This window comes from Streptomyces sp. NPDC087428, from assembly GCF_044744085.1.
Taxonomy (GTDB): domain Bacteria; phylum Actinomycetota; class Actinomycetes; order Streptomycetales; family Streptomycetaceae; genus Streptomyces.
On the sequence record NZ_JBIUXR010000009.1, the window covers coordinates 1 to 57671 of the forward strand.

The 57671-nt window shown below is 69.0% G+C and carries 34 protein-coding genes and 2 pseudogenes (1 of these 36 running past the window's edge); 17 read left to right on the forward strand and 19 right to left on the reverse strand.

Annotation, left to right across the window (positions count from 1 at the left end; all coding sequences use genetic code 11):
• Positions 1-478: 478 nt before the first annotated feature.
• From ACIO3R_RS19740 to ACIO3R_RS19760, 5 genes are all read right to left on the reverse strand, one after another.
• Positions 479-670, reverse strand: a complete 192-nt coding sequence (locus ACIO3R_RS19740; protein ID WP_385027594.1) for a hypothetical protein — start codon at positions 668-670, stop codon at positions 479-481.
• Between the two features lie 331 nt (positions 671-1001).
• The gene (locus ACIO3R_RS19745; RefSeq protein WP_402107181.1) at positions 1002-1283 is read right to left on the reverse strand and encodes a hypothetical protein; all 282 of its coding nucleotides are present in this window, start codon (positions 1281-1283) and stop codon (positions 1002-1004) included.
• A 531-nt stretch (positions 1284-1814) separates the two neighbouring features.
• Entirely contained in the window at positions 1815-2051 is a 237-nt protein-coding gene (locus ACIO3R_RS19750) for a hypothetical protein (protein ID WP_402107183.1), read from the reverse strand.
• Positions 2052-2667: 616 nt separating this feature from the next.
• Positions 2668-3258 carry a hypothetical protein gene (locus tag ACIO3R_RS19755; RefSeq protein ID WP_402107185.1) on the reverse strand — a complete coding sequence of 197 codons (591 nt, stop codon included), beginning with the start codon at positions 3256-3258 and terminating at the stop codon, positions 2668-2670.
• A 3-nt stretch (positions 3259-3261) separates the two neighbouring features.
• Entirely contained in the window at positions 3262-4620 is a 1359-nt protein-coding gene (locus ACIO3R_RS19760) for a helix-turn-helix domain-containing protein (RefSeq protein WP_402107188.1), read from the reverse strand.
• A 434-nt stretch (positions 4621-5054) separates the two neighbouring features.
• Between ACIO3R_RS19760 and ACIO3R_RS19765 the strand changes: the two genes are divergently transcribed.
• The 5 genes from ACIO3R_RS19765 to ACIO3R_RS19785 all read left to right on the forward strand — a co-directional run bounded on the left by ACIO3R_RS19765 (position 5055) and on the right by ACIO3R_RS19785 (position 11393).
• Positions 5055-5456 (forward strand): NUDIX hydrolase, encoded by a 402-nt coding sequence (locus ACIO3R_RS19765; protein ID WP_402107189.1) that lies wholly within the window; start codon positions 5055-5057, stop codon positions 5454-5456.
• Between the two features lie 197 nt (positions 5457-5653).
• Positions 5654-6034: a DUF4158 domain-containing protein gene (locus ACIO3R_RS19770; protein ID WP_402107192.1), complete on the forward strand. Its 381-nt coding sequence runs from the start codon at positions 5654-5656 to the stop codon at positions 6032-6034.
• Between the two features lie 255 nt (positions 6035-6289).
• Positions 6290-8689: a Tn3 family transposase gene (locus ACIO3R_RS19775; protein ID WP_402107812.1), complete on the forward strand. Its 2400-nt coding sequence runs from the start codon at positions 6290-6292 to the stop codon at positions 8687-8689.
• A 151-nt stretch (positions 8690-8840) separates the two neighbouring features.
• Positions 8841-10229: a CoA transferase gene (locus ACIO3R_RS19780; protein WP_402107195.1), complete on the forward strand. Its 1389-nt coding sequence runs from the start codon at positions 8841-8843 to the stop codon at positions 10227-10229.
• Positions 10230-10523: 294 nt separating this feature from the next.
• Positions 10524-11393: a recombinase family protein gene (locus ACIO3R_RS19785; protein WP_402107198.1), complete on the forward strand. Its 870-nt coding sequence runs from the start codon at positions 10524-10526 to the stop codon at positions 11391-11393.
• Positions 11394-11760: 367 nt separating this feature from the next.
• Here ACIO3R_RS19785 and ACIO3R_RS19790 read toward each other — a convergent pair whose 3' ends face one another.
• Complete coding sequence (locus ACIO3R_RS19790; protein WP_402107201.1) at positions 11761-11904, reverse strand: hypothetical protein; 144 nt, start codon at positions 11902-11904, stop codon at positions 11761-11763.
• A gap of 417 nt (positions 11905-12321) precedes the next feature.
• Between ACIO3R_RS19790 and ACIO3R_RS19795 the strand changes: the two genes are divergently transcribed.
• From ACIO3R_RS19795 to ACIO3R_RS19805, 3 genes are all read left to right on the forward strand, one after another.
• Positions 12322-12612, forward strand: coding sequence for a hypothetical protein (locus ACIO3R_RS19795; protein WP_385027618.1), 291 nt, complete (start codon positions 12322-12324; stop codon positions 12610-12612).
• 1093 nt (positions 12613-13705) lie between these two features.
• The gene (locus tag ACIO3R_RS19800; RefSeq protein ID WP_402107204.1) at positions 13706-14269 is read left to right on the forward strand and encodes a DinB family protein; all 564 of its coding nucleotides are present in this window, start codon (positions 13706-13708) and stop codon (positions 14267-14269) included.
• 152 nt (positions 14270-14421) lie between these two features.
• A complete protein-coding gene (locus ACIO3R_RS19805) occupies positions 14422-15276 on the forward strand; it encodes an alpha/beta fold hydrolase (protein ID WP_402107207.1) in 855 nt (284 codons plus the stop codon).
• 247 nt (positions 15277-15523) lie between these two features.
• Here the strand turns inward: ACIO3R_RS19805 and fabD are convergent, their stop codons facing one another.
• Genes fabD through ACIO3R_RS19830 form a run of 5 tightly spaced genes read right to left on the reverse strand, consistent with a single transcriptional unit; the run spans position 15524 to position 41307 of the window.
• On the reverse strand, positions 15524-16789 hold the full coding sequence (gene fabD / locus ACIO3R_RS19810) for an ACP S-malonyltransferase (protein ID WP_402107210.1): 1266 nt from the start codon (positions 16787-16789) through the stop codon (positions 15524-15526).
• Positions 16789-17853: a ketoacyl-ACP synthase III family protein gene (locus ACIO3R_RS19815; protein WP_402107213.1), complete on the reverse strand. Its 1065-nt coding sequence runs from the start codon at positions 17851-17853 to the stop codon at positions 16789-16791. Before ACIO3R_RS19815 ends, fabD begins: the two co-directional genes overlap by 1 nt.
• Positions 17850-26216 (reverse strand): type I polyketide synthase, encoded by an 8367-nt coding sequence (locus ACIO3R_RS19820; protein ID WP_402107216.1) that lies wholly within the window; start codon positions 26214-26216, stop codon positions 17850-17852. The genes ACIO3R_RS19815 and ACIO3R_RS19820 overlap by 4 nt, the downstream gene beginning before the upstream one ends.
• The gene (locus ACIO3R_RS19825; RefSeq protein WP_402107218.1) at positions 26209-30651 is read right to left on the reverse strand and encodes a beta-ketoacyl synthase N-terminal-like domain-containing protein; all 4443 of its coding nucleotides are present in this window, start codon (positions 30649-30651) and stop codon (positions 26209-26211) included. The genes ACIO3R_RS19820 and ACIO3R_RS19825 overlap by 8 nt, the downstream gene beginning before the upstream one ends.
• 24 nt (positions 30652-30675) lie before the next feature.
• Positions 30676-41307, reverse strand: a complete 10632-nt coding sequence (locus ACIO3R_RS19830) for an amino acid adenylation domain-containing protein (protein WP_402107221.1) — start codon at positions 41305-41307, stop codon at positions 30676-30678.
• A 594-nt stretch (positions 41308-41901) separates the two neighbouring features.
• Between ACIO3R_RS19830 and ACIO3R_RS19835 the strand changes: the two genes are divergently transcribed.
• Entirely contained in the window at positions 41902-42084 is a 183-nt protein-coding gene (locus tag ACIO3R_RS19835; protein ID WP_402107223.1) for a hypothetical protein, read from the forward strand.
• 1402 nt (positions 42085-43486) lie between these two features.
• Positions 43487-45442 (forward strand): NACHT domain-containing protein, encoded by a 1956-nt coding sequence (locus tag ACIO3R_RS19840; RefSeq protein WP_402107225.1) that lies wholly within the window; start codon positions 43487-43489, stop codon positions 45440-45442.
• 62 nt (positions 45443-45504) lie between these two features.
• Here the strand turns inward: ACIO3R_RS19840 and ACIO3R_RS19845 are convergent.
• Positions 45505-45612 (reverse strand): annotated as a pseudogene (locus tag ACIO3R_RS19845) (IS5/IS1182 family transposase); the annotation flags it as partial.
• Positions 45613-45693: 81 nt separating this feature from the next.
• On the opposite strand from ACIO3R_RS19845, the gene ACIO3R_RS19850 reads away from it, so the two are divergent.
• The 4 genes and pseudogenes from ACIO3R_RS19850 (at position 45694) to ACIO3R_RS19865 (ending at position 48660) form a co-directional block, all read left to right on the forward strand.
• Positions 45694-46494, forward strand: a complete 801-nt coding sequence (locus tag ACIO3R_RS19850) for a MerR family transcriptional regulator (protein WP_402107228.1) — start codon at positions 45694-45696, stop codon at positions 46492-46494.
• On the forward strand, positions 46491-47705 hold the full coding sequence (locus ACIO3R_RS19855) for a glycosyltransferase (RefSeq protein WP_402107230.1): 1215 nt from the start codon (positions 46491-46493) through the stop codon (positions 47703-47705). The genes ACIO3R_RS19850 and ACIO3R_RS19855 overlap by 4 nt, the downstream gene beginning before the upstream one ends.
• 78 nt (positions 47706-47783) lie before the next feature.
• Positions 47784-48013: pseudogene (locus tag ACIO3R_RS19860) on the forward strand (transposase family protein); the annotation flags it as partial.
• A 479-nt stretch (positions 48014-48492) separates the two neighbouring features.
• Positions 48493-48660: a hypothetical protein gene (locus ACIO3R_RS19865; RefSeq protein WP_402107233.1), complete on the forward strand. Its 168-nt coding sequence runs from the start codon at positions 48493-48495 to the stop codon at positions 48658-48660.
• A 152-nt stretch (positions 48661-48812) separates the two neighbouring features.
• Here the strand turns inward: ACIO3R_RS19865 and ACIO3R_RS19870 are convergent, their stop codons facing one another.
• The 7 genes from ACIO3R_RS19870 to ACIO3R_RS19900 form a co-directional block, all read right to left on the reverse strand.
• A complete protein-coding gene (locus ACIO3R_RS19870) occupies positions 48813-50075 on the reverse strand; it encodes a condensation protein (protein ID WP_402107236.1) in 1263 nt (420 codons plus the stop codon).
• 149 nt (positions 50076-50224) lie between these two features.
• Positions 50225-50593: a MarR family winged helix-turn-helix transcriptional regulator gene (locus ACIO3R_RS19875; protein ID WP_402107239.1), complete on the reverse strand. Its 369-nt coding sequence runs from the start codon at positions 50591-50593 to the stop codon at positions 50225-50227.
• Positions 50594-50675: 82 nt separating this feature from the next.
• Positions 50676-51098 (reverse strand): DUF6314 family protein, encoded by a 423-nt coding sequence (locus tag ACIO3R_RS19880; protein ID WP_402107240.1) that lies wholly within the window; start codon positions 51096-51098, stop codon positions 50676-50678.
• A gap of 382 nt (positions 51099-51480) precedes the next feature.
• A complete protein-coding gene (locus ACIO3R_RS19885) occupies positions 51481-52176 on the reverse strand; it encodes a type 1 glutamine amidotransferase domain-containing protein (RefSeq protein ID WP_402107242.1) in 696 nt (231 codons plus the stop codon).
• 346 nt (positions 52177-52522) lie between these two features.
• Positions 52523-53140 carry a 4'-phosphopantetheinyl transferase family protein gene (locus tag ACIO3R_RS19890; protein WP_402107243.1) on the reverse strand — a complete coding sequence of 206 codons (618 nt, stop codon included), beginning with the start codon at positions 53138-53140 and terminating at the stop codon, positions 52523-52525.
• Between the two features lie 10 nt (positions 53141-53150).
• A complete protein-coding gene (locus tag ACIO3R_RS19895) occupies positions 53151-53393 on the reverse strand; it encodes an acyl carrier protein (RefSeq protein ID WP_363031200.1) in 243 nt (80 codons plus the stop codon).
• A gap of 73 nt (positions 53394-53466) precedes the next feature.
• On the reverse strand, positions 53467-54324 hold the full coding sequence (locus ACIO3R_RS19900; protein ID WP_402107244.1) for a hypothetical protein: 858 nt from the start codon (positions 54322-54324) through the stop codon (positions 53467-53469).
• A 384-nt stretch (positions 54325-54708) separates the two neighbouring features.
• On the opposite strand from ACIO3R_RS19900, the gene ACIO3R_RS19905 reads away from it, so the two are divergent.
• The 3 genes from ACIO3R_RS19905 to ACIO3R_RS19915 all read left to right on the forward strand — a co-directional run.
• Positions 54709-55827 carry a phytanoyl-CoA dioxygenase family protein gene (locus tag ACIO3R_RS19905; RefSeq protein WP_402107247.1) on the forward strand — a complete coding sequence of 373 codons (1119 nt, stop codon included), beginning with the start codon at positions 54709-54711 and terminating at the stop codon, positions 55825-55827.
• A complete protein-coding gene (locus tag ACIO3R_RS19910; RefSeq protein ID WP_402107250.1) occupies positions 55809-57134 on the forward strand; it encodes a DUF6271 family protein in 1326 nt (441 codons plus the stop codon). Before ACIO3R_RS19905 ends, ACIO3R_RS19910 begins: the two co-directional genes overlap by 19 nt.
• Before the next feature lie 86 nt (positions 57135-57220).
• On the forward strand, positions 57221-57671 hold the beginning of the coding sequence (locus tag ACIO3R_RS19915) for a condensation domain-containing protein (protein WP_402107253.1). Its footprint extends 1298 nt past the window's final position; only the first 451 of its 1749 coding nucleotides appear in the window; its start codon is at positions 57221-57223; its stop codon lies off the right edge, out of view.

A 57671-nucleotide genomic window follows, 5' to 3' on the forward strand; every position in this document is an offset into this window, starting at 1 on the left:
CGATCCACGGCGAAGTCCCCATGCCCGAACAACGCTGAATCTCTGACGCGGACACGGTCAACAGGACCGATCCACCTCATTGTGTTAGCCGTTGTAAGGCGAATGCTGAAAAGCCTTCTGCGGGGAGGGAATCTGTACCTGCGAAACCACCTCCATTCCCCGCTACCAACACGGCCAGGAGCCCGTGTACGGCGAGGATTCAGGTTCCCGCAGCGGACGCGTCCACGGTCCATTGATCGGCTGGGAGAACAACGCAAATGGGGTGCAAGCCAGTTATGCGGTGGGCGCCTCTTTGATTTCAGATGCCGTATGCGGATTTCGCTTGCGCGCTCGTCGTTCGTCGCCGGTACGTCAATCTGGTGACGTACCGGCGGGGCCGCAGACGTACACGGTGGCCGCGGCCGGGACGGTGCGCGGTAATCACCGGTACGTGGGTGGTGAGTTCCACTCCCTGGCCCCCGGGCCCCGTCCGGGGCTGTCAGGCGTCGGCTGTTCCGGTCCCGAGCTTCCGCCGGCCCCGCGGCTCGGGTGCTTCGTCGCCACGGGCCGTCAGGCGTGCTCCGGGGCCGATGCGTTCGGCGGCCAGCAGCCGGAGCTGCTGTTCCGTGCTCGGCTGGGGTGGTGCGGGGGTGACCGGTCCGGTGCCGAGAGGGCGGCGCGTCGTGCTCATGGACGAGACCGTACGCAGCCCGTCCCAGCGGGCGGCCCACACCCCACCCCGGAACATCTGGCCTCTCCCACGGCTATCGCGTGGAAAGAGGTGTCGGCGTCACAGACCGGCTTGCCCACGGGGTCTGACCTGCATGAACGAGCCGATCGAGAAAACAGGGGTTCACACCTCCGGTAACACCCCCGGTGCAACCCCTGGTCCTCCTGTTCAGCCAACGGTGGAAACAACCCCGGGCGCAACCCCCAACAGTCCCCCAGGGGCCGCCTGGCCGGGGCCGGCACCGGGCTTGTCCGGTCATCGGACGACGATCGGGCTCAGATCCACCGGGCGCTCACCGCCGACGGCTCACCAGGGCAATGGAGAGGACCGGGGCCGCCACCGCGCCCAGGGCGCCCATCGCGCCCAGCATCACCGTGAGCGGGGTCGCGGAACCGGGGCGCAGCCAGGCGATGACAGCGACGGCGACGCACGCCCCCATGAGGACCACCGTGCCGAGGACGGCCAGGACCGCCACGACCCACGGAGCGGTAGCGGGCGGAGCCGGCACGGCAGGTACGGACGGCACGGACGTGGTGGGTGTGGTGGTGGGCGGCTGCGGAACGGTCGTAGTCATGCGTTTTCCCCTGAGTTGAGTGACGGACGAACAGCGGGTGCTGCGTCCTTGGCAGCACTTTCGAACGGCGGAGGGTTAGCCGCGCAAGTGCCACTCACTCTGGTCATGAAAAAACGTCCCATTCAATGTCTGACCTGGGCTTTTACGGGTCGGTCAGCTATTGAATGGGGCGCCGGGCACCGGTAGGGGCAAGCTGCGCAAGTGCTTCTGTTGTCCCAGTTTTTGACGGTTCGATACGAACGCAATGCGCTATGACGTGCGCCGCACCATCGGGCGAAGCGCTGTGCGGCGATCTACGGGCCGAACGCGCACCGCCCCGGACCCGTGGAGGCCCGGGGCGGCTGATGATCGCTCAGGACGGGCTCAGGGCTCGCTGACTGGCCTCTTCTGCCTCGGCGGCCGGCGAGGCGGCCTGCGGCGGCCTGCCATTCCTCCTCGATGCGGTCGCGGTCGCGCTGGACGGCGATGCGGCAGCGTACGCACCTGCCCGCGTTGGTGATGGGCCGGCCGCAGGGGCCGTTGTGTCCGGGGTTACCGGCCGCCCTCGGTCTCCGGTTCGGGCAGCGCGTCGGCCGTGCGGAGGTAGTACTCCTGCTCCTGGCAGGTGGCGCACTGTCGACCGTCGCGGGTACGGCGGTCACAGGAGCGCCCGCCGTGGCCGGGGTACAGCGGCCAGCCCAGGTGCTGCGCGCACCGGGTCTCACCGACCACGGCCAGGCGGTCGCACAGGCCGTCGTCGCCCTTGCATCCAGGGTCGCTCCACACCACGCCGCAACTGCTGGTGGTGCTCCTGGACGTCGTCCCACCGGTCGGGCGTCGGTGTCGGCGCGTCCTCCCACCGCCGCGGCTCTCCCGGCGCTGCCCGGTCCGGTTCCGGGGTCTGATGCGGCACCAGTCCGCCCACCGGGCTCCGGGCGTTCGGGCTCGGTACCGGCATGGGCGCCGCTGTCCTCAGCCGCCCCGAGGTGATTGCGCCGACCGTCCGGTGCAGCGGGTCCGCCAGCGCCCGGGCCGCGATGACCTGCCGCAGGTGCTCACGCGGCTATCCCGCCGCCAGCAGCCCCGGCAATGTCAGCCCTTGGTCCCGCAGTGTTTGACCCGTCGTCAGCAGGAACTCAGACTTCCGCGCTCCGAGGGACAGCAGGAGATCGACACCGGGAGACGAGTCGACGCGTACCCGGCCGACTGGGGCGGCGGCCCCCGTTCCTGCTGTTGTGTTCTTCTCCGGCGGGGCGCTGGCCGCCGCCGGACCGTCCCCGGCCGGTACCGGCCGCTGCTCCTGGTCCTCGATGTCGCCGTCGCCCCGTCCGTCCGTGGGTTTGTGCGTCGTGCGGTTCTGTACCCGCAGGTGTCGGATGGGGTTGATGTGGTCTGTGTGCGCTGCTCAGGCGCCGATTCCGATGGAGCCGACGTATGCGTAGGCGGCGTAGTCGGAGTCGAGGTCGGTGATGATGTCGTCCCAGATCTCGTCAAGGGTGTCCATGTCGCTCTTGCCCCAGGCGCCGATCATGTCGTCCCAGACGTAACGGGCCTGCACGGAGCGCTCGCTGAGGTTCGGCCGACGGTATTGCTCGTCCACGGCTGTCTGGTCCACGGGGTAGATCTCGATGCGTCGGCCGCGGCCCTCGTTGTTCAGTAGCCGCTTCAGTGCTCCCGAGCGGATGAGGTTGTCCCTGCGGCGCTCCTGGTACGCGCGGTCGACGGCTTCCAGCTTAGGGGCGCTGGGGCGGGTGCCGCGTTCCCAGGAGCGCAGCAGGCGGGCGGATACGCCGTGTTTGGTGAGGGTTTCGCGGCCGGGGGGGGTGTTGAGGTAGCGCAGGCGGGCGGAGAGTCCGCGGTGGGTGGTGGTGGGTGAGGCGATGCCGCCTTCGCGGGCGATGCGGTCGAGCTCTTGCGCGAGTGCCTGGGCGCCGCTGAGGCCTTGGGCGCCGTGTTTCTGCCACTCGCCCCATAGGTCGGTTGCACCGCCGGTCATGGTCTACTCCCCCAGTGTGTAGATGGTTTTCGCCTTGACCTGGGATAGGTCGCGGCCTTCCGGGAATACCTGCTGCCAGTCTCCGGCGACGTGTAGTTCGTCGGTGCCGGACATTTGAACGACTGTCAGTCCTGATGTGTGTGCTTTATGTGCTTTCAGCCAGAGGTTTGCGAATGCTTGGGAGCGAATGATGTGCATCCAGTCGGGGCGTCTGATTGCGCGGTTTGCGCTGCTTTCCCCGATAGTTGACACGAACTTAGAATACATGGATTTCACGTATTCCAGGGCCAGTTCGTCATTGTTGGAAATGGCTTCCTTGCGAACTTCCGCGAGGGCGCGGCGCATTTTTTCCAGCAGTCCTTCCGAGGCGCCGGATGTCCACGATTCGTGAATGACCGGGGCGTCGCAGTAGCGGAGTTTCGCGCAGCGCAGGAGCAGGCGGAGTGTGGGTTCTGTGACCCACAGGTCCCCCGGTTCTTTCCGTGCGCCGAGTGGTGGGGGGAGGTCCGGCTGTTCCCAGGCGGCCGGGGTGACGCGGTGGATGCCGGAGCGTTTCGCGTCGTGGTGGTTGCCCTCGGAGCGCACCAGTTTCCCGATCGGCAGCCAGGTCTTGAGCGCGCTGAGGTAGGCGGCGTTCATGTCCAGGGCGGTGACTTCGAGGGTGACGTGCCCGCCGCGTGCGGCGCGGTGCAGTTCCTCGGAGCGCCATTTCGGGCGGGCTTCCCAGACCTGGTCCGGGCCCTTCTGCGACGCTTTCTTGAGGATGTCGGCGGTGGGCGGGAACTCCGAGTGCTCGTAGCGGCCGCCGACCCGGGAGGCGGCGAAGAGTGTCATCACGTCGGGGACCGCCGTTTTGATGAGTGCGGCCCGCGCGGCCTGAAGGTCCCCGTCGTGCGCGGTCAGTTCCTCCCTGACGCGCTCGTGGACACGATCCGTGAGCGGACCGGCAGGCGCGGCCACGCGCTGCGGGGCCGGCGGCGCGGGCGCGGAAGGTGTTGGTGCCGGCGTCGGTGAGGCCGGGGCGGGGGGCGCGGGTACGGTCGAGGCGGGAGCAGTGGTGGGGTCGGGTGTGGGTGTTTCGAGTGGGATGAGGGTCTGCTGCCCGCCGGTTGGGATGCGGTCCGGGGGGAGTTTCGTCAAGGCGTGGGTGGGGCCCGCGAGGAGATCCAGCACGGGTATCCCCCAGTGGGCGGCGAGGCGGTCGCAGTCCGTCAGCGTCCACGACGCGATCCCCCGCTGTCTGCGGCTGATCTGGCCCTGCGTCAGCCCCAACACGGCGGCCAGGACGGACTGCTGCTCACCGGTGCGGTGCGCGATCGCGGTCACCGTCACCCGCAAGGTCTCCTCGGTACTCATCACCATGAACACATCCTACCCAGAGTATGAGCAGATCGCATAGGCTATGCGATATAAGCATATTTTCGGAGATGCTGTGCGTTTTGGTCCTGATCCGCAGAAGCGCCTGGTCATGCCCTGGAGCAGCTGCGCCAGGTCCCGGCGGGCGAGGTCCTCGCCCGCCACGAACCCGGGATTCGTACTGGAGGTCCTGCTGGGCTGTTGCGGGTACAGCACCGGCCGTTGGGGGCACTCGCTGCCGCCGTGACCTTCGGGTACGACGAGGAGAGGATCGCCTTGGGGTGGGTTCCTCGACTCCTTGGCCGGCGTACCCGCCCAGTACGGATGGCTTGCGGTTCGGTACCGGCCCCGGGTCCGGAGAGCAGCTCTTCATTCGTTGGACATGCTGGCCGGCCGCCGGCCGGCCTGTAATGATTGGTGTTGTGGCAGGCAGGCGGCGGGTGGCAGCAGTGATCATTCGGGATCGGCACGTCCTGATGGTGTGCCAGCGGGGCATGGGTTCATCGGGCCGCCACGACGGCCAGGAGTACTGGACTCTGCCGGGAGGCGGCATCGGGCCCGGCGAGTCGCCGGAGGACGCGGTGGTTCGCGAAGTGGCTGAAGAAACCGGTCTGACCGGCATGTCCGTGCAGTACGTGTACGACGTGCCGTATCCGTCAGGATGGACTGCTTGTTACCGCATGGACGTGGCGCCGGGCGAACCTCGCCTGGGCGTGGACATCGGGCTGGCCTGTGACTGTCCCCGGATGACGGGGCTCCGGTGGGTACCCCTCGGTGAGGATTCGTCCGGCAACACCTATATGGTGCCGCCTCTGCTGATGTCCACCGGCCACACCGGCTGAGACCGCCGGCCGGTCACGCTCCTGTCGGGCCGGCCCCCGGGAAGGGACGATGAAGGCCTCGCCCTCAACACCTCCGCCGCGAACTCCTCACCCTCAAGGCCCCGGTGTCCTAGCTCAGACTCCAGCCGCAAAGTAGGTCGTGGGTATGGAGGCGAGTCCCGTTTCCCTGTCCGGGGCGCCGTCGTTGGTCTGATCGAGTGATCGAGGCCAAAGGGGCGGGCGTGCGGCAAGAGTGGTCGTCAGAGGAGCTGTTGGCGAACTGGACGCTGGTAGACGGCGACTGGGGCTTGGTGGCGAACAAGAGCGGGGCGACGCGGCTCGGCTTCGGTCTGTTGCTGAAGTTCTTCGAGCTGGAGGGCCGGTTTCCCGATGTGCTGGAAGAGGTCCCGCCGGCCGCGGTGAGGTACGTCGCCGATCTGGTGAAGGTCCCGGCTACCGACTTCGCGAAGTACACGTTGGTCGGCCGGACTGCCGAGTACCACCGGAAGCAGATCCGAGAGGCCCTCGGGTTCCGGCCGTCGACGGTCGCGGACGAGAAGGCGCTGGCCCAGTGGCTGGCCGTAGAGGTCTGTCCGTAGAGGTCTGTCCGGTCGAGCTGGTGGAGGACCGGCAGCGCGAGGCCCTGCTGGTCGAGTGCCGGGCCCGGAAGATCGAACCACCGGGCCGGACCCGGGTCGAGAAGATCCTGGTCGCGGCGCGGGGCAAGTGGGAGAAGACGTTCTGCGCCCGCACGATCGGCCGCCTGGGCGAGGCGGGCACGGATCGGCTGCTGTCCCTGGTGGCCGAGGACAACGAGTCGGGTACCGCCCTGCTGGCCGCGCTCAAGCGCGACCCTGGCGCGGTCGGCCTGGACTCCGTGCTCACGGAGATCACCAAGCTCAACGACGTGCGCAAGCTCGGGCTGCCCCGAAGGTCTGTTCGCGGACTGCTCGGAGAAGCTGGTGGCCGCCTGGCGGGCACGGGCGATCAAGATGTACCCCTCCGACTTCCGCGACACAGCGGAGAACGTACGGATCACCCTGCTCGCGGCGCTGTGTTCGTCCCGGCAGGCGGAGATCACCGACGCTCTGGTCGACCTGCTGGTCGCCCTGGTCCACAAAATCAACGCCCGCGCCGAGCGACGGGTGGAGAAGCAGCTGACGGCCGAGTTGAAGAAGGTCCGCGGCAAGGAGGGCATCCTCTTCGAACTGGCGACGGCCGCCGTCGACAAGCCTGACGAGGTCGTACGCCGGGCCCTGTTCCCGGTGGTCGGGGAGAAGACGCTCCGCGAGCTGGTCGCGGAGGCGAAGGCGAACGAGAAGGTCTTCAAGGCCAAGGTCCGCACCACACTCCGCTCCTCCTACAGCTCGTACTACCGGCAGATGCTGCCGCCGCTGCTGAACACCCTGGGCTTCAAGTGCAACAACACCGCCTGCCGTCCGGTGATGGATGCGATGAAGCTGCTGAAGAAGTTCGCCGATGTCGACGGCAAGACCCGGTTCTACGACGCCGGTGACGCGGTGCCGATGGACGGCATGGTGCGCAAGGACTGGCGCGAGGCGGTCGTCGACGACAAGGGCAAGGTCGAGCGCATCCCGTACGAGCTGTGTGTCCTGGTCGCGCTGCGGGACGCGGTCCGCCGCCGCGAGATCTGCATCGAGGGCGCGGCTCGTTGGCGCAACCCGGAGGACGGCCTGCCCGGCGACTTCGAGGCCACCCGCGCCGTGCACTACGCCGCGATCCGCCAGCCGCTGAACCCGAGAGCGTTCATCGCGGACCTGAAGAAGCGCATGACCGCGGGCTTGGACCGACTCTCGGCCGCGCTCGCGGACGGCTCAGCGGGCGGGGTGAAGGTCACCACGCGCAAGGGCGAGCCGTGGATCACCGTGCCCAAGCTGGAACCGCTGGCCGAGCCCACCGGCCTGGCGGCCCCCAAGGACGAGGTCGCACGCCGCTGGGGCGTCCTAGACCTCCTGGACGTACTGAAGAACGCCGATTTCCTCACCGGCTTCACCGACGAGTTCGCCTCAGTGGCTGCCTACGAGCGCATCGAGCGTGACGTCCTCCAGCGCCGCCTACTGCTGGCCCTCTTCGCGCTGGGCACGAACATGGGCATCCGCGCGATCGTGGCCACCGGCGAGCACGGCGAGAGCGAAGCTGCGCTGCGTCACGTACGCCGACACTTCATCACCGTCGACAGCCTCCGGGCCGCCGTCACCCGGCTGGTGAACTCCACCTTCGCCGCCCGCGACACCGCATGGTGGGGTCGCGGCAACGCCTGCGCATCGGACTCGAAGAAGTTCGGGTCCTGGTCCTCGAACTTCATGACCGAGTACCACGCCCGCTACGGCGGCAACGGCGTGATGATCTACTTGCATATCGAGCGGAAAAACGTCTGCATCTACTCCCAGCTCAAGTCCTGCTCGTCGTCCGAGGTCGCGGCGATGATCGAGGGCCTGCTGCGGCACTGTACGGACGCCGAGATCGAGTCGAACTACGTCGACACGCACGGCGCGAGCATTGCCGGGTTCGCCTTCACCGAGCTGCTCAACTTCCGCCTGCTGCCGAGGCTGAAGAACATCGGCAGCATCCGCCTGTACCGCCCGGACGACGCCCCGCCCGGCTGGCCCGCCCTCGGCGGCTCGCTGACGCGGCCGATCCGCTGGGAGCTGATCGAGCAGCAGTACGACCAGATGGTGAAGTACGCGACCGCGCTCCGTCTCGGGACAGCAGAGGCGGAGCAGGTGCTGCGGCGCTCCACCCGCGGCGGCCCCAAGCACCCCACCTACGCCGCGCTCGAGGAACTCGGCCGCGCTGTTCGTACGGTCTTCGCCTGCGACTACCTGGCCAGTCCGGGCCTGCGCCGCGAGATCCGCGGTGGGCTCCAGGTCGTGGAGAACTGGAACAGCGCCAACACCGTGCTCCACTACGGCAAGGACGGCGCCCTGACCGGCCCGGACAAGGAGCATGCCGAGACCTCGATGCTCGCCCTGCACCTGCTCCAGTCCGCGCTCGTGCACGTCAACACCCTGCTGGTGCAGCAGGTCCTGGCCGAACCGGCATGGGCGAAGAAGCTGAGCGCCGAGGACCGGCGCGGCCTGACGGCGCTGTTCTGGTCCAACGTCAACCCATACGGCACCTTCCGCCTGGATATGGACAAGCGCCTCGACCTGGAGCTCACGATGCCCCGCCCCCGCACCCCCGCGGACGCCGCCGACCGATCGAGCACGGAGACACGAAGGCAGCGGGCATGACGCTGCTCCTCCATCATCGCCGGCGGACGGCCGAGTCGGGCGCCGCAGGCGCGGGCGGCTTCTCTGGCCGACTCTCAGTAGTGCGTCGGCGAGGACCTGGGGCCATGACGCAACCCTTCCCACAGGTGGCACTCAGTGCCACAGTAGGGCCATGAATTCTCCAATCATCTCGGGGGCCTCCCAGGCTTGGGCGGCACTGGGTGCCGATTCTTCGCTGCTCGACCGGGTGTCCTACGGCGGTCCGTCCGGAGGGCTGCCGGCACGGCTGCCCGTCATGGAGCTGGCGCGGGCCACCGTCGCGGTGTGCTCGCTCGCGGCCGCCGAGCTCACTTCCGTACGCACGGGGCGCCCCGTGCCCCGTGTGCGGGTCGATGACGAGGCAGTCGCGGCGGCGTTCCTCAGCGACCGGTTGGTGCGGGTCGACGGACAAGGGTGGTCGACCTTCTCGCCGCTGTCCCGGTTCTGGCGGGCGACCGACGGATGGGTTCGTACGCACGCCAACTACCCGCACCACCGGGCCCGATTGCTCGCCGCTCTCGGGGTGCCGGGAGACGTCGCCGAGGAGGCGGTGGACGCGGTGGCTCAGGCGATCGCGGGGCTTACTGCGCTGGAAGTGGAGGAGACCGTGTACGCGGCGGGCGGTTTGGCCGTCGCGGCACGCAGCCCCGAGGACTGGGCCAAGAGCGAGCAGGGGGTCATGGTTGCGGGGCAGCCGCTGCTGACGACGGCGCGCATCGATGATGCCCCGGATCGGATGCTCGGAGGTGCCGCACTACCGTGCGCGGGGCTGCGCGTTCTGGATCTGACCCGAGTGCTGGCCGGACCGGTCGCCACCAGAACGCTTGCGTTGCTCGGAGCTGACGTGCTGCGGATCGACGCTCCACAACTGCCGGAAAGCCAGGAGGCTCACAACGACACAGGGATGGGGAAACGCTCGACCACCCTAAACCTGGGGGAGGTCACCGACCGTAGGCTCTTCGAGGAACTGCTCGATGCGGCAGACGTGGTAGTCACCGGTTACCGGCCGGGCGCGCTGGAACGGTTCGAATTGACGCCCGAGGCGCTCGCCGAACACCGCCCAGGGCTCGTGATCGCCCAGCTCTCCGCGTGGGGCCGTTACGGGCCGTGGCGCGAGCGGCGCGGCTTTGACAGCCTGGTCCAGGTGGCCACCGGCATCGCCGAGCTGGAGGGCTCGCCGGACTCGCCCGGTACTCTGCCCGCTCAGGCGCTCGACCACGGCACCGGCTATCTGCTCGCGGCCGGTGTCCTGCGAGCGCTCACCGAGCAGCACCGCACGGGCGGCACCCGGCTGGTCCACCTCGCGCTGACGCAGACCGCGCACTGGCTGGTCCACGACCTGGTACCCGCTCCGGGCGAGGACGAGGGCTTCGACGCCGAACACTGGCTGACCGAGACCGACAGTCCCATGGGCCGACTGCGGCACGCGCTGCCGCCGGTGTCGTACGAAGGGGGCCCGGTGAACTGGGCACGTCCGCCGGGTCTATGGGCAACGGATGCCCCGGTCTGGGGCGGTGCCTGACGAATACCTTCGGGGCGTGCGCCCGTCACACCGATGCAGTCGTGTCACGGCCGCCGGGAGTCGGACGGCCATGACACCGAGTCGCCCCTCACGGCACCGCACGGAGGCGTGGCAGGAGTCGGCCAGCGGCATCGGCGTCACTCCTGGCTCCTGCCCCGGAGCGAACAAGCGCGTTTCGTAGGTGTTCGCTCATGAAACAGCCGACCGTCCGATGGCCCACCTGCGGTGATCATGTTTCATGAGTTGTTGCAAATGACTGGACGTCTGAAACACCCCCATGAAACGCTCCGGGGCGTGAGCGACGACTTCAAGCGCGTGGAATCGAACGACTGCCCGATGCCCATCTGCGCCGCCCCCGCGGGCTCCCCGTGCCGAACCGGCAAGGGCAAAGTGGCCATCCAGTACCACACCGCCCGCTTCCGCCTTGTGCCCCGACTCGCCAAGACGCTCAGCGTGCCGACCCCGGCCGTACGCAAGCCGGGGTCGGTGTGGACCGAGCTGCCCCGGCCGGTGAGTGCCGGCGCCGAACCAGTCGGGCACGTCCGCCTCGGCTACGCACGGGCCTCGACCACCCGGCAGTCCCTCGACGCACAGCTCGACTCCCTCGCCGAGGCGGGGGTGACCCGCGTCTTCTCAGAGAAGATCTCCACCCGCGCCACCCGGCGCCCCGAGCTGGAGGCCGTCGTGAAGCTCGCCGGGGAGATCCGTTCCTCCGGCGTCGCCGTGACCCTCACCGTCCACGAGCACAACCGGCTCGGCCGTGGCATCGAACTCGCCATGCTCGCCGAAGAGCTGAAGGCCAGCGACGTCGGGCTGGAATTCCTGACCGGGGAGCTGAAGGGCTCGCACGACCCCTCCGGGATCGTGTTCACCGTGTTGGCGGCCATGTCCGGGATGGAGCGCGAGTACCTCCGCGACCGCACCCTTGAAGGCCACGAATCCGCCCGCAAGCGCGGCAAGACCATCGGCGGCGCGGGTGTCACCGACGAGGACATGCTGTCCATGGCCCTGTACCTGCGTGACCAGGAGACGAGCCTGCGCGACATCGCCAAGCGGCTCGTCATCACCACCGGCACGAAGAAAGGCCAGCACCCCTCACCCGCCACCGTCATGCGGATGCTGCGCGAGCACGACGAGAAGGCCGCCACGGTGGCCAGCGTGTGATCACCCGCTACCTTGCGGCTGATGTCTGAGCCAGGACACCAGGGCCCTCAACACGTACACCTCAAGGCGCTCGCACCACCTCACGCGCGGCCGCACACCCGGAGAACGATGCACCACCACCCTCCCCAGACACACAATGCCTCTCGCGGCCGGTCAGGCCGGGCCCGCCACCTGGCCACGGCCGGCGCGGACCACCAGGCCGCCGATGACGGCCAGACCGAACAGGACGGCGCCGAAGACAACGATGGTTCGTCAGACCGGCCGCGTCGCTGAGGCAACCGGCCGAGACGGGCAGGAAACCAGCCGGAATGCACCCACCCACGTCGAGTGCGGCGCCGGCCTCGGCCAGGCACTGCGGCGGAACACTTCAGCCGAGCAGCAACAGCACGCCGAACCGGCCCGCGCCCTGACCGGCACCAGCAAGCAACGTGCAGCGTGAAGCGTCGAGATGACCAAGGCCGTCACCGACCGAGACGTACACAGCGATGAACAGCATGATCACCCTCAGCACGGCCCTCCCCACACCGCCCGTGAAAATGGTACGGCAGGCTGAGCCACCGCACAGCGAACCGCACTCCAGAAACAGCGAGAAACCCCACGAAGGCCACAACACCAACAACGACACGACGGGTGACGGCGAACAGTCCCGAAAGCCACGAAGAACCGAACAAGAACACGAACAACATAGCGGCGGCACCAGGCACCAACAGCGTTCCACCACAACAGCGTTCCACCACAACACCTACAAGGGTGCCGCCGTGTTCGAGAACGAACACGGCAGCGATCGGCAGCGATCGGCCGGGCAGCCCCCATACCCACCAAAGCAACACGAATCCCCGCCCACCGACCCACACGACGCTCAATCCGCACCCCCGGATCGCAAACGGCGTCACCCAGCCCACCGCACTGACGAGTAGCGTCGGGCCTCATGGACGAGATCACGGTCAGGATCGATCGGCAGCTGTACTCCTTCGACGGCCGCGTGCTGGAGATATTCGGGCTGCGGGAAGCTACTGAACGCTTCCATGTGAAGTACATGTACATCGACGTGGCCGGCCCGAACCGCAAAGGCGTCATGGAGGTCAGGCTCTGCCACGGGCACCGGGACGCCCCTGCCGGCAGTCACGGGCGCACGTACGATGCTGCGGAATGGGCAGCACTGGCCCCGCTGCTGCATACCGTGCAGTCCGCTATCGACGATGCAGCGGCAGGCCGTTGACACTTCGCCTGGGGCGGCCCGCCGACACGTTGTAGCTGCCAGCCTGGTGACGGCTATTCGGAAGCTCAACGGTGTCAGGGGCAACTGCCGTGCCGCCCCCGCCGTAGGCGACAAGCAGCACGCCGATTCGGTGATATCTGCCATGTCTTGTCTGTGCAGAATAGGGGTGCCACAACAGCAGCCCCGGCTGACGGTGACCGTGCATCACGCACTGGCGGCATCGGCCGCCCCTTCGGAGGCGCCCGTACGCTCCCGGCGGGCACGCCTGCTCACGTGGTGTCCTTGCCGGGGGAGATTCATCCAGACGCGCTCGCGCAGCAGGCGCAGGCCGTTGAGGCCGACGATGACATGGATCCTTCGTGGCCGACTCCGAGTGGTAGCGGGGGGCCGATCAGGTCCCAGGCTTCGAGCGCGGTCCGACCATGGCCCGAGCGACGAGCGGCACTGTGCCCGGAACCGCTCGAACAGCCCGAAGGCGTCGCTTTTTTTACCGACCCCGGAACGGTTCATAGTCATGTGATCGTGGAGGCACAGGTGCGTGACTGCGGGTTCTCGGCGGCTCAGCAGGAGGAAGTCTGGAGACGGTGGTGTGCGGGGCAATCGTTCAGCTTGATCGGGCGGGCACTCGGGGCGCCGATGCACCATGTCCGTCAGTTCCTGTACCAGAGCGGCGGCATCCGTCTCACCCCGCGTCGCACGACGCGATCTACCTCTCGCTCTACGACCCTCGCCGGCGCCAGGCGATCGACCGCAGCCTCACCCAGCGACTGCGGTCAGGCAGGCCGAGCATCGCTCGATGCTCGCCCGTCTGCCCACTGGGCGGGGCATCATCCGCAGCATGGTGTCCATCAGCGCCCGTCCGTCCCGCCAAGGGCGCGGATCTCCGCACTTTCAACCAGGCCGACCTGGACGCCATCGCCCACGAGCCCAACCACGTCCGCGCAAGGCTCACGGCTCACGGCTCACGGCTCACGGCTGCCGCATTCCGGCGGAGTTCCGTGCTGAACCTCTGAACAGCGGTGTTGTGCTGGCTGTTTGGGCTCGCCACACACGGCGACGATCACTCTGCTCGACGGGTGTGTAGTGTGCGGCAATGACAAGAAGCGAGCGGATCGCGGAGCAGTTGGACTGGTACTGGCGCAAGAACCTGCGGCCACGGCTGGACGGTCTTACCGACGAGGAGTACTTCTGGGAGCCGGTGCGCGGCTGCTGGAGCATCCGCCCACATGGCGCGTCGGCCGTACCGATGTCGGCAGGTTCGAGGAAGTGGACGATGGACTCCGCGTCCCCTGACCCGGTGCCGGCGCCGGTGACCACGATTGCCTGGCGGCTGGCGCACATCATCGTCTCGTGCCTGGGCTATCGGGTCGGATGGTACTTCGGCGGCCAGGACGTCGACTCCCAGACATTCGCCTACGCGGGGACCGCTGACGAGGCGCTGAAACAGCTCGATGAGATGTATGGGAGATGGAACTCGGGGGTCCGCGAGCTCTCGGACGCTGACCTGGACCATCCGCCCACGGTGGGTCCCGAGCGGTTTCCCGTGGAGAACAGGGTCCTGCACGTCAACAGGGAGCTGATCCATCACGGCGCCGAGATTTCCCTGCTGCGCGACCTCTACCGCTGGCAGGGCGGAGCCGTACCGCACCGAATATGACTTTCGGCAACCGGCGATCGAGCTTCGGAAACACTCCTGCGAGGCATCAGCCGCACATGGCTCAGCACCACCATCGAGACCACGGGCAGACGATCGAAGCCGTCTTGAACCCCTGATCTTGCTCCGGAGATCGTTCTGTTGGAGGCTGAGGCATGCAGAATCCGCCGACATTCATTCTTGTTCATGGGGCCTTCGCGAATTCGTTCTCGTTCGCGCCGCTGCAGGCCGAACTCGCCATACTCGGGCACCGCTCGGCCGCGGTCGACCTTCCGGGGCACGGGTTCGAGGCGACCTTCCCCGCGGCCTACCAGGCTCCCCAGGATCTCGACGCCCTCGCCGCGGAACCGGGGAGTATCAAGGGAGTCACGCTCGCCGACAACTCCGCCCGCGTGATCGAAGTCCTCGAACGGACCAAGCGGAACGGGCCCACCGTCCTCGTCGCCCACAGCAGGGGCGGCATCACGGCCACCGCCGTCGCCAACGCCCGGCCCGAGCTGATCGACCGGATCGCTTACGTCTCCGCCTGGTGCCCCGTCGATCTGAACGTGAGCGACTACTACGCTCAGCCGGAGATGGCGGACGTCGACGCGGGAGCCTTCGCCACCACGCTCGTCGGAAACCCGGCTGAACTCGGTCTCCTCCGGACCAACTTCCGCACCGCCGACCCGGCAGCGCTCGCCGCGTTCAAACGAGCCTTCGCCGCCGACCTCACCGATGACGAGTTCCGGACCCTCCTGAACACCTTCCAGCCTGACGAGAACCTCGACGTCGGTACGTCCGCCGACCGGGCACAGGCCACGACATGGGGCCGGATTCCCAAGACCTATGTGCGCCTGGCCGCTGATGCCAGCCTTCCGCTCGCCGTGCAGGACCGCATGATTCGCGAAGCCGATGTGCTCACACCCGACAACCCCTTCGATGTCCGGACACTCGAAGGGAGTCACTTGCACTGGCTCGTCCATCCGAAGCCCGCCGCCGAGCTGCTCGCAAACCTCGCAGCGCGCTGACACACCCCCCGAGGCGGCTGCCCACGGTCGAGTGGGACGAGCTGAGTGGCTCCCGTCGGCCGCCTCCGCCCAGTGCACCTACGGTGGCGGCTGTCGGAACAAAGCTCCGCTGGAAGCTGACAGCGGACGTCAGGGAAATTACGGCACTGGAGAGCTCGCCGCGGACTGTGCGGACACGCCCGTCGTGTACGAGGTCGCCCCGTAAGGTTCAGCGACGGGATCTTAGGAACGGTTCTCGCCGTGCCCGTCAGACATTCGGCGCCCGTCGCGCGAGGGCGCGGATCGCCTCGATGGTCCGGTCCACGCTGAGGGTTCCGTTCGCGCAGTCGCGCAGCAGGGCCGTCACCCGTTCGTCTCGGTATTCACGCAAAGGCGCGGGTGGGGCCTCGGGCACTGCGGCTTGGGCGATGTCGTCGCGGGTCAGGAGGTAGTCCGCCAGGGCGGCGCAGGAACGGTGCTGGAAGATGACGTCCGGCTTGATGGGAACGCCGAGGACTGCCCCGACCCGGCGGGCCAGGCGCACGTAGATGATGGAGTTCAGGCCGAGTTGCCGGAACGACGCGTCCTCGTCGAAGCTCAGCGCCTCGTCGCCGATCTCCGGCTGGAGGATCTCGCGCTTGATGCGCTCGATCAGGTCTCGGCGCAGGTCGGGCGCGGGCTCTTGCGCGGTGGTGATCCGGTCGATGAGCGAGGTGAGGACCTTCGATTCGCTCAGTTCCGTGAAAACCGACACGCCCGCGTCCCGCAGATACCGGATGCAGTCGGTCCAGCGGACGGGCTTGGCGATCTGCTCGGCGAGCAATTCGCGGACTTCCTGAGCGTCGGGGCCGAACGGACGGCCGGTCACGTTGGAGATGACCGGTGTCCGCAGTTCGCCCACGTCGGCCTTGGCCAGCAGGCCGCGGTAGCGCGCGGCGGCGGGGGCCATCGCCGGTGCGTGGAAGGGTCCGCTGACTCGGACCGGGACGAAGCCCCGGACACCCTCCACCTTCTCGAAGACCAACTTGATCCGTGCCAGTTCCTCGCGGCTGCCGGAGAGCACGAACTGCTCGGGCGCGTTGTAGTTGGCGATGACGACGCCGGTGGCATCGTGCTGCTTCAGGGTCTCCTCGACGATCTGCTCGGAGACACCGACGACTGCGGCCATCGCACCGCCGCTGACTTCGCTCATCAGTTCCGCACGGCGTTGTACCAGCGTCAGGCCGGTTTCGAAGTCGAAGGCGCCGGCCGCGAACAGTGCGCTGTACTCGCCGAGGCTGTGGCCCGCGAAAAAGTCCGCGGGTGGCAGGTCCTCCTGTGCCGCTGACCAGTGCAGCGCGTTGACGACGTAGATCGCGGGCTGCGCGTACACGGTGTCGGACAGCCGTCGTTCCGGGTCTTCCAGACAGAGCTCTTCGACCGAGTATCCGAGCACCCGGTCGGCGCGGCAACGGAGGTCGGGGAACCTTTCGAACAGGCTTCGTCCCATCCCCTTCTTCTGGGTGCCCTGTCCCGGGAACACGTAGCAGCGCATCAGCTCCGCCCGCCCCCGAGGCCGGATCCGGCCGGCGGTGTCGGCCACTCGGGAAGCTCGGTGATCCGGACCACGGCGCACGTCCAGGTGAAGCCGGCGCCGACACCGAGCAGCATGCAGAGGTCGCCGGCGCCTACGGCGCGCTCTTCCACGAGGTGGTCGAGTCCGGCGATCTGGTCGCCCGCGCCGAGGTGGCCGACGGTGCGACCCCAGGACCAGGTCGTGAGATCGAGGTCGATATCGAGTGCGGCGAGGACCTCGCGCTGCAGCACGGTGCGTCCGAAGTGCGGAACGACGAACCGGGCGATGTCGCCCAGCCGAATGTCCGCGTCGTGCAGGGTTCGATTGACGCAGTTGCTGAGGCCGGCCCGGAATCGGCGGGTGAACTCGTCGAGCTCCACGTCTCCCAGGTACTGCAGTTTGCGCAGACGCAGGTCGATGGGGAGCGTGGGGTCGTGGTGAGGTGTAAAGGGCGCGTCGCCGCGATGGAGGCGCTCAAGGGTTGGATCCGACACCGTGGAGATGCTCAGCACCTGGGCGAACCCGGACCTCTTGCTGAGCACCATCGCCGACGCACCGTCGCCGGGGACGATGCCGATGTCGCTGTTCCAGCGGTCGATCGCCGGCGGACTGACCTTGTCGGCGGTGGTCACCAGCGCCGCCACGTCGTCGGTGGCCGTGAGGGAGCGCGCCGCGATGTCCAACGCGGTCATGCAGCCGTTGGAAGCATTCTTGACCTCGAAGGCGAGCGCCGAATGGTCCCCGAGTACTTCGCGGTGGATGTAGGAAGCCGTCGGGTAGAGCTCGAGGCCTTGGAAGTACACGCAGGCGTGCAGCAGCAGCGCGATGTCCTCGGCTCGGTGACCCGACCTTTCCAGGGCATCTCTGGCAGCGGCTGCTGCCATCTCGGGCGGAGCTTCGTCCGTGGCCTCGCAGACCGACTCGAGCTGCGTGTCCTCGGCGTCCTGGGCGTCGAACCGGCCGTCGGCGACGGCTTGTTCGACCTTGGTCGCCGGGGGCAGGTAGGTTGCGGTACCCGCGATGAACAGGGCCTCTGTCTTCACTTCTCGTTCCCTCTCAGGGTGGTGGCGTCGTGGAGCAGGAGCCCGACGATGGCCTCGACGGTCGGATAGTCGAACACCAGGGTGGCGGGCAGTGTGGTGTTCGACCGCTTGGCGAGGCGCTTGCGCAACTGGACCATGGTGAGTGAGTCGATCCCGAGGGAACGCAGTGCTCTGTCGGCCGGCACGCTGTCGGGTCCGGGCAGGCCGAGCACGTCGGCGACTTCGCTGCGGACGAGGTCCAGCAGCAGAGCCGGCCGTTCGGCTTCGGAGGCGTCCGCCATCCGCGTATCGAGCGACTGTGCGGTCCCGGAGACTTCGGTTTGGCGCCCTTCGCTCGTGCGCTGCAGCATGTCGCGCAGCAAGGGAGGCGCTTCCGCGTCGCCGAGCGCGTGTCGCAACGATGCCAGTTCCAGGTACACGGGCATCAGCTGGGTCTCGGGCCGCGCAAGCGCGATATCCAGGGCGTTCAGGCCCTCGGCCAAGGTCAGGGCACCGATCCCCTGACGCCGCAGGCGTCCCAGCTCGGCCTTGCCGAGGTGGGCGGTCATGCCCACTCCGGCCTGTTCCCAGAGCCCGAAAGCGAGGCTGAGTCCTGTCAGACCCCGTTTGCGTCGGTTCGCCGCCAGGGCGTCCAGCGTCGCGTTCGCCGCGGCGTACCCGCTCTGTCCTGCGGTGCCCAGCGTTCCGGCCGCCGAGGAGAAGAGTACGAACGCGGCCAAGTCCAGCGGCTCGGTCAACTCGTCCAACAGGCGCGCGCCCTGGACCTTGGGTGCCATCACCCGGTGCAGCCGCTCCGCGGTGAATCCCTCCACCAGGCCGTCGTCGAGCACGCCTGCGAGGTGGAGCACGGCCGTGAGGGGATGGCTGGGGTGGATCCCGTCCAGTACCGCAGCCACCGCGGCCCGGTCCGCGACGTCGCCCGCGACCAGGTGCACTCGCTCGGCGCCCGCGGTTTCGAGCGCCCGCACGAACGAGGCGGCTTCGGGGGTGTTGCCACCGCGCCGCGACAGCAGCACGAGCCGCCGCGCTCCGTGCGCGCGGACCAGGTGTGCGGCGAGCGCGCTGCCGAGTTCGCCGAGACCGCCGGTGATCAGGACCGTGCCGTCCGGGTCGAGGGCGCGTGGCAAGGTCAGCACGGTCTTGTGCGCAGCGTTCCGCTGCGCGTGGCGCAGGGCGTACGGCGTGTCGCGTACGTCGAAGGCAGTGAACGACGCCTTGTCCTGCCTTGGATCGGGGGCGGACGGATCGGCGGCCGCCTGTGCGAAGGTGAGGTTGACGGGCATCGGCCTGAGGGTGGCACCGTCCACGCGGATCTGGTTGCCGAGCGCGCCTGCCGCACTGCCCATGACCCGGTCACCCGTGTGTACGGAGGTGACGCCGCTGCCGGTCTGCGTGACGATCCCTGCGAACTCCAGGGCCTGTGCGTGTCCCGGGCTCATTCCGGCGGCGCGCACCTCGACGCGGACTTCCCACGGTGCGACCGGCTCCGCGCCCTCGTCGTGCGTGGCGGCGATGACGTCCAGCTGATCGTCTTCCCGCTGATGCACGTGCCAGCTGCCTTCGTCCGGCAGGACGAGTGCGTCGACCTCCTCGACGGTCGGCCTTGCTCGTGGCACGTGAGCGGTCTCGCCGCGCAGCACGCACTCCGGCTCGCCGCCGGTCTCGATCACGCGCGCCAGGAGCCGGAAGTCCGGGGTACCGGGATCGAGGTCGATCAGGCGCAGGACGCGCTCGGGTTGTTCCGTGCGGGCCGTGCGCACCATGCCCCACACTGCGGCATGGGCCCAATTGCCCACCTGATCGTCAGGGCTCGACGACACTGCGTCACGGGTGATCCAGACGAGCTCCGCGCCCTGGAGCCGGGCATCGCCGAAGCACACCTGAAGCGTCCGCAGTGCTTCAGCGGCGCTCCGTTCCGCGTCGTTCCACTGGGCGGACGGTCGGTCAGGCGGCGCGAACAGCAGTCGCCGAGGCGTGTCCGTCCGGGCATCGAGCCGCTTCACGAGGGCGTCCAGATCGGGTACGGCGTCGGCGCCGAGCCCCGCGCCCAGCTCCGCGTCGCCGACCACGAGGGTGCCCGCAGGGTCGGTGGTTTCGGCCACGGGGTGTACGGGTTCGAAGCCGACGCGGTAGAGGTGCTCGGCGAACGGGTGTCCGCGACGTCTGCCGTGCTGGAACTTCAGCCTGCCGATCCGGGCCACCAGGTGGCCTGCCGGGTCGGCCAGCCATACGGTGGCCGGCGCGGGGTCCTCGTCTCCGCCGGATTCGAACGACACTCGCACGGTCAGTTCTCTGCCTGCGGCACGAAACAGCTCGATGTCCGACCAGATGAACGGGACGAGCGGCCCGGGAGCCGCACCCGCCTCCATCAGACCGGCGACGACGACCTGCAGGGCCGCGTCGAACAGCGACGGATGCAGGCCGTGGTCGGCCGGATCCAGCGCGCCCGGAAGGGATACCCGGGCATAGTAGACGCCGTCGCGGCAGGCGAGTTCGCGCAGTCCTCGGAAGGCCGGGCCGTAGTCGAGCCCGTTCGCGAGGGCGCGTCCGTAGAAGGCTTCGATGTCGAGGGCCCGGACATCGGGCACCGGCCAGTTGTCGATGTCCGGCGGCAACGCGCCGCCGGCGCAGGCACGGGTCTCGCACTCTCCGGTCGCGTGCTGCTGCCAGATCAGCGGCTCATCCGTGTCCTCGGGTTGGCTGTAGAAGGCGAAGGGGCGTCGTCCGTGCGCGTCCGGATCGCCGACGGTGGCCTGGATCCGCAATGCGCGGCCCGGAAGGAGGACGACCGGTTCCAGCAGCGTCACGTCTGCCACGGCGTCGGCACCCGCGGTCCGGGCGGCGAACAGCGCAGCGTCGATCAAGCCCGCGCCCGGCACGTAGACCTGCCCGCTGACGACGTGATCGGCCAGCCACGGGCAATCGTTGAGTGACAGCCGGCCGGTGAACAGGTATCCGCCGCTGCCGGCGAGAGTCGTGATCGCATCGAACCACGGGTGGCTGTCCGCGGACTGGTCGGCCGTCACCGCGACGGGCCCGGCCGGAAGGTCTCCGAGCCAGAAGCGCCGGCGCTGGAACGCGTACGTCGGGACGTCGGCCTTGCCGGCGCCACGGGACCCGAGGACTCGCTCCCAGTCCAGCGGGAAGCCCCGCTCGAACAACGTGGCGGCCGCTCGCCAGAGGCGGTCCACGCCGCCCGAGGCACCTTCAGAGGGTGGGCCGACCTCGACGAACACTCCGAAGCCCTCGCCGCGCAGCCGCTCCAGCGCGCGGTCGAGCCTCATGGGCTGCGGCTCCGGCAGGTCGCGGAACCAGTAGTCGCCGCCGAGCTCCGGGCCCGGCACGGCCTCGCCCGTCAGGCGCGAACAGAAGGGGATGGCAGTCCGGGCAGGGACAATCCCTGAAATCGCGCCACCGGCCGGGTCCCCCGAGCGCGCGCGAGCTCGAAGGGCGATGACGCGGGCGCCGTCCTCCAAGCTCAACGCCCCGCTCACCACGGCGGCGGCGACCTCGCCCTGCGCGTCGCCCACCACCGCCGCCGGCTCCACACCCCAACTGCGCCACAGCGCCGCGAGTCCGAGGTATGTCGCGAACAGCGTGCACGGCAGCACATCCGGACTGTTCACGTCCTCCTCGCCGCGCAGCACCTTCAGCACGGACCAGCCGGTCAACGGCGAGAGGACCGCGTCGCACTCCGCCACGGTTTCGCGGAACACTGCGCTCTGATCGAGCAGTTGACCGCTCATCCCTGGCGGCTGCGCGTCCTGACCGCCGAACACGAAGGCGATCTCCCCCAGCGCCCTGCCGGAGCCGGGCTCGACCGCCCGCAGGGCTTCGGCAGCGTCCATGGCGTTGCCCGCGAAGACCACGGCACGCGCGTCGAAGTGCGTACGGCCGACGGCGGAGGTGCAGGCGATGTCTCGCATCGCCGCGGCGGGCCGCGTGTCGAGCCACTCGGCCCAGTGCAGGGCCTGCGCACGCAGGGCGGGCGTGTCGGTGCCCGAGATCACCAGCGGGTAGACGAGATCGTCGCCGGGCTGGTCCGCGACGACGGTCTCCGGTGCTTCTTCGATGATGACGTGCGTGTTCGTGCCGCTGATACCGAATGAGCTGATGCCGGCGCGACGCACCCGCCGTGTCCGCGGCCACTGCCTCGGCTGCCGCAGGAGCTCCAGTTCGCCGCCGGTCCAGTCGATCCGGGTGTTCGGGCTTTCCGCGTGAAGCGTGCGGGGCAGCCACTCGTGCTGAAGCGCCATCACCATCTTGATGACGCCGATGACACCGGAGGCCGCCTGGGCGTGGCCGATGTTGGACTTTGCCGATCCCAGGTGCAGGGGGCGCACGCGGCCCGAGAACACTGCGGCAAGGGCGCCGGCCTCGATGGGATCGCCGAGCACGGTGCCCGTGGCGTGCGCTTCGACGACGTCGATGTCGGCCGGTGCCAGTCCCCCGTCGGCCAAGGCACTGCGTAGCACGCGCTGCTGCGCGAGGCCGTTCGGCGCGGTGAGCCCCTGGCTGCGGCCGTCCTGGTTCATGGCGGTGCCCCGCACAACGGCCAGCACACGGTCACCGTCGCGCCTCGCGTCCGAGAGCCGCTTGAGCACCAGGACGCCGCAGCCCTCCGCCCAGCTCGTCCCGTCGGCGTCGTCGGCGAAGCTCTTGCAACGGCCGTCGGCCGCAAGCCCGTTGAGGCGGCTGAACTCGACGAAGATCTGCGGGGTGCTCATCACCGTCACTCCGCCGGCGAGCGCCAGGTCGCATTCGCCGCTGCGCAGCGCCTCGCACGCCAGGCGCAGGGCCACGAGCGACGAGCTGCACGCGGTGTCGATGGTGAGCGCCGGCCCGGACAGGCCGAGTGTGTAGGCCACACGCCCGGAGATCAGGCTCGACCCGTTGCCAGTGATCTTGTAGCCGTCGCTGCTCCCGACGTCCCAGCGCCGGGCAACGTCGTAGTCCGAACTCATCGCGCCGAGGTAGACGCCCGTGCTGCTGCCTTCGAGGGACGCGGTGCGCAGATTGGCCCGCTCGAGTGCCTCCCACACGACTTCCAGAACGAGCCGCTGCTGCGGGTCCAGGGACAGTGCCTCGCGCGGGCTGAGCCCGAAGAACGCCGCGTCGAAGTCCTCGACGTCGCGTACGAAGCCGCCCTTGCGATCGAAGCGCCTGCCAGTGGCGGCGCGCTCCGCCTCCTCGATCGTGCTGAGATCCCACCCGTCCCAGCGCTGTGGGAACGGGGAGGAGGCTTCGCGGCCGTCGACGAGCAGGTCCCAGAACGCTTCGGGCGTGTCGATTCCGTCCGGAAGCCGGCAGGCCATGGACACGATCACGACGGGGTCGTCATCGTCGGGCCGCGTGGGCACTGCGGCGACGGCGGGCGAGACTTCCGGGGCCTCGTACTGCGTATCGGCGTGCGTCAGCAGCAGTGTCGCGATTGCCTGCGGTGTGGGGTAATCGAAGGCGAGCACGGTGGGCAGTGGGACCCGTGTCCGTGCGCTGAGCCGGTTTCGCAGCTCGACCACAGTGAGGGAGTCAAAGCCCTGTTCGCGCAGCGTCATGTCGGGGCGCACGTCTTCCGCCGGCCGGCCGAGCAAGGCCGCGGCCTCCCCCGTGACGAGTGCGACCATTGATCCCAGACGCTCGGGTTCGGGCAGTGCCATCACGTCCTGGCGCCACGAAGCACTGTTGACGACCGGGATCGCGTCGTCGTGTTCGTCCAGCCAGTAGCTGCGGTGTTCGAACGCGTACGTCGGAAGGTCCGCCCTGCGCGTGTCCGAGGTCGAGAACACACGCTGCCACGGGATCGGGACCCCTTGGACGTGCAGCTCTGCCAGCGCCCGCAGCGCCTGTTCGATCCCGCCGTGATCGCGGCGCAAGCTGCCCACCACGACGGCCGTCCCGTCGGCCTCGGTGCCCTGCGCCAGGGCTATCTGGAGCACCGGATGCGGACTCACCTCGACGAAGATCCCGAACCCGTCCGCTCGCAGGCGTTCCAGCGCGCGATCGAAGCGCACCGGCTCGCGCAGGTTGCGGCACCAGTAGTCCGCGTCGAGCTCCGGCCCGGCTGCCCGTTCCCCCGTCACGCTCGAATAGAAGGCGATCCCCGCATCCGCGGGGGCAAGGCCCGTGAGCTGCTCGCGCAGCGCGGGCAGCAGCGAATCCATGTGCGGGCTGTGCGAGGCGTAGTCCACGTCCACGCGCTGGCAGTACGCGCCGGTGGCCTCCATCCGCACGAGGAAGCGGTCCACCGCCTCGGCGTCTCCGGCCACGACGGTCGATCGCGCGGTGTTCACCACCGCGACGGACAGCGCCTCGCCGTGGGCCGCCAGCTCCTCGATGACTTCGCCCACCGGGCGCTCCACGAGTCCCATCGCCCCGTCCGGCGCATGATCGTGCACGGCCCGAGCGCGCAACGCCACAATGCGAGCGCCGTCCGCCAGGCTCAACGCCCCGCTGACAACCGCCGCGGCCACCTCACCCTGACTGTGGCCGACGACCGCCGAGGGCTCGACGCCCCAGGCGCGCCACATTGCGGCGAGACCGACATACATCGCGAACAACGCGGGCTGCACCACGTCCGTGCGCGTGAAGGGCGGCGCGAGACCGTCCTGCCCACGCACGATCGCGGCGACCGAAAACCCGGTGTGCGGGATGAGGGCCTCGTCGCAGGCCGTCACGGCCTCGCGGAACGCGTTGTTCTGCTCCCACAGCGACCGGCCCATTCCCCACCACTGGGCGCCCTGGCCGGGGAAGACGAACGCGACGCGGCCGCGACCGGCAGTCGCGCCCGTCACCACGGCGTCGTGGCTCTCGTCCGCGGCGAGCGCCCGCAGCCCGGCCACGGCCTCGTCCGTCCTTCCAGCGATCACCACGCCGCGCGTGGGGTGCTGCGTGCGGGTCGTCGCCAGCGAGTAGGCGACGTCGGACAGCCTCGTCCCGGGCGACTGCCCGAGGTGGCTCGCCAGCCGTGCGGCGTTGCGCGCGAGCGAGTGCGGGCTCGTGCCGGACACCGTCAGGCAGACCGGACCGCCCGCGTCCGGCGTGCCTTGTTCCGGCGCGCCCTCGGGCGCCTCACCGAGGGCGACATGCGCGTTGGTGCCGCCGTATCCGAAGCTGCTCACCCCCGCGAACCGCGGCCCGGCCGGCCACGCAGTTGTCTCGGTGACCACTTCCAGACGTTCGGCGGGGAAGTCGATGCGCGGGTTCGGTGTGCGGAAGTGCAGGCTCGGCGGAATGACGCCGTGGTGCACCGACAGTGCGACCTTGACCAGCCCGAGCACGCCGGCCGCCGGCTCGAGATGGCCGAAGTTCGTCTTCGCCGAGCCGATGCGCAACGGGGCGGGCCGGTCGGGCCCGAACACGGCGCCGAGCGCGCCCGCCTCCGTTACGTCGCCCAGGGGTGTGCCCGTGCCGTGCGCCTCGACGTACGACACCGCACGCGGCGCGACGCCGGCGTTCTGCCACGCCGACCGCAGCACCTCCGTCTGCGCCTCGTGGCCGGGGGCGGTCAGTCCGTCCGTCGCGCCGTCGTTGTTGACGGCGCTGCCGTGCACCAGCGCATAGACGCGGTCGCCGTCGGCGAGCGCGTCGGACAGTCGGCGCAGCACGACTACCGCGCAGCCCTCGCCCCGGGCGTAGCCGTCGCCGTCGCCGTCGAAGGCCCGGCACAGACCGGCAGGGCTCTGTGTGCCGAGCTTCGTCAAGGCCACCGAGGTGTTCGGATGCAGCATCAGGTTGACGCCGCCGGCAAGTGCGAAGTCCGACTCACCGGAGCGCAGGCTCTGCACGGCGAGGTGCACCGCGACCAATGAGGAGCTCGACGCGGTCGCCACGCCCATCGCGGGGCCGCGCAGCCCCAGCGCGTAGGCGATGCGGGACGGGATCACCGAGTTGTCCCAGCCGATGGCCGAGTGGGCGTGGATCGCCTCGGCGACGCCCTGCGTGAACAGCGGGTACTCCTGCCACATCGCGCCCATGAAGACGCCGGTGCGTGTGCCCGCGAGACTCGCTGTGGAACGCCGCGCGTCCTCGACCGCGGCGCACGCCACCTCCAGGGCGATCCGCTGCTGCGGGTCCATCTGCCGTGCCTCGGCCGGTGAGATGCCGAAGTAGTCCGCGTCGAATCCCGTGACGTCATCGAGGAATCCACCTCGCCGGTTCGCCGCCCGGCCGGACGCCTCCGCGTCGGCCCACGCGGTGGCGTTCCACCGGTTGGCCGGCACCTGACGCACCGCGTCGATGCCCTTGAGCAGAGCCTGCCAGAGTGCGGTCGGATCCTCGATCAGTGCGGGCAGTCGGCAGCCGATGCCGACGAGCGCCACCGGCTCGTGGCGGTCGTGCGTCTGGGCGGCGGTCCGGTCAGCCACGGGAAGCCCCGATCTCGTCGGACGCGTAGAGCGCCAGGCATGTCTCCTCGATCGCGGTGAGCGGCCCCGCGTCGTTCAGGATCGTCATGTGGTTCGCGGCGTCGATCTCCACCATGCGAAGGTCCGGCAGTTCACGCCCCCAGTCCTGCTGGTAATTCACGTGGTCGAGGGAGAAGGTCTCGCCGGCGACCTGGAAGTAGGGTTCGGCCTCGCCCAGGAAGAGCCCGCGCCGGTTACGGAAATAGGTGCACACCACGGCTTCCGGCCGCGGCAGAGGCCTGATGGTGTGCTCGCCGAGCCGGTAGGCGAGCTGGATCGCCATGTTGCGCGTGACGAAGCGCGCGATCTGGGCAGGTCTCATGGCGAGCCCGCGCTCGGCCGCCAACTCCGCGAGCCGCAGTACGAACGCGTCCTCGTCCAGGTCCTCCGCGACCTCGTCCCGGTGGACGAGACGGGCACGCAGGACCGTCGGGTCCTTCTCCCCCGCCGGCCAGAGCAGGGAATTGACGATCTGCAGCGCCGCGCTCCGGGCCGACTGGAACCCGTTCCCGTTCGCCTTCGCCAGGCCGGTCTCGTCCGGCGAGTCCACCATCGTCAGCGAGGCCACGTCCTGGCCCTGCGTCTGAAGTCGCCGGGTCACCTCATAGGCGACGATGCCGCCGAGGCAGAATCCGCCGACGTCGTACGGCCCCTCGGGCTGCACCGAGCGGATGACCTCGGCGTAGTACTCGGCCATGGCCGTGACGCCCTCGATCGGCGCGTCCTCGGTCAGCAGGCCACGGGCCTGGATGCCGTGGAACGGGCGGTCGATCCGCTCGGCGATCGTGCGGTAGGACTCGACGCCGGCGAGGGCGCCGTGGATCCAGAAGACCGGTCTGCCCTCGGTCGCGCCGTTGAGGCGCACCAGCTCCGGGGCCGGCACGCGGGCGGAGCGGGCCGCCGCCTCGGGCAGCCTCGCGACCACGTCGTTCAACGTGTCGTGCGGCTGCCACCACGCAGGCTGGAAACCCGGAAACACCTTGCTGATCCGGCCCAGCATCGCGACCAGAAGCAGGGAGTTGAGACCGTAATCGGCGAGCGACCTCGTGCCGTCGATCTCGTGGCGCGACAGGCCCAGCACCGAGGCGACGAGGTCGGTGACGAAGGCTTCGCCGTCCGGAGGGCCGAGGCCTGTGCGCGAGGTCTGATCCGGTCGCGGCGCCTGCTCGGCGAAACACGTCAGACGTGCGAAGGGATACCCGGGCAGTGCGATCCGTCTGCGTCGAGCGCCGCGATGCATCAGGTCCCAGTCGATGAACGTGCCCGCGGCCCAGTGTTCTGGTACGTGGTCGAGCTGCGTCGGCTTCCCGTCGTGCCCGGCGCCGGCAGCAGCATCGACGCCGTCGGCGAACGCCACGTGGGCGAGCGTGTCCGGGTCGCCGTTGAGCCAGCCGCCCAGAATGCGGGCGGCCTCGTCAGTGCTCTGCGCCACGAACGCCAGCCGGCAGCTCATCGCTTCCCGGCCGACCTGCAACGTGTACGCGATGTCCGCCCAGGAGCGCGGATCCGCTTCGGCAAGCCGGTCAATCAGCCGGCGCGCTCGCTCGCGCAGAGCGTCGACGCTCCGCGCGGAGAGCACCAGGATCTGCGCACCCGGGTCGTCGTCCAGGTTCGCGGAGGCGATGTGCTGCTCCAGCACAACATGCGCGTTCACGCCGCCGATCCCGAAGCTGTGCATGCTCGCGCGGCGCGGCAGCGGCCGGCCGGCGTCGTCGGTGCGCTCGGGCCAGGGCAGGTTCTGCGCGGCGATGCGCAGCCGCGTCCCCTTGAGGGAGAGGTCGCGGTGCAGCCGCCCGAAGCCCGGGAGCGCCGGGATCACGCCGTGCCGCATCGCCTGCGCGGTCTTCACCAGCGCGGCCAGGCCGGAGACCACCTCCGTGTGCCCGATGCAGGGTTTCACGTTGCCCAGGTACGTCACGTCTTCGCTGTCGTCCTCGCTGCGGAGTCCGGCGCCGAGCGCCGCCAGCTCCGCGCTGTCCGCCAGCATCGAGCTCATGCCGTGGGTCTCGATGTAATCCACGGCGCCCGGCTCGATCGCGGCGTCGGTGTGGGCGTGCGCGACGGCTGTCTTCATGCCCTTGATGTTCGGTGCCGTAAAGGACACACCCCTGCCGCCGTGGGCCACGCCGGTGCCGCGCACGACGCAGTGGACGAAGTCCCCGTCCGCCAGGGCCCGGCTCAGTGGTTTGATCAGTACGGCGGCGACGCCCTCGCTGCGCGCCGTTCCGTCGGCGTCCTGCTGGAACGGCCGGACGTCGCCGCTCGGGCTGAGCATTCCCGCGGCCTGCATCCCGCCGAAACCTGCGGGTGACATCACCAGGTTCACCCCGCCGACCAGGGCCTGTTCGCACTCGCCGTCGCGGATGGACCGGATCGCCCGGTGCAGGGCCACGAACGAGGACGAGCACGTCGTGTCGCACTGCTCGCTGGGGCCGTTGAGGTCGAGCAGGTACGAGATCCGGTTGGGCACCATCGCGGGCGACGGCAGGCTCATCAGGTCCATGGCCGCGGGCCGGTATTCGCTCTGCGTCGTAGCGACGAACACGCCCGTGGGCCGGTTCCGCAGCTCGGCCGGCCGATAGCCCGCGTCCTCGACGGCGTTCCACGACGTCATCAACAGCAGGCGCAGTTCCGGCGTCACCTGGCGTGCCTCGGTCATCGACATGCGGAAGAAGAGAGGATCGAATTCATGCACCCCGTCGAGGAATCCGCCCCGCAGCGCGGCTGCCTCGTCGCCGTAGCACGCCCAGTCCGCACGTTTTTCCGGCGGTGCGGTGATGCACCGTCTGCCTTGCTCGACGGTCCGCCAGAACGCGTCGACGTCGTCGGCCCCGGGGAAGCGTGCGGACATACCGACGATCGCCATGCCGTCGAGCGCGGCCTCGTCGAGCTCAGGCCGAGGTTGAGGTTGAGGTTGAGGTTGAGGCTGCACAGGATCGGGCGCCCGGTCCGGCAACGCGGGCTCCGGCGCAAGCACTTCCCGCAGGTCCTCGACGTATTCGGAGACGATGAACTCTCCCAGCTCGGCGAAGGTGTTGTGCTCGAACAGCACGGTGATGTCGAGGTCGATGCCCAGCGTCCCGCCGAGGGTCCGGGCCACGTTCACCGCGAAGATCGAATCGAGTCCGTAGTCCGAGAAGGGCTCGCCCCGCCCGATCCTCGCCCGCGGGATGTCCAACGCCTCTGCCAGCACATCGAGCGCGACTGCCTCGATGTGGGCGCGCAGCCGGTCCCCGGGCTCGCTCCCGGCGCTGTGATCGGCCACGGCCCGCGCCGGACTCTCGCGCACCGGCGCCGCTTGCGGCCTGGACGGGCGCGGTACGGCCGTCGCCTGCCGTATGACGCCGTCGCTCTCGGCCACGATGATCTGCTGTCCCAGATCCTCGGCATCCCGCGCGGGCAGAGCGATCGCGCGGAATCCCTCCTGCGTCAGGACGTGCCGCCAGTGCGCCGTGGAGAGCAGCGGGCTGCCCTGGATACGCACGTGGGGGTCCTCGTGGCGCCACCATCCGTCGAGGAGGCCGAACGAGAACTGGCTGAGCAGGTTGTTCGCGGTGAGCTCGTTCAGGACCAGCAGTCCGCCGGGCCGGAGAAGCGCCTTGGCGTTGCGCAGGGTGTGGCGGATGTCCCGGGTGGCGTGCAGGACGTTGGCGGCGACCACGGCGTCATACCCGCCGACGGTGAAGCCCTGGTCCGCCACCGGGCGCTCGATGTCCAGGATTTCGCAGGTCAGCGAAGGGTTTCCCGGACCGAACGAACGCTGCGCGTGGTTCAGGAAGACCCTTGATATGTCGGTGTAGCAGTACTCGCGCACGTCCAGCTGCGCGGACCGCAGGGCCTCCAGGACGACGGCGCTCGTGGCACCCGTGCCGGCGCCGATCTCCAGGATCCGCGCGGCATCCGCCGTCAGGGCTCGTGCCCGCCGTCGCAGCCGCGCCACCATGTCGGCGGCCAGCACCTGGTTGAAGAACGCTGACGCCGGGTTGGTCGCGTAGGCGTTCTGCACCAGCTCCAGCGATCCCCCGGGGAAGATGACCTCGGTGGCCGGTCGCCGTCCGCTGAGAATGTCGGGGAAGGCACGCAAGGTGGTCTCCACCAGTAGGTGGGTGGCCGCGAGGTCGGGATTCTCCTGCCACGCGGGCTTTCCCGTCTCCCACTCGCGCCACAGCTGCTCGACCGGTCGATACCGCACGGCATCGTCGAGCAGGATCCTGCCGTCCCGCCGATCGATGTAGCCGGCCCCCTCGAAGACGCGCAGGCACTCGTCGAACCAGCCGCCGTACCCCGGCGCGAGGCCTGCCGACTCCCGTGCGGCCTGCGGGGTCTGCCCGGACTCACGGAACGCGCCGAGCGTGCACAGATGGGACCAGAGAAAGTCGAGCAGCAGCTGTTTCATGGTCAGTCCCTTCGAAGGCCGCGATCAGATCGCGAGCGCGGTCAGCTCTGCGGTGCGGGCGCGCAGCCGCTCCAGTTCGCCGCCCGGCGCCGCCGCCGGTTCCTGGACGTCGGCGGGCACTGCGTCCGGCGGCACGGCCGTGGGAAGGACGACCTCGTCGTCGCCCAGAACGATGCCCCGGTTGTTGAGCGCGGGACTGAACTTCATCAACGTCAGCCTGCTGACCGGCCCCGCGCACAGCCGTTCGATCGCCGCCGTCAGCTCGTCCGGCTGGATGAGCGGCGCCTGCGCTCCGACCACCGCTCCCCGCTCTCCCTCGGTGGGTGCGTTGTTGAAGCAGTAGCCCAGGTTCAGCACCTTGCCGACAGCGCCGTAGTGGCGTCGCACCGTCGGTGCGAACGAATCGAGGAACGTGCAGGCGGCCGCGTAGTTCGCCTGCTTGATGGCTTTGAGGTAGGAGTTGATCGAGGACAGGAACAGTGCGAAATCGAGCGAGTCACCGCCGAACACCTGCATGCACCGGACGCTCGCGTCGACCTTGCCGCGCAGCACGTCCTCGAACTGCGCCTCGCTCATCCGGGCCAGGCTCGCCCCCGAGAACACGAGGCCCGAGTGGATGACGCCGTGCACCGCGCCGAACCGTCGTACGATCTCGTCCTTCGCCGCGCGCAGGGACGCGAGGTCGGTGGCGTCGGACCGCAGGTACAGCGGCGCAGGCCCGTCCGCGCCGGTCGCCTGAGCGATGGCGGCTTCGACTCGCGCGTCCTGCGGCCTGCGTCCGAGCCACACCACCTGGGCGTGGTAGCGGCGGATCAAGTACTCGCTGATGACCGTGCCAAGGGCGCCCGCCCCGCCGATGATGACGTAAGTGCCGCCCTGCCTCAGCCGGGACGACGTCGGCGAGGCCGGCTGAACAGTCATCAGCCGCTGCCCGTGCCAGCGGCCGTCGCGGTGGATACGCAGGTTGCCGTCCGGGTCGGCGGCCAGGTCGAGCACCGCGGCGAGAGAAGGCGCTTCGTAGTCCTCGACGTCCGCCACCCGCACCCGCCAGTCCGGGTACTCCTTCGCAGCCGACCCCGCCAGGCCGGCGACACCGGCGTGCGCCGGGTCGACGACCTCGGCCTCATGGGCGGCGTGCGCCCGCTCAGTGATCAGGGTCAGGCCCAGTGAGCGATCGCCGTACCCTGCGGCCAGCAGTGCTTTCACCGTGCGGAAGGCATGCAGCGAGCCGCTGGACTGGCCCTCGACGACGCTCGCACCAGACCGGTCGTCCACGGCGCTGGGGGCCACCCAGATCAGATGGTCGAGTTCCGGGACCGACCGGACGGACGCCTCCAGGTCGTCGTGCGTACTCTGCGACGGGTCCGCGACCACGTGGGCGCCCGGCAGGCGCGCGATGAGAAGGTCCCGCGCCTGCCCTGGGGACGCGATGATGCCGACTGATTCGGAACTCCGCGGCCACGTCGCGGATTCCGTCTGCTGAAGGGGATCCCAGACCGGCACCAGCGTGGCGGCGTCGTCCGCCGGGTCCGGCGTCTGCTCGGTCCGACGGCCCGCGATGCCTCGCAGACGCAGGCACACCGTGCCGTCGTCGGTCGCGAGGTCGATGTCGATCCGGTCCGCGCCGCGCGCGTCCTCGGCACGGCGTATCAGGGCCCACATTGTGGTCGCGCCGGGGGCGAGGACTTCGGCCGACTTGATGGTGAACACCAACCCGACCCGATCGTCGCCGTCGAGGAGTCGCATGCACTGCATCGCCGAGTCCACCAGCGCCGGGTGCAGGACGAGGCCGTCCATGGTTCCTGACGCCGCGCCGGGCAGCCGCAGTTCGGCGAGCACCGCGTTGTCACTGCGGTGCACCGCCACGACCCCCTGGAACGTGGGTCCGTAGGTGATGCCGCGGTCCCGCCACTCGGCGTAGAACCGCAGGGGGTCGAATTCCGTGGACCGGAAATCCCGGAACAGCGCGGGCAGGTCGAGCGCCTGCGCAGCCGTCGGCTCCGCGGCGGACACCTCGCCCTGACAATGGAGCACGGGCTCGTCTCCGGCGGACTCCGTGGAGGACACCGTGAACCGCGTGATGTCGCCGTCCGCGCGGAGAGCCACCCGCGGTGCGCGCGGCACCCCCGGCACCGAGAGGGGTCGCAGGAAGACGATGTCGTGCAGGCGAACCGCGTCGCTCGCGGTCCGCCTCGCCGCTGCTGCGACCCACTGCAGATACATGGCCCCCGGGACGATCCCGGTTCCCTGCACCTGATGTTCACGCAGGTAGAACTCGTCGCCGGTGAGGACTCCCCCGTCGCGCCGCGGCCCGTCGTCTGCCGCCGCGCGGACCGGCAGCGCGTAGCGTTCCCTCTCGAAGGGGTAGCCAGGCAGCGGAACGCGGCGGTAGCGGCTGTCGCGGAACAGCTCGGCGAAATCCGGTGCCTCACCGTCAAGGAACCGTTGGGCGAGTGCCTGCAACCCGGAGTCCGTGCTCCGCACCGGAGTGCCCTGCCCGGAGGGCCAGGCAGTGCACTGGCTCTCCAGTTCTGCGATGTCCCGGACCACACTGGCCCATCGATGCCGCAGGTGCCTGCGGCCGAGCAGAAGTGTGTGGCTCACCTCGCCGACATCGAGGTCCGGGTGTTCGCGGCAGTGGCGCGCGAGCCGGGCCACCTGTTCGCGCAAGGCGTGCTCCGTCGCCGCCGACAGCGCGATCAGCCGGGCCCCGTCCTGTCTGCTCCGCGGCGGCGCGGGCGGCTCCGACGGCTGCTCGATGACAGCGTGGGCGTTGGTTCCGCTCGCGCCGAGCGACGTGACCGCGGCGCGCCGCTTGCCGTCTTCTGGCACGGCCCACCGCCTCGGCTCCGTGTGCACGAAGAACGGACTGCCGGCCAACGTGACACTGGAGTTCGTCGCGGTGTGATGGGGCAGACCGGGGATCACCTCGTGCCTCATCGCCAGCAGTGCCTTGATGACACCGATCACGCCGGCCGCGGCCTGAGCGTGGCCGATGGAGGCCTTCGTCGAGCCGAGCGAGCAGAACCGTTCGGCGTCCGTGAAGCCGCGGAACGCGCGATCGAGCGCCCGGAATTCCACCGGATCGCCGAGCTTGGTTCCGGTGCCGTGTGCCTCGACCAGCCCGATCCCCGCGGGGTCGATCTCAAAGTCCTGATAGATCTGCCGGATCAGCCGTTCCTGCGAGGTCCCGTTCGGCGCGGCGATCCCGTTCGTGGTGCCGTTGTGGTTGATCCCGATTCCACGGATCACGCCGTGGATGTGGTCGCCGTCCGCCTCGGCGTCCGAGAGCCGTTTGAGGATGAGCGCGCCGACTCCCTCGGCGGGCACGAATCCGTCGGCCGCCTGGTCGAACGAACGGCACCGGCCCGTCGGGGAGAGCATCCCGGCCCGGGACGCCGCCAGATACAGCCGCGGCGAGTTCTGGACGTAGACCCCGCCCGCGATCGCCGTGGTGACCTCGCCCGCCCACAGCGCCTGACACGCCAGGTAGAGGGAGACCAGCGAGCTGGAGCACGCGGTGTCGACCGCCATCGCCGGCCCGTGCAGGTCCAGGTAGTACGCGATGCGGGACGGCACGAGCGAGTTCATGTTGCCCCACAGTGCCTGGCCCGGGTAGTCGGACGGTCCCGTCATGTCCAGGTAGTCGCCGGCAGCGCAGCCCACGTAGATACCGCACCGGTCGCGGTCGAGCGACTCGCCCGCGTGGCCCGCGTCCTCGAGCGCCCGCCACGCTTCCTGAAGGAACAATCGCTGCTGCGGCTCCATGTAGACGGCCTCTGCACCGGAGATCCCGAAGAAGAGCGGGTCGAACTCGTCGACGCCGTCCAGGAGACCGCCGTCCAGGCACACGCTGCCCAGCGACGCGAGGTCCCAGCGGGACACCTTGGAGACAGCATCCCGGCTGGAGGCCAACAGATCCCAGAACTCGTCGGCATCCCGGGCGCCCGGGAACCGGCCGCTCATGCCGACGATCGCGACGGGCTCCCGGCCACCGCCCGGCGGCTCGGATACCGCGGAGGGCTCGGTCACCGCCGGATCGGACACCGCGGACGGCTCGGACACCGCCGGATCGGACACTGCGGCCACGATGGCGGCGTCTTCCTCCTCGACGATGAAACTCGTCAGCCGCCTGATCGACGGGTTCTCGAACAGCACGCTCGGATCGAGGTCGGTGCTCAGCGACTCGTTGAGCCGGTGCACCAGGGAGACGCCGGTGAGCGAGTCCAGTCCGTAGTCGGCGAAGGGCTTGTCGGCCGCGAGCTCATCGGCAGTCAGCTTCAGCGTTTCGGCGAGGGTCCGCTCGACGGTCGCGCGGACGTGCTCCTCGAGCGAACCGGGCGCGGCAGGCCGCGGATCGAGGCGCGGGGCGGGGCGCGGATCGAGGCGCGGGGCGGGGCGCGGGGCGGGCGAACCTGCGCGCGCCAGCAGTACTTGCTGGCCCAGGTCGCGGGCGGGCTCCGCCAGCAGTTCAACCGTGTCGAACCCGCACTCCCGCAACACTTCGCGCCACGCGTTCGAGGACAGCGCCGGTCCGCCCTGGATACGCCTTCCGTCGGTGAACCGCCACCACCCTTCGAGGAGCCCGAAGGTCAGGTGCGACCACCAGTCGTTCCGGGCGAGCTCGTTGAGTACGAGGACGCCGCCGGGCCGCAGCAGTGCTCTGGCATGACCCACTGCCCGCACGATGTCCTTGGTGGCGTGCAGGACATTGTTGGCGATGACGATGTCGTAGCCGCCCGCGGTAAGTCCCTGTGCGCCGGGCTCCCGCTCCACGTCGAAGGCCGTGAAGGACACGTACGGCACGTGGTCGGCGAACCGCCGCTCCGCGTCGATCAGGAACGCCTTCGAAACGTCCGTATAGCAGTACTCAGCGACGTCGCGGCCCGTCAGCTGGGCGAAAACCCGCTCGCTGGTGCTGCCGGTGCCCGCTCCGATCTCCAGCAGCCGGATCCCGTCGCGGCGGGCGTCCACCTCCGCGCGCACCGCGGCGGCCGTCACGTCGTTGAAGTAGTCGGCCGTCGCGTTCCCCCGGTACGCCGGTTCGACCAGCTCGAACGAGCCGCCCGGGAACATGACCGCCGTGGCCTTCGTCCGCCCGGACAGGATCGCGGGCAAGGCCTCGATCATGCGCTCGGTCAGGCCGGTCTTGGCCGCCAGCTCCGGATCTTCGGCATGGACGTCCTTCCACGCGCGCCAGGTGCGCCAGGCCTGTTCGGGGCCTGGCGCACTCTTCCTGGGCACCACGAATTCGCCCTCACGCACGAGCTCTCCGTGGCTCAGCAGCACGGTCACCGTGTGGTCGAGCCACTGGGCGAAGGACGGCGCGATCCTCTGCCCGATCAGGTCGCGGCGAACGGGCTCGTCGAAGAGTCCCGCCGCCACGAGCTGTGCGAGCACGAGCGGGCGCGAGAGGCTGTCCATCTCGTCCGTGGCGGACGCGTGACCGGACAGGAACGTCTCGACGCTCTCGGGCCCGGCCGCGGCCACGAGCAACGATGCCGCGTCGAGCGAGTCAGTGGCCCGAGGAACCGACACCGCCTCGGCAGCCGGCCAGTACCGTTTCCCAGCGAACGGATACGTCGGCAGGCTCACCCGCACCGGCGGATTCGCGCCGTGGCAGGCGTGCCACTCGACGTCGACGCCGTTGACCCACAGGGGCGCGATCTTGTCCCACTCCCCGTGTTCGAGCCATCCGGCGACCAGGTCTCGCAGCTCCCCGGGGCGATCGAAGAGGCCGAGCAGCTTGTCCTCAGGCCGTCGGGCCGTACCTTCGAACACCGTTCCGCGCGCCCTGCGCTCGACGTAGTCCTGAAGGGTTGCGATCAGCCCGTCGACGTCGTTCGCGACGAAGACCACTCGTTCGGCCATCGGCCGCCGCCCGACCTGCAAGGTGTACGCGAGCGACGCCAGATCGCCGTGCGCGTCCCGGTATCCCGGCAGGAACTCCAGGAGCTGCCGCACGAGGACGCCGAGCCGCTCCCCGTCGCGGGCCGAGAGGACCACCGCTTGGGGGCCGGGGCGCCCGGCGGCCCGCGCACGGGTCGGCGCCTGTTCCAGCACCGCGTGCACGTTGGTGCCGCCGATCCCGAAGGAGCTCAGTCCCGCCCGCGCGGGCTCGTCGCCGTCCAGCGGCAGATTCCGGTCGGCCACGAAGAACGGCGACTCGTCCCAGTCGATCTCCGAGCTCGGCTCGTCGCAGTGCAGCGTCCGCGGAACCTCTCCGTACTGCAAGGCCATCGCCACCTTGATGAGGCCGGCGATCCCCGCGGCCGCGTCCAGGTGGCCGATGTTGCTCTTGACCGAGCCGATGCCGCAGTACTGACTGCGTGCCGTGTAGTGGCGGTACGCCTCGGTCAGAGCCGCGACCTCGATGGGATCGCCGAGCCTCGTGCCCGTGCCGTGCGCTTCGACGTAGCTGATCGTCGACGGGTCCGTGCCCGCCTTGTCCAGGGCCTTGCGGATCACCTCGGCCTGGCCGCGCACACCGGGCGCGTAGAACCCTGCCTTGTCGCCGCCGTCGTTGTTCACCGCGACGCCGCGGATCAGGCAGTAGATGTGATCGCCGGCGGCGATCGCCTCACCGGCGCGCTTGAGGACGACCACGCCGACACCTTCACCGCCGGACATGCCGTCGGCGCCGTCGGCGAACGCGCGGCTGCGCCCGTCGCTCGAGAAGTTCAGGCCCGGCTGGTGCACGTATCCCAGTTCCCCCGCGGAGAACAGGCTGGCCGCGCCGACGATCGCCTGGTCGGAATCGCCGGCCAGGAGCCCCTGACAGGCGACGTGCACCGCGCTCAGCGCCGAAGAGCAGTTGGTGCTCACCGCCATGCTGGGGCCACGCAGTCCCATCTTCGTGGAAATCATGGTGGGCACCGTGCCGCCTTGGGCGAACAGCCACGCGGCGTAGGTCTCAGAGCTCGCCAGCACCCGCGGGCCCGACGCGTTGGCCATCAGAGCCGGGAGCAGGGCCTGGTAGAAGTTCGTGCTCGTGGACGTCGTGACGCTGGTACCGGGAACGTCCTCCGGGCGGTATCCGGCGTCCTCCAACGCCTGCCACGCGTGCTGCAACAGCAAGCGCGCCTGTGGGTCCATGAACTCGGCGTCGCGGGGGGAGATGTCGAAGAACGCTGCGTCGAACTCCGCCCTGCCGTCCACGACCGACCGCTGCGGCACGAAACCGGGCCGGGTGATGAGCTCCTCCGGCACTCCGAGCGCGCGCAGTTCCTCGACTGTCCATGACGTGCCGCCGCTGCGTCCTTCCACGAGCGCGGACCAGAATTCGCGGTGGTCCACGGCTCCCGGGAACCGGCAGGAGATGCCGATCACCGCGATCGAATCATCGAGCGAGGCGTCGTCGGCCGCCGGAGTGGCACGGCGCGGACCAGGGTGCTGTTCGGGCTCGGCCGGCTGCGCCGCAGTGGCCTGCCGAGCAGGCAGCAGCTCCGTCAGGTGTCGGGCCATCGTCGCGACGGACGGGTGCGCGAAAACGCTGGTGGGTCGCAACGCGCAGCCGAACTCGCGGTTGATCTGCGTCACCGCTTCGATGGCCGCGAACGAGTCTCCGCCGATGTCGAAGAAGCCTGCGGCACGATCGATATCACGCGAGCCGAGCACCTCTTCGAAGATCCCGCGCACGGTCCGCTCGATGTCGAGCGCGGCCACCGGGCTGTCGGCGGCCGGGAGCGGCGCCGTCTGGGCGGCGGCGGTCAGCTGCGCCCGGTCGACCTTGCCGTGCGCCGTGAGCGGAAAGGCGTCCAGGGCCACGAATGCGGCGGGCAGCATGTAGGCGGGGAGGGTTTTGGCGAGTTCCGCGCGCAGCAGTGCGGCGTCGACCGGCGCCTCCCCGTTCCCCGTGTAATAGGCCGTGAGCCTGTCCGACAGGCCGCCGTGCTCGAGCAGGACGACGCTTCGGCTGATCTCCGGGTGGGCGTTGAGCACCGCTTCGATCTCGCCGAGTTCGATGCGATGGCCGCGCAGTTTGACCTGGTTGTCCATCCGGCCCAGGACGACGATCTCGCCATTCGGCAGTCGGCGCGCGCGGTCGCCGGTCCGGTACAGCCGTCCGGGCGCGAACGGGTTGTCCAGGAAGCGCTCGGCCGTCAGCTCCGGCTTCCGGTGGTAGCCCAGGGCGACCCCGTCGCCCGCGATGTGAAGCTCGCCGGTCACGCCGACAGGCAGGGGGCTCATGTTCTGGTCGAGGACGTACAGCTGGGTGTTCGCGATGGGGCCGCCGATGGTCACCGGCTCCTCACGGCGCAACCGCTTGGCCGCTGACCAGATGGTCGTCTCCGTGGGCCCGTACAGGTTCCAGGCCTCTCCGCGCGCCACGAGTTGGTCCTTCAGGCCGTCGGGTAACGCCTCGCCGCCGCACAACACCTTGACGCCCTCGGTGTTCTGCCACCCGACGCGCACCAGCATGGCCCAGGTCGCCGGAGTGGCCTGCATGATGGTGGGCCTCCAGTCGGCGACCTTTTCGGCCAGCAACGTGGCATCGGCGGCCGTGGCCGATTCACAGACGCAGACCTGCCCGCCGGTGATCAGCGGGAGGTAGAGCTCCAGGGCGGCGATGTCGAAGCTGTGCGTGGTGACGGCCAACAGCCGATCGCTGGACGCCACTCCAAGCGTGTGCGCCATGGCCAGCACGAAATTGGTCAGCGCCGCGTGCGGAACTACGACGCCCTTGGGCTTCCCCGTGCTGCCCGAGGTGTAGATCACGTAGGCGGCTGGAGATGCCGAAGCTCGCGAGTCCGGCGCATCGGCGGTTGTCTCCCCCGCCGCTTCCCCTGCCTGGGCGACCTGATCATCCTGCCGGTCAGTCGGGTACAGTCTCGCCTTCGGCGTCCTCACGGCGGCCAGCCTGTCCGTCACCGCCTCATGGCAGATGACGAGTTGCGCGCCGCTGTCCTCGACCATATAGGAGAGGCGTTCGGCCGGCAGTCGGCCGTCCAGGGGCAGGTACACCGCGCCGAGCCTCATGACGGCGAGGAGGGCCACGACAAGGTCGAGTGACCGTTCGTAGCAGACCCCTACAACGTCCCCGGGGCCGACGCCTTGACGTGTCAGCGCCTGTGCCAGCGCCGAGCTGCGGTCCGCGAGTTCGCGATAGGTGAGAGTCCGCTCCCCGCAGGTGACCGCCGGGGCATCCGGATTCGCCTCTGCCCGCTCCGCGAACAGATCCCAGCACGTCCGATGCGCGGGAAAGTCGACCTGGGTGCGGTTCCACGCCTCGATGACGAGGCGCCGTTCCTCGTCGTCGAGCAGGTTCAGTCTGCCTATCGGCGACTGCCCGTCCGAGTCGAGGATGCTGTCCACCAGGGTGGCGAAGTGTTCTGCCATGCCCCCGACGGCGTGGGCCGAGAAGGCGTCGGGGTGGTATTTCCAGTTCACCAGGAACCCGTCACCGGGAGCCACGTCCACCGTGAGGTCGTACTCACCCAGCTGGTACAGCCCGTCGACGAGTTCGAATTCCGTCTCGCCGGTGGCGCGGGCCCGCTCGCCCAGGTATCCGGAGAGAGCAGAATCCTGATAGTTGTACACGAGCTGATAGAGAGGCGACCGCGGATTCACGCCCCGGGCACCGAGATCGCTCACGATCCGGTGGAACGGGTAGGTCCCGTGCTCGAGTACTTCGAGCACCGTGGACTGTACGCGCCGGGCGAACGACGTGAACTCCTCGGAGGCGTTTGGCCTGCTCCGTACGGGCAGCGTGTTGACGAAGCAACCGACGATCGGGTCGAAGCGTTCCGTCGGGCGCCCGGCCACCGGCATCCCGATGACGAGGTCCTCGCTTCCGGTGTACCGGTGCAGCAGAGTCAGGAAGGCCGCCAGGAAGAAGGTCCCCGGGCTGATCCCATGTGAAGCGGTGAAGGCCACGATGGCGGCGGCCTGCTCTTTCGGCAGCCGGCTGGTGTGCACCTCGCCCACATGGGGCGCGTCCGGCAGCAGAGCCACCTGCGAGGGTAACCCTGTGAGGACGTCCGCGCCGGCGAGCTCCCGCACCCAGAACTCTCGGTCCTCCTCAGCGCGCTCGCCGGCGAGTACATCCCGCTCCCACGCGACGAACTCACCGAATGAGGCGGAGCCCACCTCGATCGGCACGTCCCGTCCCTCGATCCGCGCCCGGTACGAACTGAACAGCGTGTCGATGACGAGACGCCCCGACACTCCATCGATCACGAGGTGATGAGTGACCAGCAGAACGTACGCCTCGGACGCGGAGCGACGCAGGACAGCCAGCCTGGTCAAGGGATCACCGGCCAGGCCGAACGGCCGCCTCGCCCTTTCCTTCAAAAAGTTCAGCACTCGACCGGACGGCACATCGGAGATGTCCACGTACTCGACGAAGAAACCGTCCGCATCTCCGTGGGACAGACGCGGCCCGTCATCCGTCTCGCGCACCGTGGCCGAGAGAAGCGGATGCCGGGAAAGCGTGTCGCGGAATGCGGCCTGAAGCGCCGCGGCATCTACATCCGCAGACGAAAAGCACACGGGAACGTTGTACGCATACGTCTCCGGCTCCATCTTGGCAAGCGCCCACAGGCCGCGCTGTCCCTCGGACAGCGGAATGTCCACGCGTCTGTCGAGCTCGGCCAGCACCCCCGTCGTCGATATCTCGCCATCGGCATACATGCGGGCGAGCGCGTGAAGGCTCATGACGGGCTCCTTCCTGCCATACCACCCGGGCATGACGCTGCGGCAGAAGATCGCGAGCGAACGCAAGGACTCTGCCCGAGCCCGCACGGAGCGGGCTTCCAGTTGTCTTCCGACTCCCACTCGTGCACCCTGCCGACTACGACCGTTCCTTGATCATCGTGGCCGACCATCGCGTCGCTGTACCGGGCCACGTCCCCGAGCGGCTCCCGCAGGGGCTCCGGATTCCGGGTGCCGAAGTGAGGGCACGAGTCGAGGCAGGCGCGAATCCGGGCGAACATGCGGCCCCACTCCTGGCGGTGGAGTTCCGCATAGGTGAACATGGCACGGTCCAGCGGTCCGCCCTCGGCGTCGGCGAGCCCGGAGAGGTCGATCGAACGCGACATCTCGGCCGGGCACTTGAGGCCTGCGCGCAGCAGTGAACAGCAGCGAGCAGCAGGCGCCCACGGATATGGCCGTCGGTGTCATGACAATGAGTATGACCCGCAGACCGTTGCGTGTTCTCACGTCAGTTCCGCTGTGGGATACATCACTTATGCGTTTCGGCCAGCGTGGAGTACGTGATGCATGCTGCTGCCGTGAGTCAGTGCGGACCTCATGGAGATCCTCGGCGAGATCCGGGAAACGGACGCGGTCGCCTGCCTGTTCAGGGTGGCGGAAGGTTCGGTGGACGAGGACGCTCCGGCGTACTGGCTGCGCCGGATGGCCATCTCCTCTCCGGGGGAGACCGGCACGGCGGGAGCCCTTGAAGGCCTTCGCCGGATGACAGCCCAGTCGTGACCCGACGTTGTCCGATGGCACGCGGCTGTCGAACTCGGGGGCGAGGACGAGCTCGGGTGGACGAAGATCAAATGCTGGGGTCTCCGGAGCCCCGGGCGCTGTTGAGATCCAAGGATTTCCCATGGCGTCGCCCCACGCTTCCAAGGTGAATAGGCTCCCCGGTAATTAATCTGAACCCATATAGAGTAGTCAACGTTCTTGGGGGTGTATCCGTTAGCCCAAACCAACCCTCTATTGGTGTTGCAGTGAAGCGCAACACCAATCCCCCTGATACCACTTTAATGCAATACGATCCATCCAGCAGTGAGTGTCGCCACCTATCCAGACCTCTTCAGGACACTCCCTTTCATAAGAAGCGGCGACGACTCCAGGAGCGGCTACCTCTGCCGTCGAGGCTGACCCCATCAGTGATGCTGATACCGCAAAGCCATCGCCGCCTTAGTCGCTAATCGTTTGTACACGATGACACATCCCGTCGTTGACGGATGGTGAGCCTGACGATTATGTCGACGTAATAGAACAGCGGGCTAGAGTTTCCTAGTGCGCCGGCCAGCACATGACTTGTGACCTATCGGCGCCTCTTGACAATTCTCAACCCTCCTGTCGCAATACACGACATTCAACCTTGTAGTCCCGCCATCCTGATTTCCGTTGGTGGAAGGGGGTGGCGTGACAGTTCGGTGTGATGCTCGGACTGGTGACGGCGGTATTCATGCGCCTTGGTCAAATAGGCAGGTGCCAACGCCGGTCTGTTTCCCTGCTGCTCGCCCACTCGACAGGAACCAGCCACGGCGCTGGAAGCGAAGGACGTCCTGGCGGCCGCGGAGCGGTTCAGGTGGGCCCTGGCCGCGCCGGACGGTGAGTTCCTGGACGTCGCGGGGCCCTGGCGCGGTGGTGCTGGCAGGTTAAGGAGCCGCGTCCCGGATGTGCGGCGTTCACGAAGCGAGCCGAACGGGTCCCGATGTGTTCGGTGAGGCGGCATGATCGGGAGATGCTCGTAGTGGGGGAGCGCCGCGATCGGCGTAAGTGGCAGGCTGTGTGGGTTGTTTGTGCGGTGTTGGTCGTGGCAAGCGTGGCTTTCGCCGTATGTTCCATCATCGCGGACGAAAGGCACACACCTCCCGATACTGCGGCCCTCCTCGGTGTTCCGATCGGTGTGATCGGTCTGGTGATCGCGGTCATGGCGCTGCGTAAGCCGGTGGAGGACAACGGTGCCGAACTCGCGCGCAGCCGCGCCAAAAGGCTCGCCAAGCAGGTCGAAGACAGCGAGGTAAAGGTCCTGCGGCAGTTGCTCGGTGACGACACTCCGCGCATCAATCTCGCTTATGTTCTGCAGTCCGCACCAGCGCGGGTCGCGACGGCTCCACCGGCTGGGCAAACGTTCGCTGACGGCCCCGCTACCTTGCCCGATGTTCTGGAGTACTACCGCTCCACCCAGCCCCGGCGTCTGGTCGTCACCGGGGTGGCCGGGGCCGGAAAGACCGTCCTGGCCCTGGAACTCATGCTCGCTCTCATCGACCATCGTGCCGAGGGCGATCCCGTCCCGGTCCGGATCTCACTGGCCCAGTGGGGCAGCGGCCAGTCCCTGACCGCCCTGCTGGTGCAGCGTCTGGTCGATGCCTATAAATGGCCTGCGGGTATGGCGGCCGGACTCGTCGCTCACGGGATGGTGTTACCGGTCCTGGACGGGCTGGATGAGATGGATCCCCTGCGTGCGGACAGTACCCCCGACCCCGACGCGCCCCGCGCTCGCAAGGTTCTGGAGGCTCTCAACGCCTACCAGAACGGCCGGGAGGCAGGCCCTCTCGTCCTGACGTGCCGCACTGGGCACTACGACGCACTCGCCCCCGTGTCCCGGCTGATCGACGCCGCCCGCGTCGTCATCGCACCCATCGACACCCGCCACACCGTTGCCTACCTCCGTGACCGGGCCCTGGACACACCTCGTTGGCAGCCCCTGATCGACCACCTCGACACCCAGCCCGCCGGCCCACTCGCCACCACCCTGTCCACGCCCTGGCGCCTGTGCCTGACCGCCACCGTCTACCACCGCGCCGGTAACCCCTCAGAACTCCTCCACCACACCGACGGACACGACCTCGACCAGCATCTCCTGGCCCGCTATCTCCCCACCACCATCGCCAACACACCCAACCCTCGCCACTACCGGCCCGAAGACGTCCACCGCTGGCTCAACCACCTCACCGGCCACCTCGCCGGCACCACCGCGAACACCCCAGCCACCGATATCACTCTCCACCGACTCTGGCCCCTCGCCGGCACCACCCGCGTCCGCATCACCGACCTCATCCTCAGCGCTCTCGCCCTCGCCCTCGTTTCTTTCCTCTTCGCCATCGCGGTGTTCCTCAACAACCCCCTCGGGGACAGTGCCGAAAAGATCATCACGATCTCCCTGTTCGCCGCAGTCTCCGTAGTCGCTGGTGTCATCGACTGGCGCCCGACGCCTAGACCCAACCGTCTCCGTGCAACCCGAGGAGCGCGCCAGGGCGGATTCATGGCCAGGTTCTGGGCCGGATTCAAGATCTGGTTCGCCGTCGGCTTCGCGATCGGCTTCGCGATCGGCTTCGCGATCGGCTTCGCGATCGGCATCGCGCTCAGGCTCCCGACCCCGAGTCCGGGCGCGATCATGTTCGAGCTCGGGACAGCACTAGGCATCGGAACCGGCCTCATCGGCGGACTCATGGGTGGGCTGGCAGGTGAATTCGCAGCCGGGTTCAAGACCTGGTTCAGGAGCTGGTTCACGGTTGGACTTATGGCCGGCCTCGGGCTCCGGCTCGGGTTCGGCGACCTCGGGCTCTTGCTCGGGATCGGGTTCAGGTCCCGGCTCGGGCTCGAGCTCGTTGGTGGGTTCGGATACGAGATCGTGCTCTGGCTCGGGATCGGGACCGCCCTCGGGCTTGTCGGCGGGCTCGCGGGTGGACTGATGCGCGGGCTCAAGGGGGAGCCGACCACCGTGGCCAAACCTCGGGCAATTATCCGTGACGACATGGTCTACGGACTCCTGATCTGCCCCATGACCGGATTCCTTACTGGACTCCTGGCCGGACTACTGGCCGGATTCCCAGCCGGAATCACGGACGAGTTCCTGGCTGGACTGACGTTCGGGCTCACGGCCGGGTGGATGGTTGGGCTTGTGGTCGGGTGCGCGAGCGGGTTCGCTCGCGCGTCGCGGAGATACGGCGTGTTCTTGCTGTGCTCACGCGGCAAGCTGCCCTTCCGCCTCGCTGTCTTCCTCGACTGGGCTGTCACAGCCGGTCTCCTTCGCTACAACGGGCCCGGCTACCAGTTCCGCCACCGTGAACTTCAGCAGTGGCTCACCGGCCACCCCCACGCCTGAACTCCGGCACCAAAACCCTCCTCCAACCACTCGTCAGGTTGGGCACGGCTCATTGAGGTTCTTCAGCGGTGCCACTCCAGGGTGAGTACGGCTTTGCCAATTGACGTCATGTGGTTGTAGCGGGCGGGACGGGCGATTCTCCAGGACTTGAGGTGGGCAAGGCCGCGCTCCGATGCCGATGCCCAACGGGCGGGAGTTGACTCTCCCCTTACGTCAGGCTTGAGGCTGTATGCCGACGAAAGGGCAGGTGTATGAGCTACTCCGTGGGGCAGGTCTCGGCCTTCGCCGGGGTGACGGTGCGGACACTGCATCACTACGACAAGGCGGGACTGCTTTCGCCCAGTGTCCGCAGCCACGCCGGCTACCGGCTCTACAGTGAGGCTGACCTGGTCCGTCTCCAACAGATCCTCTTCTACCGTGAGCTCGGCTTCGCCCTCGACGAGATCGCCGCGATCTTCAAGGATCCGCAGGTGAACCCCTTGGAGCGGCTCCGGTCCCGGCAGCGGCAGCTGCGTGAGGAGATCGCCAGGCTGCAGCGGCTGGCCGAGGTGGCGGAACGGGCGATAGAAGTCCAGAAGACCGGGATCTCCCTGACTCCTCAGGAACGCTTCGAGGTCTTCGGTGAGATCACCTTCGACCTGAGCTATGCCACCGAGGCAGAACAGAAGTGGGCGCACTCGGACGGACAGCGCGAGGCCATGGCGCGCGCGGCTGCCCACACCAAAGAGGATTGGTGTCAGCTCATGGGCGAGGCCGCCGCCTGGCGCGCGGAGCTGCTCGCGGCTTTCGACGAGGGGGAGCTGAGCAACGGCGAGCGGGCCATGGATCTCGCTGAGGAGCACCGCTTGCACACCGCACGCTGGTTCACCACCTGCCCGCCCGACATGCACCGGCGCATCGCGGACGACTTCGTCGCCGACCCGCGCGCGTTCGCTCTGGTCATACCGCCGTCGCAGCAACGCCCGGGCCTGGCCGCCTATACGCGCAAGGCGGTTCACGCCAACGCAGCCCGCCACGCAGGTGACCGTGGCGATCCCGAGGAGGACCAATGAGGATCCTGATTGCCGCAGCCGGATCGCGCGGCGACGTCGCGCCCTACACGGGCCTGGGCGCCGAACTATGCCGGGCCGGATACGACGTTATCCTCGCCACCACATGCGCCTACGCACCCCTCGTACGCGACGCAGGGCTGGAATTTCGCAGCCTCCCCGCCGACACACGGGTACGTGGCAGCGTCACAGGCAAGCGTGAACTTATCCGTACTGCTGCCGCGTTCATCACCGAACTGGGTCAGGGCTTCGCCGACGTGATGGACGCCGGCACGGACCTGCTTCTGCTGTCGACCACCACGGCTCCGCTCGGCTGGCACCTCACCGAGGCCACGGGCACCCCGAGCCTCGGCGTGTACCTCCAACCCACCACACCGACCGGCGACTTCCCGCCCGCCGTCACAGGCTCCCCCTCACTGGGCCATTTCGCCAACCGAGCCACCGGACGCTTCGCACTGCGCATGGCCGACCGCGTCTACGAACAGGCAGTCACAAAGCTGCGCCACCGCCTCGATCTGCCCCCGGCCTCCCCTTCCGAGATGCGTCGCCGACAGGAACAGGCGAATTGGCCCATCTTGCACGGCTTCAGCACGGCCCTGGTGCCCCGTCCCTCCGACTGGCGCCCTGGCCTGGAGGTCGTGGGCAACTGGTGGCCCCATCACGATGCGGCCGAACGGCTGCCTACTGATCTGGAGGACTTCCTGCATGCCGGACCACGCCCCGTCCTCATCGGCTTCGGGAGCATGGCGTCCGGTGACGGGGAACGGCTGAGCGAGATCGCTGTGCAAGCCCTGCGCCGCGCCGGGCTACGCGGCATCCTGCAAGCCGGCACCGCCGGGCTCGCCGCCAACGGGAACGACGTGCTCACGATCGGGGACGTACCGCACGCCTCGCTGTTTCCCCGGCTGGCCGCGGTGGTCCACCACGGCGGGGCCGGCACTTCGGCCGCCGCGTTGCGCGCCGGAGTGCCCGCCGTCACCGTACCGGTGACCGCGGACCAGCCGTTCTGGGCGAAGCGACTTGCCGCCATCGGCGCCGCCACCGACCCGATCCCCTTCCGGTCCCTCACCGCCGAACGGCTTGCCGACTCACTTGACCAAGTAGTGAAGCAGCAGGCACACCGTCGAGCCGCCGCAAGGGCGGCGCAACATCTGGTGACCGAGAACGGAGCGTGTCAGGTGCTCAGGGCCATCCAGCAGCTGACCGATGGATGATGCCAATCCGTTCCTCGTCCTCGTCGCTACGCTTTCTCAGTCTGGGCAGCGATCGGGTGACGGCTGAGGGTGCGTAACGGGCGAGGCCCTGGGTTGCTCTGGGTCACCACCGGCAACAAACGCCGACCACACAGCGACCTCACCCCCACCCAGCAGACCGCGAATCGTGCGTTGGCCCCAACCCGCGCCCCGGTCGAGCGCGGCGTTGCCCGCCTCAAGTCCTGGCGGATCTTCCGTCACGCGCGCTGCAGCCCGAACCGCATAACTCAATCGCCAAAGCCGTACTCACCCTGGAGCAGCACCGCTGAAGAACCTCATTGATCGAATTCAATGAAGAGTCAGGCGCGCATGTTTCATTGCTGCACTTCCTTCAGGGCCGCCGCCACCGTGGCGAAACCGTTGTCCACGTGGAGCACCGTGTAACCGTGGCGGACCGTGGCCCTTGCGCGAGCAGCGGCAGGGACTCTGCCTGGCACATCTGCGGCTCAGCTTCCCGTCACGGTCCATCCGCAGTACACGTCGCCGACTCCACTTGGTCGAACCGCGTCTGCGGGGTGTGGGTCGTGCTGTGCCGCCCAGCACCCCGCAGGCGAAGGCGGCCGGGTGCTGCCGCAGACTCAGAATGTCGAATTCGGGACAAAGAGCGAATAGGCTGCGCTCTCGGAGGCTGCACGGGGCCGGCGCCCGGCCCTCAGAAGCGTCGGATGTAGCGCATGAGGAGGGTACAGGCATCGGCCTCGGTGAGTCCGAGGGCGGTGCCGATCGTGCACCAGGGCCGCTCGTCGCTATGGACCGCGTAGACGGCGGCACGGGCGGCGTCGGCGATGGTCCGCTCAAGGGCGCCGACGACTCTCAGTCCGGCAAGCGGTGCGTCCGCGGCCAGGACGACCAGCTGGGTAAGACCGCGAGGAGAAACCCCGTACGGTCCAGCTCCATCGCCGCGTCGACGACATAGGTCAGCCGGACATCCCCCACGGTGGGGGGATGCACAGCCGACTGCACACACGATGGACCGATAGAGCCGATAGGACCGAACGACCCGAGCATGCCCATTGATCACGCCGCCAGCCAAACGGCGAGACTCCAAAAATCCCGGCAGGGGCAAGCTCAGCCCGGTGGACTGAGAGGGTGCGCGGTCAGGTCATTCAGCATGCTGTCCGCCTGGTCGGCGAGGGCATGGATCTGGGCGTCGGTGTACCAGGCGCGGCTGTAGTTCAAGGTCACGGTCAGGCGGCCTCGGTAGCGTTTGACGACGGCGAAGACCATCGGGACGTGGCCCAGTGGTGCCAGGCACACGTCGACCAGGTGGAGGCCGTCGGGCAGATCGGGTGCGGTGACGGAGCCGATGTTGGTGATGACGAGGCTGGGCGGGTGCTGGTTGAGCATGTGAGGGAACGCTGCCAGTTCCATCGCGGCGGCTCCGCTCTCCAGAGCAGTGCGCAGCTGGGTATCCAAGTCCTGTCCGACCGCTACGGGGTCTGCCCCGTCGGCAACCTTGAGCCGGATCGATGTGGTCGTCGCGGCGGACTGGAGTACCTCGTTGGCCAGCGGCGGGGTGAGTCTGCGGCGCATGTCGACGGCTGTCGTGCACAGGATCCGCACCGGACCGCTTTGTGAAGGAAACAGGGTTCGCAGCGCGGTCAACAGGATTCCGGAGACGAGTGCGTTGACGGTCAGGGACGTCTCGCGGGCCCGCTGGACCAACTGTTCGCATTGGTCGGTGCCGGCCTCGACAGTGATGCTACCGAAGCTCAGGTCAGGGCCGGGGCCGCCATCGCGGGAGGCCGGGGTGGGCAGGAGTGCGGGCGGTGCCTCGGTGTCCAGCCGCGCGCGCTCCCCGACGAAGTCACGCAGTTGCTGCTGGGTGAAACGCGCCGCGAGCAGATCGTCGAGCGCAGGGCCCAGCACCGGCAGGACGAGCTCGTCGGGTGCGGGCCGGCCGGTGGACAGCGCGGTGTAGAGAGCCCACAGGCGTCGGTGGACAGCGAGGTAACTCATGGCGTCGGCGAAGGCCCGGGGAAGTGTCATGACCACCCGGCTGTGACCGGGGCGGCCCGGCTCGCGGAGCACAGTGATCCGGAGCAAGGGGCCCTGCTCCCAGTCGAGGGGGACGCTGATCTCCTCACCGAGATCAGCGCCGTGTCCCAGCGCGGGCCCGGGGACGGGGTCCTCGATCCGGACCAGTTGACCGGACCCCGCACCATCCGTGGTGATCCTGCCCGAGAGCAGGGGGTAGCAGGACCGCAGCCGGGCCAGCGCCTGTGCCAGGACCACCTCGTCGAGCTCACCCATCACATCGCAGTGCAGTACAAGCCGCACGCCAGCAGCAGTAATGGCCGCCTCGTGCGGTGCGAGCAGACGCTGCATCATGTTCCCTCCCCCCGAATACACCGACCGCAACACCATCGCCCACCACGCCACCAGCGGAGTCTGCTTCACCCGGTGTTCATCCGGACGAATGAACACACCATGGCTCGCCATCGAGCCGGTCGAGGCCGCAGAGGAACGAAGTAGCGGCCCTACTTCGACGGTGCGGCGATGCCCGCGCGCCGGGACTCCGGACCCGCTGACGACGGCACGAGGTTCCGGGCGAGCACATCCAGCGCCGCCGAGACCTCTCTCAGCCGCTGCGGATCGTCAGATCCCAGCGCGCTGCTGAGAGCATCCTCGATGCCGGCGGCGCGGATCTGCGCCACCCGCTCGGACACCTCGGCGGCCTGACGCACCAGCACCCGGCGCCGGTCGATGGGATCCGGAGCCGTCTGCACCGAACCGGCTTCCTTGAGCCGGGCGATGACGGAGGACACCTGGCTCTGCGGCAGACCGGTGCGGGCGGCGATCTCACCGACGGCGGTGTCGGGATGAGCGGCGATGTCGCTGGCGCGCACGCGACGTCGTCCGTCCCTCAGCCGCGGCGTGCCGAACGGCCATCAGGCCAGGCGTTCCGGACGCCCGGCTGCACCGGCGGTCTCAGATCCGGTGGTGCAGTGTCTCCAGCCGCAGATCCTTGGCCGGGCCGCGCACCGTCCACACCACCCGCCAGGAGTCCGTGGCGAGCACACTGAACTCGCCGCGATAGACGTCCTCGGCGCACGGATGGTCGGCAACGTAGCGCCCGTCACGCAGGTCCAGGGAGTGGAACGGGCGGCCGTCGGCGAAGCGTACGAACGCTGCCCCGCCGCCGGCCGGCTCGAAGAGATGCTCGCGGTAGGCCGGCCGGGTCTTCCCGCCCCAGGTGAACTCTCCCCGCTCCACATGCCGCAGTTCGACGCCGGGCTCCTCGTGTGTGAAGTCGGCCGTACCGCGGAAGGTGCCGCACCGGTCCTGGGACAGGTCGTACACGGTCCGCTCGACCTGCCATCGGCCAGCGAGATAGCCGAGAGTGTCCGCCACGAAACGACGTTCGCCGGGCGGAAACGCTCCCCCGCCCGCCGTCGTGTCCTGTGGTGCCACCGTCTCGTTCCTCCGCGTTGCCCGTCCGCCCTGCGCCATGCTAGTGCCACGTCAGGCAAGGTTCGTCTCCTCGGGCGTCGCCTGACAGCCGGCACCCACCGAGGTCAAGGCCATGTTGTCCGTCGGCCTTCCTCGCGGTTGGATTCCCGCGCCTGCCGTACGTCCCGACGATTCGGGTCCGGGCAACTCATGCACCTACGCGAACGTCCGGTTTCGTTGAGACAGGACAGTGGTCATCAAGCCCTGTGGAATCTGCTGAACGCGGTGTACCCGGCGCACTTGTGAACCCGGATGGCGCAGGGAGGTGCAAATGTGCGAGGGATCAGGCGAGTTGCTTGAGGAGTTCGGTGGCGAGCAGGCGGGACGAGGCGGGGTTCTGGCCGGTGACGACGTTACGGTCGACCTCGACGTGCGGCGCCCACGGCTCGCCCACCTCGACCTTCAGGCCGGCCTCGGTGAGCCGGTCCTGCAGCAGCCACCTCGCCGTCTCGGCGTTACCGGCCAACTGCTCCTCGGTGTTGGTGAAGGCGGTGATCCGGTAGCCGGAGTAGGCGTTGGTGCCGTCTTCCTTCAGTGCGGCCAGCAGTGCGGCCGGGCCGTGACACACCACGCCCACCGGCAGGCCGGCCTCCAACGCCTCGGTGAGGACGCGACCGGAGTCGGTGTCGACCGCCAGGTCCTCCATCGGGCCTTGGCCGCCGGGAACGTACACCGCGTCGAAGTCCCCCGCCCGCACGTCGGAGAGGGCCAGCGGGCTGCGCAACTCCGCAGCGCCTTCCACCACGGCACGGACCGCGGCAGCGTTCGCTTCACCGCCGTTGGCACCAGCGCTGAGACTGGACGGGTCCGCCGGCGGAACCACGCCGCCCGGAGTGGCCACGGTGATCTGGTGGCCGGCGGCCTTGAAGGCCTCGTACGGGGTGACCGCCTCGTCGGCCCAGAAGCCGGTACGGACCTTGCCGCCGTCGGCCAGCGTCCTCTGGTCAGCGCCGGTCATCACAAAAAGGATCTTCGCCATGTGCTCTCCTGGAAGGTTCCGGCCCGTGTGGTCGCCTCCCCGCGAAGGCGCCTTCACCGGGCGCCACCAGGGCGACACCCACGACGTTAGACCCGCACACCGCAGCAGTGCCAACAGGGCTACCGGTGGAGATACCGATCCCGGCCATCGGAGATCCGATGCGGGCCATGCACGCGATGACAGCCGTGAAACCCGGACACCGGGGACCGCGGTTGTCTCGCTCAAGTTGCTCGAAGGCCGGGGGCGGTGGGGCGGGCAGAGGTGCGGCGGGGAACGGACGGGCAACCGTACGGGGGAATCGTCGAGCCCCTGCTGTGGGGCATTCGCCGCGCACAGGGCGACGAGTTCACCCGCGTCGGAACGGCCCGGCGGCCGCCACCGCCACCACCGCCCCGCACCGGGGATCGGTCCAGTCCCGTACCGGGAGCGTGTCGTCGCCGGCCTTGAGGCGCGCCTCGTGGCGGACCCACAGCCGCAGCAGCGCCGAACCCGGGTCGGCGTGGTCGGCGGCGGCCCGGACCTGGGCCTCCGGGAGGAGCCGGGCCAGTACGGGTACCGGGCCGGGGCGGCGGTCCGTGGGTTCGACGTCGACGCCGATCGGGCCCGGCCCCACTGCGGCCGCCACGCGGCCGTCGGCGTGGCTGAAGGAGAGGCCGACGCCGGGATGCGTGCGCAATGAGGGCCGGCCGTGTCCGAATCCGCCGCAGTCCGGGCAGTGCTGCTCCAGTGCCGTGTCGTTCGGGGCCCGCCCTGTGAAACGCGCGGCGCACAGCCGCACCAGCAGGCGGGCCGCCACCACGTCGTCGCGGCGGCTCGGCACCCGGATCCCGGCCAGTCGCCGCAGCTCCCACGGCAGGAGCAGGCTCTCGTCCAGGTCCGGGTGGTCCAGAACCTCGCCGGTCGCCGCGACCGTCACCAGAGCCGGCTGTTGTGCGGGCGGTGGCGCGGGCGCGGTGTCGCTCACGGTCGGGTGCTCACCCTGCGGCCGCGACGGAGGAGGTCAGGAAGCGCTCCCGTACGCGGTTGAGCGTACGGAAGTCGTCGATGGTGACTTCCTGGAGATCGATGCTGCTGCCCGAGATCTCCTCCAGGAGGTCGATGAACTCCAGGAAGTCCATCGAGTCGATGAGGCGTGCCTCGATCAGGTCCTCGTCCGGGGCGATCTCCTCGTCGAGTCCGGGGTTCTTCTCGTACAGCCATGCGATGACACGTTCCATGGGGCGCGGTCGCTCCTTGCTCTTCGCGGATTTCCTGATTCCTGGGGCTGTTCGAAGCCCAGGCTCCGGGGGTTCAGATGCCGGCGGCGCTCAGTATTTCGAGCGCCTGCTCGGGGCTGCCGTGGGCCAGAATCATGGCGTGGACCCAGCGTTCGACGCCGAAGGCGACGCACGCGCTGTACGCCGGTCCGTGGGAGCCCGCGCGGATGTCCAGCCGCTCGCCGAAGAAGTTGCGGTGCCGGTTGACGGATGCGATGGCTGTGCCGTCGGGGGCGCTGAACTCGTGCTTGACCGGGTCGAGCGCCATCAGGCGGGCCCGGGAGCCGCCCTTGTCGTAGAACGGGTCGTCGGCGGCGGCGCGGGTCAGTTCGAGGCCGAGGAGCGCCGCGGTCTCCTGTACGAACTCCGCTCCCTGATCGAGGTGTTCGACCGCCCCGTCCTTGGTGCCGAGGTAGAGGACTTCACGCATGTGGAAGCCCCAGAGCCGGCGCAGGGCGTCGTAGTGGGTCTCGTTGCGGAAGCAGCGGCCGGTGGCGGAGAGGCGCAGGCCCTCGTCCCCGACATCGCGTCCTTCCAGGGAGAGCAGCAGTCCGTAACAGGTGGCCGATGGCAGCAGGTAGCCGGTGGGCCGCAGCGGGAGGCCGGAGGGCGGGCCGCCGTCGGCGAGGACGTCCAGTGCTTCCGGGGTGAAGCCTCCTGCGGAGACTCCGAGTTGGGGAAAGTTGCGGAAGTAGTCGAGCTTGGTGAGGCCCTCGGCGGGCAGGAGCGGCGGGCCCACTACCTCGGGGGCGCCGAGACGTCCGGCGAGGCGGGTGAGGAGTGTGTCCAGGCCGCGTAACAGGGCCGTGTGCACCGGGTCCAGCGGGATCAGGCCGGGCCCCGGGCTCTTGAGACCGCCGTCCGGCAGGACCGTGATGCCGGTTGTGCTCATGAAAGAAGTGCTCCTCTGGGGTGGTCGAACAGGCAGGGGCCGGAGCCGCGCAGTGGGACCTTAGGCCAGCATCCGACGACTTGTCTAGACCAAAGGTGCTGAGTCAACTTGGCTCGGCATGACGGCATTTCGGGATGCGGCCAGGCGTCTTTGTGACATCCGTCGCGACACTCGGCATCCACTTGACAGCAGAGCAGGTCTGGACCAATTCTGCTCAGCGACGTGGACGCTCATCTCCGCCCGCAGCAGCCATCCGTACACGCCGCCCAACGCCCTCGCTCCGCCGAGGGCCGCCCCGTGCTGCCGTCGTCCGCGCTCCCGGCTCGGCCGCACACCGCCGCGCTCCCCCGCGGCATCCACCGAAGTTCCGCTGGAAGGGACCCCATGACGCCCCCCGTTACCCACCGTCGACGCCCCCGTTTACACCGGGCGGCGACGGACGCTCCGTACTTCAGCGCGGACGGTGAGGCCTACCTCGCGCAGAGCACCCTGCGCGAGCTGAAGAAGACGCAGCCCCTGCGGGTGCTGTCCGAGGAGGACTTCGCGCACTGGCAGACGTACGGGTACGTCATCGTGCGCGAGGCCGTCCCGGCCAAGACGGCGCGCCAACTGCTCGACTTCACCTGGGAGTTCCAGGGGCTCGACCCCGACCGCCCCGACAGCTGGTACGAGGACCGGCCCTTCCGCTCCGAACTCGACCAGCAATTGCACGTCTACGGCTTCGTCGAGGCGTACCACCACCAACTGCTGTGGGACAACCGCCAGGCGCAGCGCGTGTACGACGCGTTCGCCGACGTGTGGGACTGCGAAGAGCTGTGGGTGACGCTGGACCGGCTGAACCTCAATCCACCCAACGTCCGCAACCGCGACCGTGCTCTGATCGAACCCACGGACCGCGGCTTCGACATCGAGCTGCACTGGGACATCGACACCACGCTCGGCGTCCCGCCGCAGCGCGTGCAGGGCATCATCGCGCTGAACGACACCAGCCCGGAGACGGGCGGGTTCCAGTGCTGCCCGGAGCTGTTCCGACAGTTCGACGAGTGGCGGATCCGCCAGAGCCCCGGCCGTGATCCGCTGCGCCCCTCCATCGACCGGTCAGAACTGCCGGTCGTACGGCCTGAATTGCACCCGGGTGACCTGCTGATCTGGAACGGCCTCCTCGCGCACGGAGTGGCGCGCAACGTCTCCCCGGACGGGGTGCGGGCGGTCCAGTACCTGTCGATGATGCCCGCTCTGGAGGAGCACTCCCGGCTGCGGCAGTCGAGGGTCGAGTCCTGGCGGCACCTGCGCACGCCGCGCTGGAACCGCACGCTCGTCGGCGATCCCGTACTGCACGAGTCCAAGCGGTATCCCACCGCCGCGCTCACCCCACTGGGCAGCCGCCTTCTCGGGCTGGCGTCGTGGCAGGACGCCCTGGACGACGGCGCCGCGGTGGGCGGCGCCACGAACCCGGCGGACGGCGAGCGGGGCGGAGCGTCCTCGTGCGTCGTGTCTGCCTGACCCTTCCCACCGACCGTGCCTGCAAGGCGACGATCGCCGCCGTCGCGGAGGAGGCGGCTTACGGCGCCCGTGAGTTCGGAGCCGAAGTCCATCTGCTGGTCCTCGACTCCGCCGACGCCCCGATACGTGCCGCTCATCGCGAGGCGGTCGAGGCGCTGGCCCCCGCGCCCGGCGTGATCGTCCACCACATGGACGAGGATGCCCAACGAGTACTGCTGCGGGCGGTGATCGGCCGCTCCGGAGTCGCCCGGCCGGAGAAGGTGCTCGACCTGCTGCTCCCGCAGGGCGTCTCCTACGGCGCCTGCACCAACCGCGCGTTCCTGATCGCGGAGGCCCTGGGCTGCGCTTCCACCCACCGTCGGGACTCCGACAGCCGCTACCAGTCGGCGGACGGCGCCCCCGTCTTTCCCCTCCACCACGAGCTGCGGTCGCTGGGCCTCCCCGCGTCCGAAGCGGCCGGTCTGGTGTCCCGGCGGCGGCTGGACCCGGCGTACGCGCACCGGCGCGTGTCCCTGGTCGGCGGGTCGTTCGTCGGCGAGATGTCCGTGGACGTCGAGGAGATCCGCCGGCTCGATCCAGCCGTGTACCACGAGGTCATAGGCCTCTCGATACCCTCGGGACAGCCCGAGATCTGGCGCCGCAGTCTCGTCGAGAGCTCGTTCCGGGGCGCCGGGACCACTCCGTTCACCGGCGACCTGACCACACTGACGCTCGTCGCCGCGACGCGGGTGGACATGTGCAACATCGCCTTCGACCGCGAGGTGTACGGCCGGGTGCCGCTGCCGCCCGCCCTCGACACGATCGGCAGCGACTACTTCCTCATCCATGTGGTGCAGGACGCCGGGCTGCCCGGTGTCCTGCACAACCGGCACATCGTCAACTACCACACCGGGGAACGGCGTTCGGAGAGCGGATTCCTCGCCTACCAGTTGCGGCTGGCGAAGTTCATCCTGTCCACGCCGTACCTGGACGCCGTGTACACCCGGATGCGAGCAGCCGGAAGCACCCTGCTCGACGATGCCGGGCACGTCCGCGCCCCGGCGGTCGCCCGCTACGTCCGGGAGGCCGCCGCGCTGGATCCGGCGGAGAACTCCGAGCGCCTGGACGTGCTGGAGCGCTGTTACCGCTCGCTGGGCGGCCGCTACACCGGCGCCGCAGACCTGTTCGCCGCCCGTCGCAGCAGCCTCCTCGACCACGCACGCACGGACATGGACGGCTTCGCGCTGCTGATCGACGCATGGGAGCCCCTGACCCGCACCGCCCGCCGCACCGGGCTGACCGCGGTCTCGCCGGCTCCGTCCCTCTGAACCGCCCCAGGGCGCGAAAGGCATCACATGAACAACCCACCGGGCACTGCTCCCACGACGCGCCGGACCCCTCGGACGGTACGCCGGTGACGGCGGTCGCCCCCTCCGTGCGGCCATCGGGCACCCGCACCCTCACCGTCGCCTACGCGGGCGGTGCGAAGGGCCGTGGGCCGCTCACCATGGGCCAGACGAACATGATCCGCTGCATCCTGCGGGACGAGCCGGAGCAGATCAACATCCACGACGTGTGGCCCGTGCCCCCGGAGACCGCTCTCGGCTCTGTGACCGACGCGCTGCGTCTCCTGGCCCTGCGCCACGACGCCCTGCGTACGACGTTCCCCCGCTCCCCCGGCGCCGCGCACCGGGAGCAGGAGGTGGCCGACGAGGGATCGTTCGAGGTCACCGTCCTCGACCACACGGACCTGTCCGTCGAACCTGCGCAGTACGCCGAGAAGGTGGCCCAGGCCGCCCGCTCCGAGCGGTTCCGCCTCGACCACGACTTCCCGCTGCGGATCACGGTCCTCCTCGTCGGCGGCG

Coding starts and splice junctions, on each gene's coding strand:
- ACIO3R_RS19740 (WP_385027594.1), bottom strand. CDS start 670: ATGAGCACGACGCGCCGCCCTCTCGGCACCGGACCGGTCACCCCCGCA.
- ACIO3R_RS19745 (WP_402107181.1), bottom strand. CDS start 1,283: ATGACTACGACCGTTCCGCAGCCGCCCACCACCACACCCACCACGTCC.
- ACIO3R_RS19755 (WP_402107185.1), bottom strand. CDS start 3,258: ATGACCGGCGGTGCAACCGACCTATGGGGCGAGTGGCAGAAACACGGC.
- ACIO3R_RS19760 (WP_402107188.1), bottom strand. CDS start 4,620: ATGGTGATGAGTACCGAGGAGACCTTGCGGGTGACGGTGACCGCGATC.
- ACIO3R_RS19780 (WP_402107195.1), top strand. CDS start 8,841: ATGAATTCTCCAATCATCTCGGGGGCCTCCCAGGCTTGGGCGGCACTG.
- ACIO3R_RS19795 (WP_385027618.1), top strand. CDS start 12,322: ATGGACGAGATCACGGTCAGGATCGATCGGCAGCTGTACTCCTTCGAC.
- ACIO3R_RS19800 (WP_402107204.1), top strand. CDS start 13,706: ATGACAAGAAGCGAGCGGATCGCGGAGCAGTTGGACTGGTACTGGCGC.
- ACIO3R_RS19805 (WP_402107207.1), top strand. CDS start 14,422: ATGCAGAATCCGCCGACATTCATTCTTGTTCATGGGGCCTTCGCGAAT.
- fabD (WP_402107210.1), bottom strand. CDS start 16,789: ATGCGCTGCTACGTGTTCCCGGGACAGGGCACCCAGAAGAAGGGGATG.
- ACIO3R_RS19825 (WP_402107218.1), bottom strand. CDS start 30,651: ATGAAACAGCTGCTGCTCGACTTTCTCTGGTCCCATCTGTGCACGCTC.
- ACIO3R_RS19830 (WP_402107221.1), bottom strand. CDS start 41,307: ATGAGCCTTCACGCGCTCGCCCGCATGTATGCCGATGGCGAGATATCG.
- ACIO3R_RS19835 (WP_402107223.1), top strand. CDS start 41,902: ATGGAGATCCTCGGCGAGATCCGGGAAACGGACGCGGTCGCCTGCCTG.
- ACIO3R_RS19850 (WP_402107228.1), top strand. CDS start 45,694: ATGAGCTACTCCGTGGGGCAGGTCTCGGCCTTCGCCGGGGTGACGGTG.
- ACIO3R_RS19855 (WP_402107230.1), top strand. CDS start 46,491: ATGAGGATCCTGATTGCCGCAGCCGGATCGCGCGGCGACGTCGCGCCC.
- ACIO3R_RS19865 (WP_402107233.1), top strand. CDS start 48,493: ATGGACCGCGTAGACGGCGGCACGGGCGGCGTCGGCGATGGTCCGCTC.
- ACIO3R_RS19870 (WP_402107236.1), bottom strand. CDS start 50,075: ATGATGCAGCGTCTGCTCGCACCGCACGAGGCGGCCATTACTGCTGCT.
- ACIO3R_RS19885 (WP_402107242.1), bottom strand. CDS start 52,176: ATGGCGAAGATCCTTTTTGTGATGACCGGCGCTGACCAGAGGACGCTG.
- ACIO3R_RS19895 (WP_363031200.1), bottom strand. CDS start 53,393: ATGGAACGTGTCATCGCATGGCTGTACGAGAAGAACCCCGGACTCGAC.
- ACIO3R_RS19900 (WP_402107244.1), bottom strand. CDS start 54,324: ATGAGCACAACCGGCATCACGGTCCTGCCGGACGGCGGTCTCAAGAGC.
- ACIO3R_RS19905 (WP_402107247.1), top strand. CDS start 54,709: ATGACGCCCCCCGTTACCCACCGTCGACGCCCCCGTTTACACCGGGCG.